The following is a 57671-nucleotide window of genomic DNA, read 5'->3' as shown; positions in this document are numbered from 1 at the left end:
GAGAGTCTCTGTATGAAGCTGATTCTCCATCAGCAGCCGGTGGCAGGGGATCTCCGCCGAGTTTCCGCGGCCCTGAAAATGGTGACGGATATGGAACGTATCGGCGACCAGGCGGCAGATATCGCGGATATTGTCCTTGATATGAATGAGAAGCTTCCGGATAAGTTTCTCCATGTGTGCAAGATGGGCGTGGCAGCCATGAAAATGGTCACAGACAGCGTCAACGCTTACGTGGACGGAGATCTGGAGCTGGCCCGCCATGTCATCCGGGATGATGATATTGTGGACGGACTGTTTTTAAAGGTAAGAGGGGAAATCCTGGACGCCATCCGTGACGGCAGCAGCAAGGGCGAGGAGGTGCTTGATCTGTTCATGATCACCAAGTATTATGAGCGGATCGGCGACCACGCCACGAACATTGCGGAGTGGGTAGAGTACTCCATAACCGGCGAGCGATCGAATGAGAATTAAGCGGAAAAACAAACAAAAAGATGAGACGTGTTATGGTAACGGCTTTAAATCGTGCCATAACACGTCTTTTTAAGTTCAAAAGGAAACAGTGTTTTCTTTTAACTCTCTTAATAATGTATCAAATAGGACTTTGAATTGCAGAAAATTAGGAGTAAAATAATTGAACTGGTATGATTTTTGCATGGATCTTGGTAGGAACTATATCAGATTATTTCTTGTAGACAATGGAGGATTTATGAGGAATGAAAAAGAAGCAACAAAAATGAAAATTGAAAAAGGAATTATGAGAGTATCACTTGTCGCAAGTATTCTTGTGGCTGTGGCAGAAGGAATCATGGCATATTATCTGCATTCTAAGACAATTCTGATGGATTGTGTGTTTGCATGCTTTGATTTATTGATGATGTGTCCGTTGCTTGCGCTGATACCGTATTTGTATAAACCGGTTTCAGAAGAAAGACCGTATGGGTTTGCACAGGTAGAATCGTTGTTTGTGTGCATTAAATATGGAGTTTTGTTCGCAGTCATTATAAATTTGATTTGGGAAAATGTCAAAGTGATAATAGCAGGCGGACATATCATTAATGCAGGTGTAGTAGTGGTTTTCGAGTTTATTCTGAGTGTATTCAGTGTCTTTATTTTTTTACTGCTGAGGCACTTCAGTGAAAAGTATTCCTCTATGATTATCAAGTCGGAATTATATATGTGGAAAGTAGATATTATCAGCACCTGCAGTATATTATGTGCGTTTGCGGCACAGTTGGTTCTGGTAAATACGCAGGCCGGATTTATCATTCCTTACATAGATTCGGGTGTGGCAATTACGATAGCTGTCTTTATGTTGAAAGAACCATTGGTGGAAATCAAAAGGAACCTGAAGGAATTAATTCTTTTTGCTCCGAAAGAAGAGGTTATGGAAGAAATTCGCATGGCAGTGGAAAAAGCCATGGCTGATTTCAGTTATCAGCTGGCTTTTCTGGATGTGATTCAGACCGGACGGAAAACCTGGGTGGAAATTTATGTGAAAGGAAAAGATGATATCATCTGTGTCCACGATTTTAAGATGATAAGAAAAAAGGTATTGGAAAGCCTGAATAAGAAGTTTGACCAGATTTATGTGGAGGTCATTCCGGAACTGGAAAAATCGGAGCAGACAGTATGAGGGAGCGAGAAAAAATGGACAAGAAAGCGATAAGAGAATGTGTGGAGAACTATGTAAATGGAATATGGAAAGAAATGTGGAATATCAGCGAGTACATTTTTCAAAATCCGGAAGTCGGGATGAAGGAATATAAAGCAGCTGCAGTGCAGTGTGAATTTCTGGGAAAAGAGGGATTTTGTGTGGAGCGCAGTGCAGGAAATCTGGATACGGCATTTATAGGAAATTATCAGAGGGGAGAAGGCCCCTGTATTGCATTATTCAGTGAATATGATTGTCTGCCGGATGGTCTGGAGCATGCCTGTGGGCATAATTTGATAGCTGCAGCAACGATGGGCGCTGCAGCCGCGGCAAAGAGAACCATGGAAGAAATGGATATTCGGGGTAAGCTGATGATTGTAGGAGCGCCGGATGAAGAATTTACCGGTGGAAAGATCACGTTGCTGAAAAAAGGTTGCCTGGATCAAGTAGATGCAGCTATGGCAGTGCATCCGACCTCTGCCATGTCGAGGGTGGCAGGCGGAAATTATGCTTATTTAACCTATCAGTGTGAATACATAGGAAAATCGGCTCATAGCGGCAGCAGACCCTGGGAGGGGATCAATGCTCAGGATGCGGCGCTGCTCTTTTTCAGCGCCCTGGGATGTGCGAGACAGATGCTTCGCGACGGCGTTCGGATAAATGCTTATGTAAAGGATGGAATGCAGCATGAAGGAACCATTTCTGCGTATGCAAAGCTGGGTTGTGATATTTCAGCTCCTGACATTTTTATGCTGGAAGAAGCAGCAAAACGAATAGAACAATGTTTTAAATGTGGGGCTGTGGGAACCGGATGTGAATTGAGGTTTGAGCGGAAGGAAAGTTCAAAAAACAGGATTCCGAATGGAGTAATCGGTGAGGTATTCAGAGAAAACTGTCTGGCGTGGGGAGAACCTATGATGGAAGGAATGCCGGATGATACAGGCGGAGAAGATCTGGGAGATGTAAGTCATGTAATTCCGGCGATTAATCCGCATTTGACAGTGCTGCCAGAACGTAAGATCTCATTGCACACACCGGAATTCAGAGAGCATGTGCTTACACCGGCAGGAGAGCATATGTGTTTACTGGGAGCAGAAACTCTGGCCGCGACAGCAGTAGAATTGATGACACAGCCGGAATTACTGGTGAAAGCAAAAGAGGAACTTCAGGAGCGCTTAAAATCCTTGTACGGAAAAGAGTATTTTAAGTATCAATAAGGGAGGAAAAAGCGGATGAAACAGGAACTGTATATGAAATCATCTCAGACCTTTCGGCAAAGTCTGGCACCAGGAGTGATGCACAGCATTCAGCTTCTTACTATGCCGTATGTGTCGTTGCTTCCTTTTTTACGGAAGGCAGTACTGGAAAATCCACTTTTGGAAATCGAGGGAAATCCTGAAGAAATATCGTTCAGTATCCATGATATGGAAGATAGGGTATACAGTAGAACGGAAAGCGAGGGATATCAAATTCGAGATCCGGAATCTTTTGAATCAGAAGAAGAAATGATACGGCTGGAAATATTGATGATGAAATTAGAGCCGGATGTGCAGAAAGCAGCATTGGCGATTCTTGAAGAATTGGATGAATATGGATACTGGCGTGGAGGAAAAGAAGAACTGTGTATCCGGTTGGGTTTGTCAGATGAGGCGGTTGAAAAAGGAAAGTCAGCAGTCCAGAGTATAAAACCGAAGGGCATCGGGGCAAAAAATCTGATAGAATGTCTGCAGCTTCAAGTGGACGAGGGACTGGAGGATGGCGGACTTATAAAAAAAATAATAGAAGAACACCTGGAATGGGCAGATGGAAGACATCAAATACAACTGCAGAAAGAATATAAAATTTCTTCGGAACAGGCAGATGGGATCGTTGCGTATATCCGAGGACTTGAACCGTATCCGGTGAACCTTGAAAACAGAAAAGCGGAAGCAGTGCTGATCTATCCGGAAATCAGTATTTTATGCAGGGAAGACCGACTGGTATGTACATTAAATGTGAGAGCACATGAGATGCTCAGGGTAAATGAACAGTATCTGAAAAACTTATCAGAGATGAGAGAGGATACGGAAACCGTAGCTTATGTAAGAAAATGCCGCAGTAATGCAAGGGAGATGATAGAAAATCTGAAACTCAGAGATCAGACGCTTCAGAATCTGGCAGAATGTCTTGCTGTTTTTCAGGAAGATTTTTTCAGATACGGTCCTCTGTGGTTAAAACCGATGACATTAAAAACATTAGCTCAACGGATGAAAATTGGCATATCGACAGTAAGCCGATGTGTGCAGGATAAATATATTGAAACGGAGTTTGGAATTTTCCCGTTGAAGATGTTGTTTTCCTCCTGTCTGACAACAGAGGATGGAAGGGAAGTTTCGGCCATGGCTGTAAAGGCAGCCTTACAAATTTTTTATAAAAAGCATAAGGAAGAAAAATTCAGTGATAACCGCCTGGCAGAACTGCTGGAGAAACAGGGAATACGGATTTCACGACGGACGATAAATAAATATCGAAATGAAAGAAATGAGCTTAGGTATGTAAACTGGGACAAAATACGAAAGGATAGGAACTGGGATGTCTGAACGTGAAATATTGGAATTAGTGGAAATAGCCGGAGAAAAGGGAATAGATGCAAGGACAGCTGCAGAAAAGCTTGGAATTTGGCAGCAGGAAGCAGCAGAGTTATTAGCCAGGCTTGTAAAAGAAGGAAAACTGATAAAAAAAGGCAGATCTCCCATTCGATATTTTATAGAACCGGATAATGAAAAAGAAAACAAGGAGGAGCCGTTCTCCTGTATTATTGGAAACTCAGGAAGCCTGGCTGTGCAGATTCAGCTTGCCAAAGCTGCGGTGTGCTATCCTCCCTATGGATTGCATACTTTACTTCTTGGAGCCACAGGTGTAGGAAAAACGATGCTTGCCAGAGAAATTTGGAAGTATTCGGTAAAGGAACGTGGAAAAAATATTCCATTTGTGTCATTGAACTGTGCGGAATATGCAGACAATCCGCAGCTGCTGCTGTCCCAGCTGTTCGGACATGAAAAAGGAGCATTTACGGGAGCAGATTTTGAAAAAGAAGGATTAATCGATCAGGCTGATGAAGGAATTCTCTTTTTGGATGAGATACACAGATTAAGTCCGACAGGTCAGGAAATATTGTTTTCTGTGATTGATCATGGGGAGTTCCGGAGACTTGGTGGTATTCAGAATCATCATGTAAGTGTAATGATCCTTGGTGCAACCACAGAAGACCCACAAAGTGCATTGCTGAAAACATTTAAAAGAAGAATTCCGGTGGCAATCCAGCTGCCCACATTGGAAGAACGTCCGATTCGGGAACGTTTTTTATTGGTGTCTCAATTCTTCATGCAGGAGGCACGGCGAACCGGTATTCCGATTCATGTATCGAAAAATGTATTGGAATACCTGGTGCTGTTCGAAAGCGACGGTAATATCGGGGACTTGAAAAATGAGGTTTTACTGACCTGCGCCTATGGGTATCTGGAAAAAAACGGGAAACAAAAGGAAGAGCCGATCTATGTAAACAGCAGAATTATATCCAGAGGGAGCCGTACCATACAGGTAAAACCGGAGCTGCGGGAAATGCTGGAGGAAGTGATACCGAAAGAGGGAAAACTGTACGATCCAAAGCAGATCATAGCAGAGATATCGGAACCGGCGCTGCAGGAGTCTGCTTATCTGGAAACTCTGAATGGAAAAGAAACGGTGGAGGAAGCCAGGAAAGCCCTGTTTCATTATGTGTCACCGGATATCTATGAGGCGGCAGAAGAATTGCTGGCTGATGCTTCGGAAAAGTTCAACGTGTCCTATACGAAAAATGTAGAGAATTCTCTTGCATTTTTCTTACAGCAAATTATATCCTACGCAAGAGTGGGGCGGGGACTGATGGAACAGGCTGATCACCTGATGGAAGAAAAATATAATCGGGAAAGAAGGTTTGTCGAACAGCATACGGAATGGCTGAGGAAAAGCCTGAAGATTGAAATTACAAAAGGTGAAGCGGCAACGATCTCCTTTTTACTGGCACAGCACCATGAAGAACAGGGGAAAGTTGGACTTCTGGTAGCAGCATATGGAGAACAGGTGGCTTCATCACAGGCAGATCTGGCAGGGCAGCTTTTGCCGGATACACCGGTTGCGGCTGTAGATTTTTCCCTGGACAAAAGCTTTTCAGAGTTTAAAAAAGAATTAATTTCAGCGATAAATCGGGCAAATTCCGGAAAAGGCGTGATACTCTGCACAGATATTAATTTACTGTTGGCGAGAGAAGCAGAGCTTTCTGAATGGAGCGGAGTTGAATGCAGAATCCTTCCGGCCGTAAATACTGCATTACTTTTGGAAATCTGCAAATGGATTAGTCAGGACAAAATGAATGTGGAAGAAATTTCCAGGCAAGGGTTTGTAGAATATCGTAACTATGTGGAAAGTCTTTTTGGAAAACAATCATCGGAAATTCCGGAGAAAAAAAGTGTTATTATCGCATATTGTATCACGGGAACAGGCAGCGCCAAAATTACCAGACGTCTTCTTCTCGAAAATCCGGATATCAGTAAAATGGCAGATATTATTCCGCTTGGAATTACCAGTGATTTGCCGTCCATAGCGCGGAAGCTTGGTAATCGACTGAGACTGGTTGTGGGTTTTCTGGATCCGCAGCTACCGGGAGTGCCGTTTGTAGGTCTGGATTCCGTTTTTTCATCTGAAGGTATTCGGCGTATTCTCTTTTATCTGCGGGATTTTGGAAAGGAGCAAAAAAAAGAACCGGAAATAGCGCTGGATATGAAGGAACGTCTGATTCTTGTGGACAGAAATATACATAATATTGCACCTTCACTGGATGAAAAGAAAGCGGCGGAGCAGGCCAGATACGTACTGGAAAAAATTATGGAGCGATATGAGAAGAAACCGGAGGCGGATTTTGCGGTACGCGTTTATATTCATGTGATAGCCATGTTTGAACGGTTGGCTGTTAGGGAAAAACTGGAACCGATGTTGCAGTTTCTGGATGAATCAGAGAAAAGTACAGAAAAATTTCGGTGGCTGAGTCAAATTCTTAAAGCTGCCTGTGATGAATTGAAATTGCAGTTGGATGACATGGAAGTATATTATTTCCTGATTGTAATTCCGGAAAAATGAAAAAATGGCATGATATTTGCATGATATAAGACAGAGGAAGATGATTCCCGAAATCAAAACTGGAAAGGAGAGAAGAAAGGTGAGGGTAGAAATGGATTGGGAGCAGATAGAACCTGGAATGCCAGGGCTGATACTGCTCAGCCATGGTATGGCATCCATAGGGGTTCTGGACAGTGTTCAGTTAATTTATTCCAGACAGAAAAACATGGCGGCGGTTACACTGGATACTGGTGATGCTCCACAAGAGATGTATGCACAGATTGAAAAGTTATACCAGGCATTTCAGGGGAATTGTATATTTTTTGTAGATTTTAACGGAGGGACTCCCTGTAATCAATTACGCATATTCTCGATGAAAAACGGGATTCAGATCTTCGGAGCCCTTGGCTTCAGCGTACCTATGATACTTTCTGCCGTAGAAAGCAGAAGAAGTGGGGCGGATAAAGCGGAAATTGTCCGAGCCGCAATGCTGGAAGGAAATGAAGGAATTCAGGAGCTTTACCCGGAAATGGCGGAAGAGGATGACGAATCATAACAGGAGGTGATAAACACATGAATAATATTGTACTGGCGAGAGTGGATAATCGGCTTGTACATGGACAGATCGTGGTGTACTGGAGCAAGGAGGTAATGCCGGACAGGCTTGCGATCATTGATGCGGGGATTGCAAAGGATGCAGATATGAAGATGATTTACAAGCTGGCAGCACCGAAAAATTATAAAATGAGTATTTTGCCGCCGCAGAAATTTATCGATAATCTGAATGCGGGAAAATACGGGACGGAAAAGATTCTTGTTTTGTTTAAGTCCATAGAGGGAGCGGCAGAAGCTATCCGCCAGGGTCTGAAAGTGGATAGCCTGCAGTTGGGTAATTGCCCGAGAACTGACAAAACATATGCATTATGTGATTATATTTTTGTAACAGACAGAGATTTCGAACTGTTGAAAGAAATGCATGACGCGGGGCAGAAGATTTATATTCAAGGGACACCAAGTGATCGAAAGCTTGAATTTGAAGGAGTTATGGACAAAAGAAAACGATAGGAGCGGGGAGGTATTCTTATGACTTTGAAACTTGCAATTGCAGCAGCTTTATTGTATGGATTTTGCTGGACACAGCTGTTTTATGCACCAACATGTATTTTATGGTATTCAGCCCTGATACAGGGGTTCATACTGGGACTTCTTGCGGGTGATGTGACAACGGGTATGATTCTGGGTGGTGGAATTACACTTCTGACTATCAGTATGGTCGCATCAGGAGGCGTAGAACCTTCAGATATTGCGTTTGCGGGTAGTGTGACCATATCGATTGCACTGATTAATCATATGGATACGGGAACAGCATTGACTCTTGCGATTGCGATGGGATTAATTGGAGAATTTTATACACCGGTATGTTATACGATTGCTAATATTTTCCCGCACATGGTTGACAAATATGCAGAAGAAGGAAATATAGAAGGCATCAAGAGAACGACGTGGTTAGCTGCAGCGACAATGTTTATTATATCTGCTCCGGTTGCTTTTTTGACAGTATTTTTCGGTTCATCCTTAGTAGATACAATTCTGAATGCGACACCTGCATGGCTTCTTACAGGACTGAATGTGGCTGGTGGTATACTTCCGGCTATTGGTATTGCTGTTACAATGAAAATAATCAATCAGCCTAAATTGACATCCGTATTTATACTTGGCTATTTCCTGGTTCAGCTGCTTGGTCTGAGCGTTATGGGTGCGGCAATTATCGGTTTTTGCGTTGTGGCTGTTCTTTTGTATGCAAATTCCATGAAGCCGCAGACAGCAGTTATGGATGATGACGATGAACTGTAAGAAAAGGAGGAAAATATAATGGCAGATGGAAAAGATAACAATGTACAGACGTCCGTTTTAACAAAAAAAGATTTACGTAAAGCGTATTTTAACTGGCACATGTGGGCTGAGTCCGGACACTCTTTTGAAAGAATGCAGGGAATGGCTCTTTGCCGGGCATTCTGTGATCCTCTGAAGAAACTCTATGGTGATGATAAAGAGGGATTAAAGAGAGCGTTAAAGAGAGAAAGCCAGTTGTTTAATACGGAGGCATTGATTGGTGCATCTGTTGTAGGCGCCACACTTTCCATGGAGGAATCCATGATGGGAGAACCGGAGGATGAAAAGGACGAGGCGATTACCAGTATTAAAGTGGGACTGATGGGACCCATTGCCGGTATCGGCGATGCTTTGGACTGGACTGTATTTAAGCCGATCTTTTTAGGACTTGCGTGCGATATGGCGTTAAAGGGAAGTTGGATAGGAGCCCTGATTGCGGTATTATTTGTAATAGGACTTTATTATGAAGGACGATTTATGTTTAACACTGGATACAGACTTGGAAAAAGAACATTTTCCAAGTTGCTGGGCAGCAGCATTTTCCAGCAGGTAATTCTGCTGGCAGGAGCTCTGGGTCTGTTTATGATGGGAGCGCTGGGCGCATCTTATGTATCCTTATCAACGCCGCTTGAGATTACATTTTCCGGACAGGATCCCATTGTGATTCAGGAGGCATTGGACTCTATCGTTCCGGGACTTCTTCCGCTGGCAGCGATTTTTGGAGTTCGTGGTTTGATGAAAAAAACAAGTAATTTTGGCTTGATCTGTATCATTATGATCGTAATCTGCATGATTGGATCATTTATAGGAATCTTTTAAACGAAAGCAGTACATGGAAATGGGAAAAAGAGACTGTTAAAAATAGCAGTCTCTTTTAAAAATATATAAAATAGCTGAAAGAGGGAATAGATATGGAAAAAGCGGATATTGGATTGATTGGGCTGGCAGTAATGGGAGAAAATTTGGTGATGAATATGGAATCGAAAGGATTCACTGTGGCAGTCTACAATCGCAGTATTGAAAAAGTAGAGAATTTTGTAAACGGAAGGGGAAAAGGAAAAAATATCATTGGATGTACAAGCGTGGAAGAACTGGCAGCTGCCTTAAAGCGGCCAAGAAAAATTATGCTGATGATTCGTGCCGGTGAAGCAGTAGATCATATGATCGGGCAGTTGCTTACAGTCTTAGAAGAAGGAGATGTGATTATCGACGGAGGCAATTCCTACTTTAAAGATACGATTCGTAGATCCGGAGCTCTTGCTGAAAAAGGGATACATTATATTGGAACCGGTGTGTCTGGCGGCGAAGAGGGCGCATTAAAAGGTCCCTGTCTGATGCCAGGCGGTGACGCAAAGGCTTGGGAAACAGTAAAACCTGTTTTTATGGCGATTAGCGCAAAAGTGGATGGAAATATCCCTTGCTGTGAATGGATTGGAGGCGATGGTGCGGGGCATTTTGTGAAAATGGTTCATAATGGAATTGAGTACGGTGATATGCAGCTGATATGTGAGGCATATCAGCTTATGAGAGATGGGCTTGGAATGACTCCGGATGAGATGTATGAAGTATTTGCAGACTGGAACGAAACGGAATTGAAAAGTTATCTGATAGAAATAACAAGGGATATCTTAAAGTTTCGGGATCAGGAAGGAAAACCGGTGGTAGACCAGATTCTGGACACGGCGGGGCAGAAGGGAACCGGAAAATGGACCAGTGAGATTGCCCTGGAGGAGGGGGTTCCGCTGACATTAATCAGTGAGGCGGTATCCGCGCGCTGTGTAGCTGCCCGCAGAGAAGAACGAATAGAGGCTTCTTCCGCATATGCGAAAAAAATTGAAAAACTTACAGGGGATAGGGGAATTTTTATCGAAGATATTAAGAAGGCCCTTTACGCTGCAAAAATAATTTCCTATGCTCAGGGATATTCCTTGATGAAGGAGGCGGCTGAGCATTACGGTTGGAAACTGGATTATGGAAACATCGCATTAATCTGGAGAGGGGGATGTATTATCCGAAGCGCTTTTCTCGGAAAAATAAAGGACGCCTATGACAGAAATCCGGATTTGGCAAATTTGATTCTGGATCCATATTTCAAAAAGGCAATTGAGACTTCGTTGAAATCGTGGAGAAAAGTAGTGGCTGCCGGTGCTGCAAACGGTATTCCGCTGCCGGCTATGAGCGCTGCATTGTTTTGGTTTGACAGTTACACCTGTGAAAAACTGCCGGCAAATTTATTACAGGCTCAGAGAGATTATTTCGGAGCACATTGCTATGAACGGATTGACTGCCCGAGAGGCGAGACATTCCACACTAATTGGACTGGGCACTCCGGCAGTACAGCTGCGGGAAGCTATAATGTGTGAACAGATGAGGAGCAAGCAGAAATACCCGAATTTCTGTGATACCTGTAGTGCAGTAATGACAGGAAAATGATAGAAATAGTTCGAAAAGGCACAAAACAAACGCCAGAGAGCGGCATCTCTCCGGCGTTTTTGCCATTTAGTGCTGACCTATTCTTCTTATTTGTCAGAAAATTAAAAAATATTCACACAAATAAAACAATAATAGAAGAAAATAATTAAAATAAATTAAAAATATGTATTGACAAATAGAAGAAGTACCGCTATAATACAATTAAAGATAAGGAACACAAAAAAACAAAACAAAAGCTCCACAAGAAAAGGAGCGAAAAACAACTCAACTATCTTCTTAAATATAACCCAGTTATATTTAACATAGAGAACGAGTAATCTAAGAAAAGGAGGTACAGTCCAACAGGAACTTAACGAATCACCCCATAATCTGAGAAAAGAGAGGTACGGACCGCCGAAGACTTAAGAGGGACTTCCTAAGAAAGCTTTCAGAAAGATGTCAATCTTAATCAAAAGCAGAATTACGGAAGGCAGGAAAAAGGTAACCGTAAATCAATCGTTCGATGAGAATCGGTAAAAAAGAAGAAAAAGCCGGATGAGAAAGAAGGAAGAAAAAGCAAACCGGTATAAATGAACTTTACAGAAGATCGAAAAACAAAAACCGAAAACAGAAGAAATCGAACGGAAAAAGTCAATGAGACTTTAAAATAAAAAGAAATAAAAGAAACTGAAAACAGAATAAAGAAATGAGGTATTAGTCCAATGGACAGCATAGTTTAGCAGCGGGTATCAATGTAAGTAGAGTTGATGCCCGCTGATTTGTTGTGTGAAAAAGTTCCCCTACTAAAGCAAAACACAATATGCTATAATCCATATAGACATTGCGTATCATCATATAAACGCAGTGAAATTCACAGAAAAACGATATGAAGTATCGCAGAATATACAAGGGGAATGATAAAGATGAAGTTTCAAAAAAATAAACAGGGTTTTACCTTAGTGGAGCTTATTGTTGTATTGGTTATTCTGGCAATTCTTGCAGCCTTGCTTGTGCCGGCTTTGACTGGATACATAGACAGAGCCAAAGAAAAGAAAGTGACGGCAGAAGCAAAAGGCATCTGGACTGCCGCGCAGGCAGCGGCTTCTGAGTATTACGGACTGCATATCAATGACACAGCGATGCAGAAGTCTATGACAAATTCATGTACCATCAATGGAATAAAATATAAAAACCTTGGCAGAATATCAAATTCGACACTTTCGGATGAACTGAAGAAGTGGCATACAAAAAATTTGACTGCCAGCCAGATGATTGGCCAGCAGGTACTGATCTACCTGGAAAGCACCGACAAGACGAATCCCCAGTATCAGTTTGGCAATGCCAGTGTTCCGATACAGGGGCAGTCTCTGAAGGTAAATATGAAAAACAATTTTGAAAGCAACGTACCTGGAAATGCAGTATTTATCCAGATATTTTATGATGAAAACTGCAGAGTTCTTGCGCTTAACTTTGGGAAAGAGGGCTATCTGGTGACCATGACGGAGGGACAGGATCCTGTCTGTGAAAAAAACGGAAAGGTGCTTTAATGATGGGCGAAAGCAAGGAAGGAGAACACCATGTCCCTGCAATTCATTTTCGGTAATTCCGGCGCGGGAAAATCTTATACTTTATTTCGGAGTGTGATCGAGGATTCCATCCGGCATCCGGATCAAAGCTATCTGGTGATCGTGCCGGAGCAGTTTACCATGCAGACCCAGAAGGAGCTGGTGCGGCTGCATCCGGACGGCGGTATCCTGAATATTGATATTCTGAGCTTTCAGCGGCTGGCTTACCGGGTGTTTGAGGAGACCGGAACCCGGGTGGGAAAGGTACTGGAGGAGACCGGTAAGAATCTGGTGTTGCGGAAAATCGCCCAGGAGAGAAAAGGGGAACTGAAGGTCCTCGGTGGGAATCTGAAGAAAATGGGGTATATCAGTGAGATTAAATCACTGATTTCCGAGCTGACCCAGTACGCAGTGACGGAAGAGATGCTGGCGGATTTCCTGGAGAAGAGTAAGGGGAAGCCTCATCTATATTATAAACTATGCGATGTACAGGTGCTTTACAAGGCGTTTCACGCCTATCTGGCGGATCAGTATATTACGGCGGAGGAGCTACTGGAGGTGTTGTGCCGGGTGGCGGAGCGGTCGCAGATGATCCGGGAGAGCGTCATCGTGCTGGATGGTTTTACCGGTTTCACACCCATTCAGAATATGTTGATGCAGAAGCTGATGCTGTACGCAAAGAAGGTCATAGTGACGGTGACCATCGACCGGCGGGAAAACCCTTATTGTGTGGAAGGGGAGCACCAGCTATTTTATCTGAGTAAAAAGACTGTGGCGGGATTGAAGCGGCTGGCTCAGGAAGCAGATGTAAAGGAAGAAGAGCCTGTCTGGGTACATCCCGGGGATAAGAGTCGGTTCGCGGCAGGAGGCGAGCTACAGTGGCTCGAGCAGAATCTGTTCCGGCTGCGGTGGCAGCAGTATCCGCAGAATTCCGGTCAGATCAGCCTTCACGTTCTCAAAAATCCCGAGGAGGAAGTAGCCTGGGCAGCGGGTCAGATCCGGGAGTTGATTCGGGAAAAGGATTATCACTACCGGGATTTCGCCCTGATTACCGGCGACATGGAAAGCTACAGCCCGGTGCTGGAGCGGGTATTGGCGGACTATGAGATCCCCTGCTTCCTGGACAATAAGCGCAGTATTCTGAAGAATCCTTTTGTAGAATTCATCCGGGCACTGTTGGAGATCGCAGAGCAGGATTTTTCTTACGAATCGGTGTTCCGGTATCTGCGGAGCGGTCTGTCCGGCATGGAGCCGGAAGAGGTGGATCTGCTGGAAAATTATGTACTGGCGTTGGGGATTCGGGGCGCGAAAAAGTGGGAAGAGCGTTTCATTCGTAGTTATAAAGGACTCACGGAAGAAGAGCTGGAGCAGATCGACAGTTACCGGGCAAGAGTGGCAGAGGACTTGCTTCCCTTTGTGAAAATACAGCAGAAAAAAGCGGTGGATGTCCGTACCAGGACGACAGCGCTCTATGAATTGATTGCGAAAAAGGGCATCCAGGGGAGGTTGGCCGTTTTTGAGGAACGATTCAAGCGGGAACATAATCAGGTGCTGGCCAAGGAGTATCATCAGATTTACGGTATTCTGATGGATTTGCTGGATAAGCTGGTGGATCTGCTGGGTGAGGAAGAACTGACCATTCGGGAGTATACGGAGATTTTGGAGGCCGGTTTTGCGGAGGCCCGGGTCGGCGTGATCCCGCCCGGGGTCGATCAGGTCATGGCCGGTGATATGGAGCGTACCCGTTTGAAGGATGTGAAGGTTCTCTTTTTCCTGGGGGTCAATGAGGGCAGCGTACCGAAGAATAATTCCAGAGGCGGCCTTTTATCGGATATGGAGCGGGAACAGCTGCGGGGTTCCGGCATGGAGCTGGCCCCGACCGTGCGGGAACAGGGATATATCCAGCGGTTTTATCTGTACCTGAATCTGACAAAGCCTTCTGATGAGCTTTATCTCTCCTGTACCCTGCTGGACAGTGGCGGGAAGGCTCTCCGCCCGTCCTATCTGATCAATGTGATGAGAAGACTTTTCCCGGAGCTTGAGTTAAAGCAGGAGACGGCGCAGAAAACCAATGGACTCCCGCGGACGGAGCGGGAAGGCGTGCGTCTGCTGATCCAAGGGTTGAAGGAATACCGTGAAGGCCGGGGCAGCGCGCAGTTCTACGAGCTGTACCGCTGGTATGCCAGGCAGGAACAGTATGAGGAGAAGCTGGCACAGCTTCTGGACGGAGCCTTTTCGGCTCATCAGGACACGCGGCTCGGCAAGGCGGTGGCCCATGCATTGTACGGGACGGTGCTGGAGAACAGTGTGACCCGACTGGAGCAATACGCAGCCTGTGCTTACGCTCATTTCCTCATGTATGGCCTGAAGCTGTCCGAGCGGGAGCAGTATGAGTTTGCGCCTGTGGATATGGGAAATATTTTCCATGAGACCCTGGAGGCCTTCTCGAAGAAGCTGGATGCCAGCGACTATACCTGGAAGACGCTGCCCAGAGAAGTGGCGGATGAATGGGTGGAAGAATGTCTGGCTTCTCTGACCGTAGATTATGGCAATACGGTATTGAATAGTACAGCCCGCAACAATTATATGATTCGTCGGATGGCCCGGATTCTGAAGCGGACAGTCTGGGCGCTGGGGGAACAGATTCGAAAAGGGCTGTTTTCGCCGGAGAACTATGAGATTTCCTTTTCCGGCGTGTCGGATCTGGAAGCTGTCAATATCGAATTATCGCCGGAGGAGCGGCTGAAGCTTCGGGGGCGGATCGACCGGGTGGATACCTGCGAGGACGAGGAGCACGTGTATGTGAAGGTCATCGATTATAAGTCCGGGAATACGTCGTTTCAGCTGTTGTCGTTGTACCACGGACTGCAGCTGCAGCTGGTGATTTATCTGAATGCTGCCATGGAACTGGTGAAAAAGGAGCATCCGGATAAGGAAGTGCTTCCGGCCGGCGTATTGTATTATCAGATTCAGGATCCGGTACTGGATACAGACGGAGAAGAGGCAGATGTAACAGCCCGGGTGCTGGAGAAGCTGAAGCCGAATGGGCTTATCAATGGGGATCCGGAGATTATTAAGCGCCTCGATCAGTCCATGCCGGGACGTTCCCAGGTACTGCCCATCGCTTATAATAAAGATGGTTCCCTGCGTGCCGGTTCGCCGGTGGCCAGCGGCGAACAATTTGCGGCACTTTCACGTTATGTCAATCAAAAAGTCCAGAAGATTGGATCAGAGGTGCTGGATGGCCGGATGGACGTGAATCCATACGAACTGAAGGGAAAGACGGCCTGCGATTACTGTGCTTACAGCAGCGTCTGCGGACTGGACAGTAAGACAGAGGGCTTTCACAGGCGGAGACTGCCCATTTTCGGGGATGATGAAATCTGGAAGCGGATAGAGGAGGAAGAGCTGTGAGCGTCAGATGGACCGAGGAACAGAAAAAAGTCATTGATGTGAGAAATAAAAATGTGCTGGTTTCTGCGGCAGCCGGTTCCGGTAAAACGGCAGTTCTGGTGGAACGGATTCTTTCTCTGGTCTGCGGCGAAGGCGAGAACGAAGAGCCGTTGGATGTGGATCGGCTTCTGGTAGTGACCTTTACGAAAGCCGCAGCGGCGGAGATGCGTGAGCGAGTGGGGCTGGCCCTGGAGAAGCGTCTGGAGGCAGATCCGGAAAATGAGCATCTGCAGAAGCAGCAGACCCTGATTCACAGCGCCCAGATTACCACCATTGACAGCTTCTGCCAGTATGTGATTCGAAATTATTTTCATCAGATTGATTTGGATCCGGCGTTCCGCATCGGGGACGAGGGGGAGTTGAAGCTGCTGAAGGGCGACGTGGTGCGGGAGCTTCTGGAGGAGCATTACGCTGCGGAGGATCAGGAGGAACGGGCACGGTTCACAGAGTTCGTGGAGGCCTATGCCACCGGAAAGAATGATGCGGTCATCGAAGCTCTGATTTTGCAGCTCTACGAGTTCGCGGTCAGCTATCCCTATCCCAAGCGCTGGCTTGCGGAGTGTATGGAGCCTTATCAGGCGAAAACGGAAGAAAAACTGGAAGCGGGTCCGTGGATGCAGTTTCTGGTGAATTATGTAAAACACACGTTCGCTGATCTGGAGCAGGAGCTTTACCGGATGATCGATGTCTGCAGACTGCCGGGCGGCCCTTATATGTATGAGGATACGGTACAGACAGATTTAATACAGGTACAGGAGCTTGGAAGCTGTCGGGACTTTGAAGCGATCCGACAGCGACTGGAGAGCCTTTCCTTTGCGCGTCTTTCCACAAAGAAGGATCCGAATGTGGAGGAGGAGCGGAAGAATCAGATCAAAACCTTTCGTGAGGGCATGAAAAAGAGTTTGAAGGATCTGAAAGAAAAGTTCTTCAATTTGTCTCTGGAGGGTGTGCTGGATATAATTCAGAAAGCTGCGCCAACTACAGAGGTGCTGCTTTCCCTGACGGCGGAATTTGCAGACCGGTATCAGGAAAAAAAGAGGCTGAAGAACCTGGCAGACTTTCCGGATCTGGAGCATCTGGCTCTGGAAATTCTGGTGGAGGATGTAGAGACAGATGGAGATGGAAAGCTGAAGATCGTGCCGACGGATGCAGCGAAGGAACTGTCCGCCAGGTACGCACAGATTATGATTGATGAGTACCAGGACAGTAATCTGATTCAGGAGATTATTTTGAACAGTGTAAGTAAGGGGCAGGGCGTTCCCAATGTGTTCATGGTGGGAGACGTGAAACAGAGCATCTATCGCTTCCGTCTGGCAAGGCCGGAGCTTTTTATGGAGAAATACCAGACCTATCCCCGGTCAGATGACGCGGCAGAGATTCGGATCGATCTGCATAAGAACTTCCGAAGCCGGAGAGAGGTACTGGATGGGACGAATGATGTCTTTGAAAAACTGATGACAGAGGCTGTAGGCGGTATTACTTACGACAGTGCGGCAGCGCTGTATCTGGGAGCTGAGATGCCGGAGCCGGAGGAGGGAGTCAATGTACCGGAACTGCTATTATTAGAGAAAAATAAAGACTCCCTGCCCGGGACAGAAGACGCCGACCAGGCTGAACTGACCGATCGGGAGCTGGAAGCCCATGCGGCAGCCGACCGTATCCGTCAGATGATGGCGGAGGGAAAGGTCTGGGATCGGGATACGGGAGAGTTCCGACCGGTGCGTTATGGAGATGTGGTGATTCTGCTTCGTAGCCTGACCGGCTGGGGGGATGTCTACGCCCGGGTACTGAACGCAGCGGGCATCCCGGCCCATACGGAATCCAGGACGGGGTATTTTACGACCATTGAAATTCAGACGCTTTTGAATCTGCTTCGTATCGTGGACAATCCGCGGCAGGATATTCCGCTGGCAGCGGTGCTGAAATCTATGATTGGCGGATTTACGGATGTGGAGCTGGCGAAAATTAAGAGTGCGTATCCGGATGTGAAGTTTCATGAGGCATGCAGAAAGTATGCAGAAGAAGAACAGGAATCAGAGTGTAAGATAGACTTACAAATCCAAAATAAACTGCGTAATTTTTACACGAACCTCCGTACCTACCGCCAGCGCGCCGAATTCCTCCCCATCCACGAACTTATCGAGGAACTCCTTAAGACCACCGGTTACGGCGATTATCTGGCGGCGGAGCCTGCGGGAGCCCAGCGGGAGGCCAATGTGCGGATGCTCATCGAGCGGGCCATTGCCTTTGAGAAAACCAGCTACCGGGGCTTGTTTCATTTTGTGCGATATATGGAACAGCTCCAGAGCTATAATGAGGACTTTGGTGAGGCTGGTATTCTGGGTGAAAATGAGGACGCGGTCCGCATTATGACCATTCACAAGAGTAAAGGTCTGGAATTCCCCATCGTCATTGTGGCCGGACTTGGCAAAAGCTTTAACCGGCAGGATATCCGGAGCCGGGTCGTGATTCACCCGGAGCTGGGCATAGGCGTAGACTGGGTGGATACGGCCCTTCGTACCCGGACAGCTTCTTTGCCCAAGCGTGTACTGCAAAAAGCCCTGGATCTGGAGATGCTGGGTGAGGAGCTGCGGGTCCTTTATGTGGCATTTACCAGAGCGAAGGAAAAACTGATTCTTCTGGGAAGCGCGGCAAAACTGGAGGAAAAAATGCGGAAAACCCTGTCCTTCCGGGCTATTTCCACGGCCGGAACCTACCTGGACTGGGTGCTTCCGGCGGCAGCAGGATCGGAGAAGAGCCCCTTTGCGGTAAAAGAAGTGGCGCTGGAGGGGCAGATCCAGGACTCTCTGGCACAGCAGATGGTGAAGGAAGCGCAGAAGGAGGTATTCCTTCGGCCGGAGGAGCTTCCGGGAGCGGACGAAGGGTACGCGAAGCTTCTGGAGGAGCAGTTGTCTTATGTATATCCGTGGCAGGCGGACATTTCCCTGCGGGGCAAATTCAGTGTATCTGAGCTGAAAAAAATGGGTCAGACCGAAGAGGAAGACGAGGATACCCTGCTTTATCCGGCGGAGGACATCGTTCCCTATATCCCGCGTTTCATGTCGGACAGGGAACCGGTCAGCGGAGCCGCCAGAGGTACGGCTTATCACCGGGCACTGGAGTGTCTGGATTTCCGGGGACTGTACCATTCGGAAAAGGTGAAGGAAGGCCTGGAGCGGCTGGTGGAGGAAGGACGTATGACCCGGGAGCAGGCGGACATGGTGCGCCCCTACGATATCTATGCCTTTGCCCAGACTCCCCTGGCGAAGCGCATGAGCGCAGCCCGGGATCGGGAGGAATTCCATACAGAGCAGCCCTTTGTGATTCAGATGCCCGCGCGTGAGCTGGAGATTGACTGCGGGAGCGACGAGCCGGTGCTGATTCAGGGAATCATCGACGCCTGGTTTTATGAGAAAGATGGAAATGGAGAAAACGAGATCGTGGTTGTGGATTACAAGACCGATTTCGTGAAAGACGGTGGAGAACTTCTGAAAAAATATAAGAAGCAGCTGGATTATTATCAGCTGACTCTGGAGCGTCTCACCGGAAAACGGGTGAAGGAGAAGATCATCTATTCTTTCTGCCTGAAAGAAGAGATACATGTGGAATAAGAGGTCCGGAAACAAATGACAGAAACAATTCAATTTCTTGGAAAGACTTATCTGGACGGGCAGATGCCCCGGTGGCGGGAGATTCAGGAACGCATGCGGGTAAGCTGACGCTTTACGGTCAGAAGCATGACGGTAAAACACAGAGTACCGCCGAGCACATTGGAGACCGGCTCGGCCAGAAAGACGCCGTCCGTCCCAAGACCCAGGGCGTAGGGCAGAAGATAAGTCAGCGGAACCACGATGACCACCTTCCGAAGGAGAGAGAAAAAGACTGCCTGCCGCTTCAGATTCAGAGACTTAAACATGGTCTGGCCCACATACTGGAGCAGCATGAAGATAAAGGCCGAAAAATAGAGCTTCATGGACGGAATGGTGTCGGCCAGCAGACTGGAATCTGAACTGAAGATTCCGATGAGAAAGTGAGGCGCGAACAGAATCACCAGCCACATGCCCAGGGTATAGATGAGGGCCATCAGAGCCATGGTGTACCCGGCCTGCTTCACCTGTTCCGGCCTCCGTGCTCCGTAGTTATAGCTGATGATGGGAGAGGAGCCCTCTGTGATGGCATAGATGGGTGTCTCCACCATCTGGCGGATACTGGAGATAATAGTCATGACAGAAATATAGATATCGCCGCCGGTGATGGCCAGCACATGGTTGCAGCAGATGCTGACCAGACTGTTGGTGAGCTGCATGATAAAGCCTGCGGTTCCCAGGCTTACGATGTCCCCGGCGCAGGAGCCCACCGAGGCCAGTTCCTCCCGGGAAAGAAGCCGGATCGGATATTCGGCTTTTCTGCGGAGAAAGTACAGCACAAAGGCGGCGGAAAGAAGCTGGGACAGGACGGTGGCAATGGCCGCTCCCGGAGCGCCCAGATGGAAGACGAAGATAAACAGCGGATCCAGAACCAGATTGGCTGCTGCGCCGATGACCACAGAGAGCATACCGGCGGTGGAGTATCCCTGCGCATTGATAAAGGGATTCATGCCGGTGGCGATCATGGAAGGAAACGTGCCCAGCAGATAAATCATCAGATAGGGATAAGCGTAGACCAGGGCCTGGTCGGAAGCGCCGAACAGAACCAGGAGCGGACGGGCGAATAAAAATCCCAGGATCATCAGGAGCAGGGAGCATACCGACAGCAGAAAAAAGGAAGTGTTCAGGATTTTTCCAGCCTGTACGGTATTCTTTTGTCCCCGCGCGATAGAGAACAGGGGCGCGCCTCCGGTGCCGAAGAGATTGCTGAAGGCAGTGATCAGGATGACGATAGGAAAGCAGAGTCCCACAGCTCCCAGGGCCGCGGTGCCGGTCTCCGGAATACGGGCGATGTAAATACGGTCTACGATATTATAAAGAAGGCTCAGAAGCTGAGCCACCAGCATGGGCAGGGCCGCGTTCAGAATATTACTTCGAATGGAGCCATGTTCAAAATCAATGCGTTGCATAAGAGAGTTCCCTCTTCCTTTTTTTGAAGTTCAGTTTCAATATAGTATAGCATAGTTACATAGAGAAGCATTAAAAATATGAGATAAAATAAGAAAATAAGGGTATTTACAAAAGAATGGGAAAAAAGTATATATGAGTAATGATAAGAGAAAAAAGACAGGCGGAATCCAGATGATACAGGGTTCCCTGTGGAAAAATATCTTTCTCTTCAGCGTACCCCTGATGTTTTCACAGGTGCTGGAGGTCATGTTTAATCTGAGCGATGTGGCGGTGGTTGGCCGATTCGCGGACTACCGGGCGCTGGGATCCGTGGGCTCCACGACTTTGCTGGTAACCCTGTTTACGGGTTTCCTTATCGGTATGGGAAGCGGCGTCAATGTGCAGACAGCCCTGGGGCTGGGAGCCGGAGATGAAAAGGCAGTGGATCGGACCATCCATACGTCCTTCCTGCTCTGCGCGTTTATCGGACTTCTGGCAGGGGGCATCTGCTTTTTCTTTGCGGATGGAATGTTGACCCTGATGAATACCAAGGAGGAGCTCATAGATGGCGCGATTCTTTATCTGCGGATCTATGCCTTCGGTATGCCGGCCATGGGAATCTATAACTTCGGAAACGGTGTTATGAGTGCCTCCGGGGATACAAAGCACCCGTTGCTGTATCTGGCCATCGCGGGCGTGATCAATGTGATACTGAATCTGTTTTTCGTCATCCGTTGTCACATGGCGGCGGAGGGCGTAGCTCTGGCCAGCGCCATTTCCCAGTACCTGTCGGCCATTCTGATCCTGATACATCTGATGTATCGGAATGAGGCCTGTAAATTCCGGTTCGCCAGGCTGCGGCTCAGTATGGACGCGGCTCAGAATGTACTTTTCATCGGAATTCCGGCAGGCATCCAGAACGCCATCTTCGCCATTGCCAATATCTTTGTACAGGTGGGCGTGAATACCTTTGACGCAGTGACTGTATCGGGCAATGCGGCCGCTACCAATGCGGATTCCCTGATTTTCAATGTGATGTACGCCTTTTACACCGGCTGCACCAGCTTCATGGGACAGAACCGGGGAGCCGGACAGCGGAAACGGGTGCTGAAGAGCTACTTTATCAGTCTGTTCTACTCCTCTGTGGCGGGAGCTCTGCTGGGCAGTCTGCTCTTTGTGTTCGGACGGCAGTTTTTAGGCCTCTTTGCCACAGAGCGGGCGGTCATCGATGTGGGAATGCAGCGTATCCGGATCATGTGCTTTTCCTATGCCATTTCCGCCTTTATGGATTGCAGTATCGCGGCCTCCAGAGGACTGGGAAAGAGCGTGGCACCGACTATTATCGTGATTCTGGGCTCCTGTGTATTCCGAATCACATGGATTTACACAATATTCGCGTATTTCCATACGATTCCGTCCCTTTATCTGCTGTACTTTTTCTCATGGACCATCACATCAGCGGCAGAGATTTTGTATTTTGTACATACCTATCGGAAGATGGTGCGGGAGCATCAGCTGTGATTTACGTGAACAACGAGTCAAATTCGTGAGGCGTATTTTGTCTCGTTTTATGAAGGAAACATGACTATGGAAGATACGACATTTTTAACAGCGAATCTGGAAAAAGAGATTCCGGTGCTGCGGGCGCAGATTCGGGCCCTGTACGAACAGCTTGACCGGAAGTTCCATCTGGAGGGAGCGAAGGTACCCATTACCTTTGGCCTGGACCGGGACTGTCTGGGATCCTATACCCGGAGCAGTCACCGGGAGAAAGAGCATTTTCATTTTTCCCTGCTCTTTATCGGCTATGCGGTGAAGCGTCCTCTGAGCAAGGAGGAGCGGACGGATCTTTACCGCCACGAGTATGCCCATTATATGCAGTACCACATGGAGATTCCGAAGCAGTACCAGTGGCAGCCCGGCACCCACGGCAGCGCCTGGAAGTACTGCTGCTCCCTGGTGGGAGCAGCCCCCACGCCCTACTACAAGGCGGGCGAGGCTCTAATGAAGCATGATTATGAGAAAACGCTGAAGAATCCCATCCATGATAAGACGGTTCCCCTGCGGGACCGGTATCGGCGGGAGCAGGAGCATAAAAAGTCCAAAGACAGCGTGGTTCGGTACCGGGTCGGGGAACAGGTGGCTCATCCCAAGTTCGGACACGGCCTGATCGAGAAGGTGGAGCAAAAGACAGGGGCAGTGAATCTGCATATCCGGTTTCAGGACGGCGTACGGAAGATAGACCAGAAATGGCTGATCCGTTCCGGCTATCGGAAAAAGGGCTGAAGATACAAAAGCATACAGAAGATACCCTCAAAGGTCGGATACGAAATCTGATTTTTGAGGGTATTGTTTATTAAGAATTCATGAATACTATTGACAGAAGTATATTATACAATATATAGTATGAATATCTTATAATATTATATAGCATATAATATGAGGAACAGTGAGGAGCAAAGCATATGGTTTTTAATACAGGAGCGGCGCTTCTGGACGCGATTGTGCTGGCGGTAGTCTCCCATGAGCAGCAGGGGACCTACGGATACAAGATCACACAGGACGTCCGGCAGGCCATAGACATATCGGAATCCACCCTGTATCCGGTATTGCGGAGACTGCAGAAGGATGGATGCCTGGAGACCTATGATATGGAGTTCGGAGGGCGGAACCGCAGGTATTACCGGATCACAGCGGCTGGAGCTGCTCAGCTGAACATGTATGAAAATGAGTGGAAGATTTATTCCTCCAGAATAACGAGACTGTTCGAGGGGAGTGAGGAAGCATGAACAGAAAAAAGTTTATGAGGCGGCTGGAAGAGCTGCTGGCAGATATCTCAGAAAATGAGAGAGAGGAAGCGCTGCAGTATTACGAGGACTATTTTGACGACGCGGGCACGGAAAGGGAGGCCGCCGTCATCGAAGAACTGGTGAGCCCGGAGCAGGTGGCCCGGAAAATCAAAGCGGGCCTGTCCGAGGAAGACGGAGAATTCTCCGAGGAGGGTTACCGGGATTCCAGATTTGAGGGACGGAGGCAGGCTCCGGCGGAGTACGCAGGAGCGGAAAGGACGGCGGCGGAAAAGCCCGGCCGAAAGCAGACGAACTTCTGGAAGGTTCTGGCTATTATCCTGCTCTGCATTTTGCTGGGACCCATCGTGATTCCGGTGGGATTTGCTCTGCTGGTGGCGATCTTCGGAGTGGCTATCGGGATTCTGGCGGTGGCGTTTGGTATCGGCGTCTCGGGAATCGCTCTGATTCTCGGAGGAATGGTTACGGCGGTGAGAGGAATTGTGTGGTTATTCGGAAATCCGGCGGGAGGAATCCTGACTATCGGTGCAGGCTGCCTGCTCATATCCCTGGGGATTCTGGTATCTATGCTGATTCTCTGGATATGCAGAAAGGTGATTCCGGTACTGATTCAGGGAATGGTAAATATCGTAAGCTGGCCCTTTAGAAAGGCAGGTGCAAAGAAATGAAGCGATTTACAAAGATATGCCTGATCACAGCCGCAGTTCTTGGAGGACTGGGAGTTCTGGGCATAGGAATCGGCCTGATGCTGGGAGGTTCTCCCTGGCAGCCGGCCCGGTTTGAACACCAGAAATACGAGACAGAAACATACGGTGAAAAAAAACAGGATGAAAAAAAACAGAAGGGACAGACCTCCGGGGGACCCTACGGAACAGAGATTCAGACGCTGGAGCTGGATATCCGCTACGGGGATGTGCGGATCGCTGCGGCGGACGGGGACAGCATCTCCGTGCAGGCAGAAAATCCGGGAAAATATTTTAAGGAAACCGTAGAGGACGGCGATACCCTGGTACTGCTGGACGAGCGGCCCGCCCGGGAAAAGGAACTGGTGCTCACAGTACTGCTGCCCGAGCGGATGCTGAAAGAAATCAGTATCGATCTGGGGGCAGGAGTGCTTTCCGCCGAACGGCTGGAGGCGCAGGATATCAGCATGGATCTGGGAGCCGGACAGGGAAATGTGAACCGGGTGATTGCCGGGGACGACGCGGAGCTTTCTGTGGGAGCAGGCGAGCTTCAGGTGGCGTATTTCCGCGGAAATGCGCTGGATGTGGACTGTGGAACCGGGCGGCTGATCCTGTGCGCGGAAGGAACGGAGGCAGACTATAATTACACCCTGGAGTGCGGAATTGGCGCTGTCCAGATAGGAGAAAGAGATTATTCCGGTATCGGCCATGAGGAGAGCGTGGATCATGGGGCGGCAAAGGACATAGATGTGGAGTGCGGCATCGGAGAGGTTACAGTGACCTTTACCGGAACACACGGGGAGCATAAAACACAGACAGAATCCCACAAACAGGAACTGTAGGCGCAGACGATATGCGAAATCGAAAACAGAAAAGGAGATAAGACTATGACATCAAAGAAATTAATGCGTTCAGCAACAGATAAAATGATATGCGGTGTGTGCGGAGGAATCGGTGAATACCTGAATATCGATCCCACCCTGATCCGGATTCTCTGGGCTTTGCTTTCCCTGGGAAGCTGCGGAACCGCTCTTCTGATCTACATTATCGCCGCAGTGATTATGCCCGAGGATAACGGCGTGGCATAACAATGTGGAAAGGGCCCTGAAAAGGCCGGAAAACAGAGATTTTTCTTGCGTCAGCGCGCCCGCCCTGCTATACTTAATAGCAGCGCGGGCGCGCGAATTGTATAAAGAAAGAGGTGGGAAAATGGTAGAATTAGATCAGTTTAAATATACACTGAACGGCTATCAGGGACCATTAGTAGAACTGAGGGATTCACTTTGACTTGGCTAACAAGGCAAAGCGGATCGAAGAATTAGAGAGAGAGATGGAAGCTCCCGGCTACTGGGACGACCCGGAGAAGTCCCAGGAGGGTATGAAGGAGCTGAAGAACTTAAAGGACGAGGCAGAGGATTATCATGCCCTGGAGCAGCAGTATGAGGATATCGAGACCCTGATCGAGATGGGCAATGAGGAAAATGATCCGGAGCTGGTGCCGGAAGTACAGGCGGAGCTGGAAGCCTTTGCGGCGAAGCTGGATTCCATGACCATTAAGACTCTGCTCTCCGGAGAATATGACAGAAATAACGCAATTCTGAAGCTGAACGCAGGCGCAGGCGGTACGGAAAGCTGCGACTGGGCGGGCATGCTGTATCGCATGTACACCCGCTGGGCAGAACGTAAGGGCTTTACCGTGGAGGTACTGGACTACCTGGACGGCGACGAGGCGGGTATCAAGTCCGTGACCTTCCAGGTAAACGGCGAGAACGCTTACGGCTATCTGAAGTCCGAGAAGGGCGTCCACCGTCTGGTGCGTATCTCCCCGTTCAACGCCCAGGGCAAGCGGCAGACTTCCTTTGTATCATTGGACGTCATGCCGGATATCGAGGGCGACATCAATGTGGAGATCCGGGACGAGGATCTGCGGATCGATACCTATCGTTCCAGCGGCGCAGGCGGCCAGCATATCAACAAGACCTCATCAGCTATCCGTATCACCCATCTGCCCACGGGCATCGTGGTACAGTGCCAGAATGAGCGTTCCCAGTTCCAGAACAAGGATAAGGCTATGCAGATGCTGAAGGCCAAGCTGTACCTTCTGGAGCAGCAGAAGAATCAGGAGATGCTGTCCGGCATCCGGGGCGAGGTCAAGGACATTGGCTGGGGCAACCAGATCCGTTCCTATGTGATGCAGCCGTACACGCTTGTGAAGGATCACCGCACCGGTCAGGAGATCAGCAATGTGAACGCAGTGCTGGATGGAGCCATCGACCCGTTCATCAACGCTTATCTGAAATGGATTACGGTGAAACCGGAAGAGGAATAAAAAATCAGGATGCAGGCGGAAACGGCTGCATCTTGTGCTTGCATTCTTTTAAAGAGTGTGGTACGATTCTAACAGTTTGATCCACGAGAGACACACAAGTGTTTCTGGATAACGAACATGGAGGGAAAAGATGTCAGAAAAGAGCAAGTATTTTGTTGTGACCCAGAAGGCAGTTCCCGAGGTACTTCTGAAAGTGGTGGAGGCCAAGCGGCTTTTGGATTCTTCCAAGGCCATTACCGTGCAGGAGGCCACCGAGCAGGTGGGCATCAGCCGGAGTTCCTTCTATAAATATAAAGATGATATTTTTCCCTTTCATGACAATTCCAAGGGAAAAAGTATTACCTTTGTATTGCAGATGGACGACGAGCCCGGGCTGCTGTCCCTGGTTCTGAAGACCATTGCGGACTACAAGGGAAACGTATTGACGATTCATCAGACCATTCCCATCAACGGAGTGGCCTCTCTGACCCTGACGGTGGATATCTTACCCACTACGGGAGATGTATCGTCGATGATCGATCAGATAGAGAGCCAGCAGGGCATTCACTATCTGAAAATTCTTGCAAGAGAGTAAAAGACGAAGGAGTACAGAAAGATGATTCAGATAGCAGTCATGGGCTACGGCACCGTCGGATCGGGAGTCGTAGAAGTACTGAAGACCAACCGGGAGAGTATTGCCAAGCGCGTGGGTCAGGAGGTAAATATCAAGTATGTTCTGGATCTGCGGGAGTTTCCGGGAGACCCGGTGGAGCAGGTACTGGTTCATGATTTCGAGACCATTGTAAATGATCCCGAGGTAAAAGTAGTAGTAGAGGTTATGGGGGGCGTGGAGCCTGCGTATACCTTTACAAAGAGATGCCTGCTGGCAGGCAAGAGCGTGTGTACCTCCAACAAAGCGCTGGTGGCAGCTCACGGAGCGGAGCTTCTGCAGATTGCGAAGGATAAGAACCTGAACTATCTCTTCGAGGCCAGCGTGGGCGGCGGCATTCCCATCATCCGTCCCCTGCAGACCTGTCTGACCGCAGACGAAATCGTGGAGATCAGCGGTATCCTGAACGGAACCACCAATTATATTCTGACCAATATGACCTACCACGGAGCGAACTTCGATGACGCCCTGAAGGATGCCCAGGAGAAGGGCTACGCGGAGCGGAATCCGGAGGCGGATGTGGAAGGCCATGACGCCTGCCGTAAGATCGCCATCCTGACTTCTCTGGTCAGCGGACAGAGAGTAGACTTTGAAGATATTTATACCGAGGGTATCACGAAGGTGACAGCCGAGGATATCCGGTATGCCGATAAATTAGGCCGTGTGATCAAGCTTCTGGCCATGAGCAAAAAAGAAGCGGACGGCAAGTATTACGCCATGGTAGCGCCCTTCCTCATCGATGCGGCGAACCCGCTGTACAGCGTGAACGGCGTATTCAATGCCATTTTCGTAGAGGGTAATATGCTGGGCGATTCCATGTTCTACGGAAGCGGGGCAGGAAAGCTTCCCACCGCCAGTGCCGTAGCTGCCGACGTGGTGGACGCAGCGAAAAACCTGGGTGAGAACCTGGGCTTTTACTGGAGCGGGGAAAAGCTGGAGCTGGGCGATACCAGGGATGATAAGAGACGCTTCCTGGTGCGTGTCAAAGGCGACGCGAAAGCGGACGCAGTGGCTATGGAAGCGCTGTTTGGACCGGTTGAGGTCGTGGACGCAGGTGTCGCTGGTGAATTCGGCTTTGTGACCGGTGAGCTTAGCGAAGCAGAGTACGCGGAGCGCGCCGCGAAAACCGACGCTGTTTTGAACCGCATTCGTGTGGAGGGATAGACGGCTATGAAGTATGTGATTGTACTGGGCGACGGTATGGCCGATGAGCCTATCGAGGCCCTGGAGGGGCAGACACCCCTGGAATACGCGCAGACTCCGACCATGGACGAACTGGCGAAGCAGTCTGAGATCGGGCTGGCCCATACCATTCCCGAGGGCATGAAGCCAGGCAGCGACACGGCGAACCTTTCGGTACTGGGTTATGATCCGAAGCAGTATTATACAGGACGTTCTCCCCTGGAGGCCTTAAGCATCGGCGTGGATATGAAGCCCGATGACATCGCTCTGCGGACGAATCTGATTACGGTATCCGATGGCGACGAGCCTTACGAAGAAAAGACCATCATCGATCACAGCTCCAGCGAGATCAGTACCGAGGACGCGGCGATTCTGCTGGATGCAGTTCGGAAGGAACTGGAAAATGATACCTATCATTTCTATGTGGGAACCAGCTACCGTCATCTGCTGATCTGGGAGAAAGGCAGCGTGGTAGAGCTGACTCCGCCCCACGATGTGCTGGGACAGAAGGTGGGCGATCATCTGCCGTCGGATCCGGTTCTCCGGGAGATGCAGAAGAAGAGTTATGAGATTCTCTCAAAGCATCCCATCAATCTGGAGCGGAAGGCCAGAGGCCTGAATCCGGCCAACTCCTGCTGGTTCTGGGGTGCGGGCACCCGTCCCGCTTTAAGCTCTTTTGAAGAGAAGAATCACAAAAAGGGCGCCATGATTTCCGCGGTAGACCTTCTGAAGGGCATCGCCGTGGGAGCAGGCATGAAAAATATCGAAGTGGAGGGGGCCAACGGCCAGCTTCACACCAATTATGAGGGCAAGGCCCAGGCGGCCGCAGACGTGCTTTTGAAGGAGGGCTATGACTTTGTCTATGTCCATGTGGAGGCTCCCGATGAGATGGGCCACCAGGGAAGCGTAGAGCGTAAGGTCCAGGCCATCGAATATCTGGATCAGCGTCTGATTGCCCATTTGAAAGAGGCTCTGGACGCCTCCGGCGAGGATTACCGGATGATGATTCTGCCGGATCACCCGACCCCGATCTGCGTGCGGACCCATACCAGCGATCCCATTCCCTATCTGCTCTATGACAGCAGAAAGACCTCCGGGGGTGGCGCGGGCGTATACAATGAAAAGGCGGCGCGGGCGGGCGGCATCGAAGTGATGCACGGCTACGAGCTGATTGACAAACTGTTTGAGGAGAAATAGCAATGCTGATAGTGAAAAAATTTGGCGGAACCTCTGTAGGCGATAAGGAGCGCATCATGAATGTGGCGCGAAGATGCGCAGAGGATTTCAAGAAGGGCAACGACATCGTGCTGGTTCTTTCCGCAATGGGCAAGACCACAGACGAGCTGATTGCCAAGGCAAAGGACATCAATCCGAACCCGCCCAAGCGGGAGCTGGATATGCTGCTGACCACCGGAGAGCAGATTTCTGTAGCCATGATGGCCATGGCTTTTGATACCATGGATATCCCGGCGGTATCCCTGAATGCGTTCCAGGTCCGGATGCACACCACCCGGGTACATGGCAACGCCCGTCTGAAGCGTATCGATACCGACCGCATCATGCACGAGCTGGAGCACCGCCGTATCGTCATTGTGACCGGCTTCCAGGGCGTGAATAAATACGACAACTATACCACACTGGGCCGCGGCGGCTCCGATACCACAGCCGTAGCGCTGGCGGCAGCTCTGCATGCGGACGCCTGCGAGATCTACACGGACGTGGACGGTGTATATACAGCCGATCCGCGTATCGTACCGAAGGCCCGCAAGCTGGATGAGATTACCTATGATGAAATGCTGGATCTGGCGACCCTTGGCGCAGGCGTTCTGCACAATCGTTCCGTGGAGATGGCAAAGAAATACGGCGTACAGCTGGTGGTACGCTCCAGTTTAAATGATCACGAAGGAACTGTAGTTAAGGAGGAAACGAGCGTGGAAAGAATGTTAATCAGCGGCGTAGCGCTGGATAAGAATACAGCCAGAATTTCAGTCATTGGTCTGAAGGATGAGCCGGGTATGGCCTTCCGTCTCTTCAATATTCTGGCAAAAGAGGGCATCAATGTGGACGTGATCCTGCAGTCCATCGGACGTGAGAACAGCAAGGATATCTCCTTTACCGTATCCCGCGACGAGGCAGACCAGGCAGTGAAGATCATCGAGGACAACATGGCCCGCGTAGGCGCAAAGAGCATTTCCTGCAACAAGGAAGTGGTAAAGGTCTCCATCGTAGGTGCCGGTATGATGTCTAACCCGGGCGTGGCAGCGAAAATGTTCGAGGCTCTGTTCAATGAGAATATCAACATCAACATGATTTCCACATCCGAGATCCGTATCACCGTTCTGATCAACGAGAAGGACGCGGAGAGAGCAGTCAATGCAGTGCATGACGCTTTCGGACTGGAAGATTGATTATTATCTTACACAGGTAACAGAAAAGCTCCCGGGCACGACGCCCGGGAGCTAATTTTATTAAGGGAATGGAGAAGCTTATTGACACAGCTCATCGGCCAGTGCATCCACCTGTGCGCGGCTTTCGTCGCTGAGCGCGGACAGGATACGGACGGTATGCTCCGCGAAGGTCAGGTTCTTGCTGTTCTCCAGGAGGCTCTTCATGCCCCTGGCAGCTGTGGGAGCCCAGGAACCGTTTTCCATGAAGGCCACGGTGCGGTTCTGGTAGTTCCGGTCGGTCAGATGCTCGATGAAATCACGCATGTAGGGGAAGATGCCTCCATTGTAGGTGACGGTGGCCAATACCAGCTTGCTGTAGCGGAAGGCGTCCTCCACGGCCTCGGCCATATCGGTACGGGCCAGATCGTGGACTACCACGTGGGCGCAGCCCTTTTCACGCAGCCTGTCGGCCAGCAGGTCCACAGCTTCTTTGGTGTGGCCGTAGACAGAAGTATAGGCAAGGACGATGCCGTCGTCCTCAGGCTGGTAGGAGGACCAGGTGTTATAGAGGCTCAGATAATAGCCCAGATTTTCCTTCAGAATCGGTCCATGTAAGGGGCAGATGGTCTGGATATCCAGGGCAGCAGCTTTCTTCAACAGGTTCTGCACCTGCGCGCCGAATTTGCCTACGATGCCGATGTAGTAGCGGCGCGCCTCGCAGGCCCAGTCCTCTTCCACATCCAGGGCGCCGAATTTACCGAAACCGTCTGCGGAGAACAGTACTTTATCGCAGGTGTCGTAGGTGACCATAACCTCGGGCCAGTGAACCAAGGGCGCAGCCACGAAGGCCAGGGTATGCCTGCCCAGAGAAAGGGTGGATCCCTCTTTGATCACGATCTGGCGCTCCGGATAATCGGTGCCGAAGAACTGTTTCATCATGGTAAACGCCTTGGCGCTGGATACCACGGTGGTGTCCTGGTAAAGTTCCATGAACGCGGCAATATTGGCAGAGTGATCCGGCTCCATGTGCTGAATGATCAGGTAATCGGGATGCCGGTCGCCCAGAAGAGTCCGGATCTGATCCAGCCATTCCTGCTTGAAATGGGCGTCCACCGTGTCCATAACGGCGATCTTTTCGTCCAGGATGACATAGGAATTGTATGCCATGCCGTTAGGAACCACGTACTGCCCTTCAAAAAGATCCACATCATGGTCGTTGACGCCGACATACTTGATATCTTTGGTAATTTCCATTTTCATGCGCTCCTTTATATTTTTTAACATAACATATCCTTCGGAGATGGCGCTCCGCTTTGGATGCCGTCCGGCAGGACATAATGTCCAGCGATATTATATCATATCCCAAACAGAGGTGTACAGGATTTTAACAGACCTCTGCCCGGTCGCCGCGAAGCTCCAGGTACAGGTGACCCATGCTCACATAGAAATAGGGACGCACCCAGAGAAGTCCGATGCCCATGGAGGTCAGAGACAGCAGGTACAGGGGCAGAAAGCCCAGCCAGAGGCGGAGTACCCGGAGATACTGTCCCTGCATGAGAATGCGACTGGTACGGAGAGCTTCCGCGGGGGAGCAGTCCGGATCATCCAGCAGGACAAAGACCGTCAGACACCAGGGCAGAGAGCAGAGCACCGCCGGAATCAGAGCGGCCAGGCCGCAGGCAGCCACGCGGGCCAGCAGGGCGGGCAGCTCCGGCGGAATGGCGGTCGGATCCACAGCAAGAGGCAGCTGCAGGTAAAAGTACAGCGCCGGGGCGAACCAGATATAGGACACCAGATATCGGAATACAAAGGTGAGAATAAAGGTATCCGGCTGCATGCGGAAGGCGTAAAAAAGCATACCGGGCTGTACCACCGGTTTCTTCAGGCAGAGGGAATACAGAAAACGAATCAGACCCACGCTCAGAAGTGCTGACAGGATGGTGACGATGACAGTTAAGATCCAGAACAGGGCCTGGTCGAAGCTGCGGGCAGAGACAGCCAGATTGCTGGACTGGAGCAGCAGAGTCAGCGCCATGGTAAACAGGGTCAGGCTGATGGTCAGATTTACGGCAAAAAAGTAATTCCCCTCCAGTGAGATACGGGCCTGGCGGCGGATTTCTTTTGGCTTCATCATAAGGCGTTACCTCCTGTGGGAATCTGCGTGGACAGATTGGAATAAAGATCTGTGATGGCCTTCTGCAAAGCGTCCGGATCCATCAGGGTCTCCAGGCCGAAGAGCCGGATGGCGAAGTAGAAGCCCAGCACCAGGATCACCAGAGCCAGCAGAATGGCGAACACAGAGGTGATAGCAGCGCCCAAGGACTTTCCGGGCAGCCGGTAACCGTCGCCCTTGGACAGATGGGCGAAGAGAATACTTAAAGATCCAAGGGGCAGGGCGAAATAGATAAAATAAATGCTGATCACAGAGAGCAGCGACAGTACGCCGAAGAGCAGCGAAAGGTTTGCCATCTTATTCGGCTTCTTTTTATAGGGATTGGAATAAGGGTTAAAATCAAAATTCGGTTGTTCATTATATTGTTCCATAGTAAATCCTCCTGAAAGATTATAGTATCACAGCCGGGCGGGAAAGACAAATCCTTCTTGCGGCCAAAGGGCTTTTTTCGTATAATAAGGGCATTGAAAAGGAGAGAACAGCATGGATATTTTAAAGAAACTGACGGAAGAGCTGGGCGTTCAGCGCTGGCAGGTCGAGGCTGCGGTGAAGCTCATCGACGAAGGAAATACCATTCCCTTTATTTCACGTTATCGAAAGGAAGCCACCGGTTCCCTGAACGACGAGGTACTGCGGAATCTTTACGAGCGGCTGAATTACCTCAGGGGACTGGAGGATAAGAAGAATCAGGTGCTGGGCAGCATCGAGGAGCAGGGCAAGCTGACGGAGGAGCTGAAAAATCAGATTCTGGCGGCGGAGACCCTGGTGGCTGTGGACGACCTGTACCGTCCCTACCGGCCCAAGCGGCGTACCCGGGCTACCATTGCGAAGGAGAAGGGACTGGAGGGGCTGGCGGACGTGTTGCGGCTGCAGATGACCAAAAAGCCGCTGGCGGAAGAAGCGACAGCGTATATTTCTGAAGAGAAGGGCGTGCTGACCGCGGAGGACGCCATCGCGGGAGCCGGGGATATCCTGGCGGAAGCTATCTCCGACGAGGCAGACTATCGCGCCTATATCCGGAAGGCCACCTTTGACGAGGGACAGCTGCTGTCCGAGGCCAAGGATGAGAAGGCGCAGACGGTCTATGAGATGTATTATCACTACGAAGAGCCTGTGAAAAAGGCGGCGGGACACCGGATCCTGGCCCTGAATCGGGGCGAGGCGGAGAAGGTGCTGACCGTCCGGGTGGAAGCGCCGGAGGAACGCATCCTGCGCTACCTGGAGAAGAAGGTCATCCTGCGGGACAATCCCCATACGTCGCCGACTCTGAAAGCTGTCATTGCGGACAGCTACAGCCGCCTGATCGCGCCCTCCATTGAGCGGGAAATCCGAAGCGAGCTGACGGAAAAGGCCGAAGATGGAGCCATCAGCGTCTTTGGAAAGAATTTAAAGCAGCTTCTGATGCAGCCGCCCATCGTGGGACAGGTGGTGCTGGGCTGGGATCCGGCCTTCCGTACCGGATGCAAGCTGGCCGTGGTGGACGCCACCGGCAAGGTGCTGGATACGGTGGTCATTTACCCGACTGCGCCCCAGAATAAGGTTGCAGAGGCCAAGGCGGTGCTGAAGAAGCTCATTGCCAAATACGGCATTACCCTGATTTCTGTGGGCAACGGAACGGCCTCCCGGGAGTCCGAGCAGGTCATTGTGGAGCTCATCAGGGAGCTGCCCGCACCGGTGCGCTACGTCATCGTAAACGAGGCCGGAGCCTCGGTCTATTCCGCCAGCAAGCTGGCCACGGAGGAATTTCCGAACTTTGACGTGGGACAGCGCAGCGCAGCGTCCATCGCCCGCCGTTTACAGGATCCGCTGGCGGAGCTGGTCAAAATCGATCCCCGTTCCATCGGCGTGGGCCAGTACCAGCATGACATGAACCAGAAGAAGCTGGGCGAGGCCCTGTCCGGCGTGGTGGAAGATTGTGTAAACAGGGTTGGAGTGGATCTGAATACGGCCTCGGCCCCCCTTCTGGAATACGTGTCCGGCATCAGCAAGACACTGGCAAAGAATATCGTAGCCTACCGGGAGGAAAACGGCCATTTCACCAGCCGCAGAGAGCTCCTGAAAGTAGCAAAGCTGGGTCCAAAGGCCTTTGAGCAGTGCGCGGGCTTCCTGCGCATTACAGGGGGCAAAAACCCCTTGGACACCACCAGCGTACACCCCGAGTCCTACGCCAGCGCAGAGAAGCTGCTGACCACCATGGGATATACCACAGACGACCTGAAAAAGGGCGGCGTCAAGGGACTGTCTGCCAAGATTCATGACTATAAGCATCTGGCAGAGAAGCTGGAAATCGGCGAGCTGACCCTGCGGGATATCGTAAAAGAGCTGGAAAAGCCGGGACGGGATCCCCGGGACGAGATGCCGAAGCCCATTCTCCGCACCGATGTGCTGGAAATGAAAGACCTGAAGCCCGGCATGGTACTGAAGGGCACCGTCCGCAATGTCATTGATTTTGGCGTTTTCGTGGATATCGGCGTTCACCAGGACGGCCTGGTACACATTTCTCAGATTACCGATCGGTATATTAAACACCCGCTGGAGGTACTGAGCGTGGGAGACATCGTGGATGTGAAGGTACTCAGTGTGGATTTGCAGAAGAAGCGGATTGGATTAACCATGAAAGACGTAAAATAAAAACCTTTGGCAAAACGGCAGCCCACTGTCGGGATAAAAATGAAACTTTATCCCGACAGTGGGCTGCCGTTTGTTTTATGTTTCTGATGATGTTATTTCTTGTACAAAATCCGGATGGAATTCAGTACGCACAGCATAGCCACACCCGTGTCGGCGAATACAGCCAGCCACATATTCGGGTGTCCGGTCAGACCCAGAATCATAACCGCAATCTTGATAATCAGAGCGAATACCACATTCTGAACCGCGATACGGTTGGTGCTGCGGGCGATGGAGATAGCCGTCGGTACAGACTCCATGCTGGAAGTCATGAATACCGCGTCAGCCGCCTCAATAGCCGCGTCCGCGCCGCTTCCCATAGCCGCGCCCACATCCGCGCCGGCCAGAACCGGAGCGTCGTTGATACCGTCGCCCACGAACATTACGTTGCCGTTCTGCTCCCGAAGCTTGGTCATAATACTCAGCTTATCCTGGGGAAGAAGCTTTGCGTGAACCTCGTCGATGCCAGCCATCTTTGCCACAGCCTCGGCGCTCTCCTGCGCGTCGCCGGTGAGCATAACAGTACGAAGGCCCATTTTCTTCAGACGTGCAATGGCAGATTTCGCGTCAGCCTTCAGAGTATCGGAGATAACCAGATATCCGGCCAGCTTGCCGTCCACGGCCAGGAATACTTCAGAGCCGTAGCCCACGTCGATGGGAGCAGAGTCAAAAGCTACTCCATTTTCATCCATCAGCTTCTGATTACCGCAGAGTACTTTGCCTGCCGCCAGAGAAGCGGAGATACCGTGGCCTGCGATTTCCTCCAGAGAAGCAGGCTTCTCAAGAGAGATTCCCTTTTCCTGTGCAGCGGTTATGATACTGACAGCGATGGGATGTGTGGAGAACTGTTCGCAGCTTGCAGTGATGCGTAGCAGCTCATCTGCGGAAATGGATCCGGTGGAAACGATGTTTTGGAGCTTGAAGTTACCCTCGGTCACGGTACCGGTCTTATCCATGACCACAGCGCCCAGATTGCTCAGAGCCTCCATAGCCACGCCGCCCTTGAACAGGATACCCTTCTTGGAGCCTGCGCCGATACCGGAGAAGAATGCCAGCGGTACGCTAAGCACCAGGGCGCAGGGGCAGCTCATAACCAGGAAAGTAATCGCGGTATAAATCCACTGATGCCAGTTGCCGGTCACCAGAGACGGAATAATGGCAGTTACCAGAGCCAGGGTTACAACGATGGGAGTGTAAACCTTGGAGAACCGGGTAATAAAGCGGTCAATCTTCGGCTTGCTTGCGGCTGCGTTCTCTACGGAATCCAGGATACGGGTTACCATAGATTCGGACAGCGGCTTCTCCACGCGGATTTTCAGCTGACCGGAGGTATTGACACAGCCGGAGGTGATATCGTCACCGGCCTTTACAGCCACCGGAACCGGCTCGCCGGTAATCGGTGAGGTATCCAGACGGCTTTCGCCCTCAAGAATCACGCCATCCAGCGGAATACGGTCGCCCGGGCGGATCACCAGGACGTCGCCCACCTTGGCGCTCTCAGCCGGGATGACTTTGATATCGTCGCCCTGTACCAGATTGACCACCTCAGGACGCATATCCACAGCGTCCATGATCTGCCCGCGGCTTCGTTCTACAGCCTTGTGCTCGAAGAACTCACCGATGCGGTAGAAGAGCATAACGCCCATGGCCTCGGGATACATGCCGATGGCAAATGCGCCCAGTGTGGCGATGCTCATCAGGAAGTTCTCGTCGAAGACCTGACCATGGGAAATGTTCTTGGCAGCAGTTACCAGGACGCCTGCGCCCAGAATCAGATAACCGATGACAAATACGGGCAGTGTTACGGCGGCAGCAGCACCGGTATGGCTTAAAATCTCACCGACTACAAAGAGAACCGCGCCGATGATAATGGAAATGAGCTCCTTGCGTTCTTTCTTTTTCTCTTCTTCCCTGGCAGACTGTGCAGCGGCGTCCCTGGCAACAGATTTCGGGGACGGGTCGCGCTCTGCGATGGTGACCTCCGGCTCCAGGGCTGTGCTGACACGGCGGATCTCGTCGATGAGGGCGTCCGGATTCTCAGCGGTGATACGGAGCTGCTTGGTAGCGTAGGTCAGAACGGCTTTTTCCACGCCGGGAACCTGGTTGATACGTTCCTCGACCTTAGCCGCGCAGTGGGCGCAGTCCAGACCGTCGATGATGTATACCTTCGTCTTGGCAGATGCGTTGACTGTCTTTGGAACAAGCTTTACTTCAGCCTCGACAGAAGAGCAGATACGCTGCATTTCCGGAAGCAGTGCGTCCGGATCAGCGGCCAGGACGCGAAGCTGCTTGGTGGCGAAGGTGATGGTGGCTTCCTCTACGCCGGGCAGAGCATTGATTTTCTCTTCCATCTTGGAAGCGCAGTGCGCGCAGCCCAGATTCTCCACGATGTAGACCTCGCGGCGGGCATTGGCGCTGTGCTCGTGACCGTGATCGTGGCCGCAGCCGCAGGAATCGCCGTGCTCATGGTCGTGGTGATGATGCTCATGTTCCTCATGTTCATGGTCGTGACCACAGCCGCAGGAATCGCCGTGATCATGGTCGTGGTGATGATGCGCATGCTCCTCATGTCCATGGTCGTGACCACAGCCGCAGGAATCGCCGTGATCATGGTCGTGGTGATGATGCGCATGCTCCTCATGTCCATGGTCGTGACCACAGCCGCAGGAATCGCCGTGATCATGGTCGTGGTGATGATGCGCATGCTCCTCATGTCCATGGTCGTGACCACAGCCGCAGGAATCGCCGTGATCATGGTCGTGGTGATGATGCGTATGCTCCTCATGTCCATGGTCGTGCTCACAACCGCAGCCGCAGTGCTCGTGCTCCTCATGCCCGGATACGGAATTTAGTTTCTCCTTCTCTATATCAGCCATAGTATCTATCTCCTTTAAAATATATTTATATATGTTTAAGTGTTCATGTGTTGATTTAACCACATTAATAGAGGATTGTCAATAGGTTCAGAAAGAAAAATAAAAAAGATCTTGCAGAATGGAAAAAGCAGGACTATAATACACCGTAGAATATGGTAATTCTTCAGGGCAGGGTGAGATTCCCGACCGGCGGTAAAGTCCGCGAGCCGTAAGGCTGAATCGGTGAGATTCCGATACCGACAGTAGAGTCTGGATGAGAGAAGAAAAACGAGGCATATTTTATTTGCTTTGCTTTCCGGCCCTGAGTGCAGTTGCATTCAGGGATTTTTTATGTAATAGGAAATTCCTATGGAATCCCCTATTACATAAAAGCAAGCAGAGCTTGCAAAGATGCGCACTCGGCGCAGTGGTAGATGGTTGCCAAGGCAACCGCACCTCGGCGCGAGAATGTGCCAACGGCACATTCTTTTTTATGGAGAATTATCCTTTCTAAAATAATAATTTTGAAATACCCATAGGGGTGTACCTGGATGCCCAAAAGGCATGGGCAAACAGAAGAAACACCCTACGGGTGCACCTATATGCCCAAAAGGCATGGGCGTATAAGATGAAAGGAGAACTGTAACATGCCAAATCTGATTCAAAGTATCAAGGACAATCTCACATTTTTGCTGGTCTGCCTGCTGATCGTGGTGGCCATCTTCGTGGTGGCCAGCGTGACCGAAAAGGCGCTGCGGAAAAAGAACTCCATGCCCAGAACCAACTCCCCGGCCCGCCGGGTGGCTCTGGTGGGCGTATTCTCGGCCATTGCCGTTGTACTGATGCTCTTTGAGCTGCCTCTGTGGTTCGCGCCCAGCTTCTACGAGCTGGATTTCAGCGAGATTCCGGTTATGATCTGCGCCTTTGCCATGGGCCCGGTGGCCGGTGTGGCGGCGGAGCTCTGTAAGGTACTGCTGAAGCTGGTGCTGAAGGGAACCACCACCGCCTTTGTGGGCGACTTCGCCAATTTCGTGGTGGGCTGCAGCCTGGTGCTTCCGGCCTCCATCGCATATTACGCGAAGAAGAGTAAAAAGACCGCCATCCTGGGACTGATTCTGGGAACTGCGGTTATGACCGTATTCGGAAGCGGTTTCAACGCCCTCTATCTGCTGCCGAAGTTCTCGGAACTGTTCGGCATGCCCATGGACGCCATCATTTCCATGGGAACCGCGGTAAACAGCAGCATCCACAGCGTCTGGACACTGGTATTCTTTGCGGTAGTACCCTTTAATATTCTGAAGGGCCTCCTGGTATCCGCAGTGACTATGCTGCTGTACAAGCACATCAGTCCGATTCTGAAGAAGCACTGAGATTTTCCCGGTAGACAGCAGAAATAGGAAATGCTATAATATAAGCCGCAGAAAACGGCTGTATACAAGGAAAAAGAGAGCCCCGCAGATTCTGCGGGGCTCTTATAATAGGAATGGATTGTTTCTATAATAAAGTGTAGTTTTTAAAATAACGAGGTAAATCGATGATAACAGAGACATTTTCGGAACAGGAGACCAGAGCGCTGGGTGAAAAGCTGGGGCGGGAGGCAGCCGCAGGACAGGTGTATACCCTCACCGGAGACCTGGGCGTGGGAAAGACTGTATTCACCCAGGGCTTCGCCAGAGGGCTGGGCGTGAAAGAGCATGTGAACAGTCCCACCTTTACCATTGTGCAGGAGTATGGGGAGGGACGGCTTCCCTTTTATCATTTTGACGTGTACCGCATCGGCGATATCGAGGAAATGGATGAGATCGGTTATGAGGATTACTTTTACGGAGAGGGCGTCTGCCTGATTGAGTGGGCGGAGCTGATCGAGGAACTGCTCCCGGAGAACCGGATCGCGGTCCGCATCGAAAAGGATCTGGAAAAGGGCTTTGATTATCGAAAAATAACCGTGGAGGAGAAGTAAAATGAAGATATTGGGACTGGATAGTTCCGGACTGGTGGCATCCGTGGCCGTGGTAGAGGATGACGGTGTGAACAGCAATCTGGTGGCGGAATATACCGTAAACTATAAAAAAACACATTCCCAGACCCTGCTTCCCATGCTGGACGCCATTGCCCAGATGACGGAGCTGGATCTGAATACCATCGACGCCATCGCGGTGGCGGGGGGACCGGGTTCCTTTACAGGTCTGCGGATCGGCTCCGCCACGGCCAAGGGACTGGGGCTGGCGCTGAATAAGCCCCTGGTACACATTCCCACGGTGGACGCGCTGGCTTATAATCTCTATGGCACGGACAAGATCATCTGTCCGTTGATGGACGCCAGACGGAATCAGGTGTATACCGGAATCTACGAGTTCCGGGGAGAAGAATTGGTGGCTTTGGAGCCCCAGATGGCCGTGGGTATCGAAGAGATCGCGCAGAAGCTGTGTGAGCTTGGCAGAGAGGTGATTTTCCTGGGCGACGGCGTGCCGGTATTCCGCCAGAGACTGACGGAAGAACTGATGAAGGATGTTCCCTTCTCCTTTGCACCGGCCCATGTGAACAAGCAGAGAGCGGGAGCTGTGGCCATGCTGGCTGTATCCTATGTCCGCGCAGGAAAGACAGAAAGCGCTGCAGAGCACCGACCAGATTATCTGCGCCTGTCCCAGGCAGAGAGGGAACGGCTGGAAAAGGAACAGCAGGAGCGACTGGAAAAGGAGCAGGACGGAAGCGGGGAACCGGCATGACAGCCTGTGAGATCCGCCTCATGAAGGAAGAGGACGTACCGCAGGTGGCGGCCATCGAGCGGGAAGCCATTTCGCCGCCCTGGTCGGAGCAGTCCTTCCTGGAAAGTCTGGTTCTGCCTCACACTCTGTTTCTGGTGGCAGAGACGGAAGGGGAGATCAGCGGCTACTGCTGCTGTTACCGTTCCCTGGAGGAGGGTGAGATCACCAATGTGGCGGTTCGGCGGAAGTTGCGTGGCAGAGGCATCGGCGAGGCACTTTTACGGGAGCTGTTCCGGATCGGAGCTTCGGAAGGCATCGAGGCTTACACCCTGGAGGTGCGCGTGAGTAATGAGACCGCCATCCGCCTTTACGGGAAGCTGGGTTTTGAGAGCGCAGGCATCCGGAAGAACTTTTATGAGAAGCCCCGGGAGGACGCCTGTATTATGTGGAAGCGGTGACAGCAATTCCCACTGGGAGAGGCACCGGATTTCAGGTACAATATTCACGCAGGAAACACATCATAGATGGCGGATAACCGCCCGCACAGGGAGGAATACAAATGCGTGAGTATCAGGAACAGATAGAAAAGAAAACAGAAAAACCGGACAGAATCATCTGCAACGGCTGCGGAAAAATCATTGCCGTAAGGCAGGGGATGCCCGCGGAGGACGTGTGCTCCGTGCGGCAGGCGTGGGGATATCTGTCGGATAAGGATGGGGACGTGGATGAGTTCCACCTCTGCGAGAGCTGTTACGACAGAATTACAAAAAGCTTCACGGTGCCCCTGACCAGAACGGAAAAAACAGAGTGGTTATAGGAGACAGGAATGTTAGATGTATGTTTACTTGGAAGCGGCGGTATGATGCCGCTGCCCTATCGCTGGCTGACAGCGCTGATGACGAGATATAACGGAAGCAGCCTTCTCATCGACTGCGGAGAGGGAACGCAGATCGCCATCAAGGAAAAGGGCTGGAGCTTTAAACCCATCAATGTGATCTGCTTTACCCATTTTCACGGGGATCACATCAGCGGACTGCCGGGCCTTCTGCTCACCATGGGAAATGCGGAACGCACGGAACCGCTGACTCTCATCGGGCCAAAGGGCCTGGAGCGGGTAGTGACAGCTCTTCGCGTCATTGCGCCGGAGCTGCCTTTCCCCATTCATTTTATCGAGTTGACCAAGGCGGAAGAAGAGCTCTCCATCGGCGGTTATCGGATCAAGGCCTTCCGGGTAAATCATAACGTGACCTGTTACGGCTACTCCCTGGAGATCGACCGGGCCGGAAAGTTCCAGCTGGAACGGGCCCTGGAGCTTGGGATCCCGAAGAACTTCTGGAATCGGCTGCAAAAAGGCGAGACCGTGGAAGCAGACGGAAAGGTATATACGCCGGACATGGTCATGGGCGCTCCGCGAAAGGGAATCAAGCTGGTCTACTGTACGGATACCCGGCCTACAGCCTCCATTGCGGCCAACGCGGTGGGAGCGGATCTTTTTATCTGCGAGGGCATGTACGGTGAGAAGGACAAGCAGGCCAAGGCAGTGGCAAATAAACATATGACATTTTACGAAGCGGCCAGACTGGCGAAAGAGGCGGATGTGAAGGAAATGTGGCTGACCCATTACAGTCCGTCGCTGACGCGGCCGGAGGAATATATGAACGAGGTGCGCCGGATCTTTCCGCGCGCTGTGGCAGGAAAGGACAGAAAATCCATCGAACTGGATTTTGAGGATGAGGAAAAATGAGTACGGAAAAAGATATTTACATTCTGGGAATCGAAAGCTCCTGTGACGAGACCGCGGCGTCTGTGGTAAAAAATGGCCGCGTCGTGCTGTCAAATGTAATTTCTTCCCAGATCGATCTGCATACCTTATACGGCGGCGTGGTTCCCGAGATCGCGTCCCGGAAGCATATCGAGCGTATCAATCAGGTGATTCAGGAGGCCCTGGACACGGCAGGCATGACCCTGGACGATCTGGACGCCATCGGTGTCACCTACGGTCCCGGCCTGGTGGGGGCCCTTCTGGTGGGCGTGGCCGAGGCCAAGGCCATCAGCTACGCAAAAAAGCTGCCGCTGGTGGGCGTCCATCATATCGAGGGACATATTTCCGCCAACTATATCGAGAATCCGGATTTGGAGCCGCCCTTCGTGTGTCTGGTGGTATCCGGCGGGCACACCCATCTGGTGGTGGTACGGGATTACGGAAAATACGAGATTCTGGGACGGACCCGGGATGACGCGGCAGGAGAGGCCTTTGACAAGGTGGCCCGTGCCATCGGGCTGGGATATCCCGGCGGACCGAAGATCGATAAGCTGGCAAAGGAGGGCGATCCGGAAGCCATTTCCTTCCCGCGGCCCAGGTTTGAGGATTCTCCCTACGACTTCAGCTTCAGCGGCCTGAAGTCCGCGGTGCTGAATTACCTGAACGGCTGTCAGATGAAGGGCATCGAAGTGAACCGGGCGGATGTGGCGGCTTCCTTCCAGAAGGCAGTATGCGACGTGTTGGTGGAGCATGCCATGATTGCGGTAAAGGAAAGCGGCCTGAACAAGTTCGCCATCGCCGGAGGTGTTGCATCCAACTCCGCGCTGAGGGCAGCCTTTGAAAAGGCCTGCGCGGAGCGGCATATGGAGTTCTATCACCCGTCCCCTATCTTCTGCACTGACAATGCGGCCATGATTGGATCGGCAGCCTACTATGAATTTATTGCCGGAAAAAGGGACGGCCTGGATCTGAACGCAGTGCCGAACCTGAAGCTGGGAGAGAGATAAGATGAAAAAAAAATACTGTACCGCCATCGTTCTGGCGGCAGGCCAGGGAAAACGGATGGGAAGCAGCATACATAAGCAGTTCCTGGAGCTGAAGGGACATCCGATTCTGTATTATTCCCTGCAGGCCTTTCAGGATTCCCCCTTGGTGGAGCGAATGATTCTGGTGACCGGGGAGACGGAGATTTCCTATGTAAAAGAAGAGATCGTAGAAAAGTACCAGTTTGATAAGGTCACAGACGTGATAGCGGGCGGCGCGGAGCGCTACGCCTCTGTCTGGAATGGCCTTCAGACCCTGGAGCGGAAGCTGACGGAGGAAGAAAAGGACGGTTTTGTGTTCATTCACGACGGAGTGCGTCCTTTTATCCATGAAGAGATCCTGCGCCGGGCTTACGACGCAGTGGAAGAGCATCATGCCTGCGTGGTGGGAATGCCGTCCAAAGATACAGTGAAGATAGCGGATGCGGAAGGCTTTGTCCGTACCACACCTGCCCGGAGCCTGGTCTGGAATATTCAGACTCCCCAGGTCTTCGACTTCCGCCTGGCTCACCAGGCATACGCGGAGCTGGAAAAAAGCGGACGTACAGACGCCACAGACGATGCCATGATTGTAGAAGCCTTTACGGACACGAAAGTGAAGCTGGTAGAGGGAAGCTATGAGAACATTAAGATCACGACCCCGGAGGATCTGGAGATCGCGGAGACATTTCTGCGGAGACGGTAGGGGAAAGAGAATAGCGAGACTTTTACTGCAGACGCAGTAGGAGTCTCTTTTTTGATCTCTGCAAAAGTATGTTTGTGCAGGGTATAAGAGACAATAGATTACGGAAGAAAAAATGATAATTGAAATTCTTTCTCCGTACCGCTATAGTAATAGTAATAGCATTTGATACGATACGAGAAAGAAGGGAGTTATAAAAAGTGAAAAGCAGCAAATACGAAATCGATATGTGCAACGGTTCCCTTATGGACAAGTTGATCACATTTTCCGTGCCATTGATGGTTTCGGGAATTTTGCAGCTGATGTTCAATGCGGTGGATATTATTGTGGTGGGACGCTACAGCGGGAGCCAGGCTCTGGCAGCGGTAGGTTCCACCACAGCGTTGATCAATATTTTTACGAACCTGTTTATCGGAATTTCACTGGGAGCCAATGTGCTGGCGGCCCGGTTCTACGCGGCGGGCCGGGACCGGGAAATGTCTGAGACGGTACATACAGCCATTCTGATAGCCCTCATAAGCGGCGTTATGATGGCTTTTGTGGGACTGGGGCTGGCGCGTCCGGCCCTGGAGCTGATGGATACGCCGGAGGACGTCATCGATCTGTCCACCCTCTATATGCGGATATATTTTCTGGGAATGCCTTTTTTCATGCTGTATAATTACGGCGCGGCCATTCTCCGGGCGGTGGGAGATACCAGACGCCCATTACTGTTTCTGGTTATCTCCGGTGTCACAAACGCGGTGCTGAACGTGTTCCTGGTGGTGGTCTTCCGCATGTCTGTAGAGGGCGTGGCCATCGCCACAGTGATTTCTCAGCTGATTTCCAGCGCGCTGGTGCTGCGCTGCCTCTATCGAACCGAGGGAAGCTATCAGCTGCGGTTTTCAAAGCTTCATATCAACAGCTCCCATTTGAAGCAGATTTTTCTGGTGGGGATCCCGGCGGGAGTCCAGAGTGTGGTCATCAATTTTTCCAATGCGCTTTTGCAGTCCTCGGTGAACTCCTTCGGTTCCACAGCCATGGCGGGTTATACGGCGGCCAATAATATTTTGGGCTTTCTGTATGCTTCGGTGAATTCCGTCACCCAGGCCTGCATGAGCTTCACCAGCCAGAATTACGGCGTGGGGAAGTTCAAAAGAATGGATCGGGTGCTGAGCGACTGTGTGATTATCACCGTAACCGTGGCGGGAACCCTGGGCAGCGCAGCCTATCTGTTCGGGCCTGAGATACTGCGGATCTATACCAAGGAGCCGGAAGTGATTCAATGCGGAATGGAGATTATTTCCATTACCACCATTCCTTATTTCCTTTGCGGTATCATGGATTTGATTCCGGGAGCCCTCCGGGGAATGGGGCGCTCCGGCGTGCCCATGGTGCTGTCCATTATCGGTACAGTGGGCTTGAGAATTGTGTGGATCTTCGGCATATTTCCGCTGCGGAGATCTCTGTTTGTGCTGTTCATTTCCTATCCGGTGTCCTGGATCTTCACGATCCTGCTCCAGGTCGTATGCTTCTTCCTGGTTCGCAGGCAGATCCACAGGAGAGAAATGGCGACTGCCTGAGAAAGAGCGGACAGTAAAATGAGACAAAAGGAGTTTTAGACAATATGAGAGGTCTGGGAACACTGATCAACGCCCTGGCAATCATTGTGGGCGGTATCATTGGAATCGGAGGAAAGCGCCTCCTGAAAGAACATTACCAGGAGACGATTATGAAGGCCACAGGTTTTTCTGTCCTGTTTCTGGGAGCGGCGGGCACTTTTTCCAAAATGCTGGTACTGTCCTCCGTGGGCGGACAGTCTTTGGACACCACCGGATCCATGAATATGATTCTGTCCATGGTGGGAAATATCCTGATCTTCTGCGTGGGCGTCAACCTGATCTGGCCCAGGACCATTAAGGTGGCGAATCTGCTGCCGGCCCTGCTCGTGGCCATTCTGTTGGCCTGAAGAAAAGAGGTGTATGTGAAATGACTTCTTCTTCCATGCTGAAAGGCAGTCCTCTGAAGTCCATGCTGGCTTTCGCCCTGCCGCTGCTGGCGGGAAATCTCCTGCAGCAGACTTATAATCTGATCGACGCGGCCATCGTGGGCCAGGTGCTGGGAACGAAAGCTCTGGCCGGAGTGGGAGCCAGCAGCAGCGTACAGTTCCTGGTGCTGGGTTTCTGTATGGGGAGCTGCGCCGGCTTTGGTATCCCTGTGGCCAAGTATTTCGGGGCCGGGGATCGGAAACGGATGCGGGATTATATTTTCAACGGCGGCGTACTGACCGCAGGTATCGCGGCGGTACTGACCACAGCCTGTGTCCTGCTGTGCCACTGGATTCTGAGGGTGCTTTCGGTGCCCGGAGATATCTATGAGAATGCTTATTCCTATCTGCTGGTGATCTTCCTGGGACTGCCCTTTACCCTTTTATATAACTATCTGTCCGCTATCCTGCGGGCGGTGGGAGACAGCCGGACACCGTTTCTGTTTCTGGCCTTTTCCGCCTGCCTGAATATCGGCCTCGATCTGCTCTGCATCATAGTACTGGGCTGGGGCTGCGCGGGAGCGGCCATCGCCACCATTGCCGCCCAGGCGGTCAGCGGTGTATTATGTCTTTTTTATATCGCCCGGAAAGTAGAACTTCTGCGGCTGCCAATGGAGAACCGGAAACTGGACGGCCGGGCTGTGAAGGAGCTTTTACTCATGGGAATGCCTACGGGTCTGCAGTTTTCCATCACAGCCATCGGAAGCATGGTGATGCAGTCGGCCAACAACAGTCTGGGAAGTGTCTACGTGTCCGGCTTCACGGCGGGCATGCGGATCAAGCAGTTTACTATCTGTCCCTTCGACGCCTTCGGTACGGCGGCTTCCGTATTCTGCAGCCAGAATCTGGGCGCAGGTCAGGGCAGCCGGATCCGGAAAGGCCTCGCCCAGGGCGTGGCGGTGGCCACGGGGTATGGTTTGTTGGCAGGCCTTTTGATGATCGGGGTGGGAAGAACCCTGTCCATGATCTTTGTGAGCCGGGATGCGGTGGACGTACTGGATGCTTCGGCCAAATACCTGCGCTGTATGGGGTACTTCTACTGGAGTCTGGGGATCCTGAATGTGACCAGAATGGTCACCCAGGGACTGGGATATTCCGGACGGGCCTTTTTCTCCGGCGTGACGGAGATGATAGCCCGGACCGTGGTAAGCCTGGGGTTCGTGGGAACTTTTGGCTATACGGCCATCTGTTTCGCGGATCAGACCGCGTGGGTGGCAGCCAGCTGCTATATCGCACCCACCTGTCTGATCTGCGTGAAAAAGGCGTTGAAAAAGATAAACGCCGCTTAAGAGATCGCCGAAAGCTTCTGAAGCCGGTGGAACCGTTCCAGGACAGGTTCCGGACTGCGGATGCCGGTGCAGGCTCCCACGGATTCCACGGCGATGGAAGCGGCAGCGGTGGCGAACCGGGCGCAGTCTCCGGGCTCCATGCCTTCCGAGAGGGCGTAGAGGAAGCCGGCCGCAAAGTTATCCCCGGCTCCGGTGGTATCGACGCAGTTGGTCCCCGGGTAGGCGGGAATCAGAAGGGCCTCCCGGCTGTTTTTCAGAAAACAGCCCTTTGCGCCCAGCTTAATGACGATATTGGAGACGCCCGCCTCCAGAAAGGCGTCGGCGATCTCTTCGGGCTCCGTCCATCCTGATACGGCCTTCGCCTCCTCGTAATTGGGAAAGAGATAGTCCAAATGAGCCAGGGCAGGCTGAATATCCCGGATGGTTTCTCCGTTTTTACAGCGGGTCATATCGGCGCAGAGGACTGCGCCCTTTTCTTTTATGGAGCGGAACAGGGTCTCCATGGCGTCGGTGTCGAATAGGGGAGACACGAAGATACTGGCGAAGGATACCAGGGGGCTCTTCCCGAGAGCTTCGGGGGAGATATCCTCCAGGGCCAGCCGCCGAAGACTTCCGTTCCGGTTCGTGATAAAGGAGCGCTCCGCATCGGGGGCGATAAGCACCAGATTGATTCCTGTATCCAGAGCTTCTTCTACTATGGAATCCTCCGTCGAGATTCCATTTTCCTGAAAATGAGACAACAGAATCTGACCGGCCATATCCCGGCCTACCTTGGTGATGAGATGTACCTTTTTGCCAAGTCTTGCCAGAGTGGTGGCCTCATTGGCGGCGTCGCCGCCTATGGTCAGAGAGATACCGTCCGTGGGATAGGAGCGTCCGTCCAGCTCCGAGACGTTGACCGGATGGGCCAGCACATCCAGAATGGCGGCGCCGATCACTGTGACATCGTACATGGGAAATTCCTCCTCATTTATTCGTTAAGTTCATTATAGCGGAAGAGGAGAAGCGTGTACAGTTAAAGCTTTTCTTTTCGGAAAAAAGCATGGGTGTCCCGGGCAATGACATCGGACAGGAGAATCAGGGCCAGCAGATTAGGCAGGGCCATCAGGGCGTTCAGGGTATCGGCCAGACTGAAGACCAGTGAAAGCTTCAGTACCGGCGCAAAAACCAGGGTCAGGATCCAGAAAAAACGGTAGAGGAAGAATTCCTGCTTTTCCGTTCTCCTTCGGAAACGGACCATATATTCCAGGCAGCGTTCTCCGTAATAGGACCAGCCCAGAATGGTGGCGTAGGCGAAGGTAATGATACTGAAAAGAAGCAGGGGCCGTCCAAGCACCGGAATGGCCGTAAAGGCCCGGAGGGTCAGGGCTTCTCCGGACAGGGGCGCGCCGGAAAAGAGAGTGGAGGGATCTGTGGCCAGGAGAGAACTGACGATGACCAGTCCTGTGATGAGACAGATCACAACTGTATCCCAGAAAGTGGCCGTGGAGGCCACCAGGGCCTGACGCACCGGGTCCGAACAGCGGGCGGCTGCCGCCGCAATGGGAGCCGATCCCATGCCCGCTTCATTGGTAAAAAGTCCCCGGGCGATGCCGTAGCGGGCTGCCAGCAGGATGCCGGAACCGGCAAGCCCTCCGGAGACAGAGCGGGGCGCAAAGGCGCTTTCCAGAATCAGACGGAGGGCCGGAAGCAGAAAAAGTCGGTGATGCCAGAGTAAATACAGGCAGCCCAGGAGATAAAAGGCCGCCATAAAGGGAACCAGCTTCTGGCAGACCCGGGATACCGAGGAGATGCCGCCGAAGATCACCAGACAGGTAAGGAACCCGGCCACTGCACCCACAGCCAGGGGCGGCAGGGGCAGAACGGCGGAAATGGCGCTGATCTGCACGGCGCAGCCGATGCCGAAGGAAGCCAGGACGCCGCAGAGGGCGAAGAGCAGGGCCGGGATCCGGCGGTGAAGCCCGTATTCCAGGGCGTACATGGCGCCGCCCAGCATCCGTCCGTCGGAAGCCCGGATCCGGTAGCGTACGGCGATGAGGGCTTCTCCGTAGGTGGTGGCGATGCCGAAGACGCCGGTGATCCAGCACCAGAAGACGGCTCCAGGGCCGCCCAGGGCCACGGCGGTTCCCACACCGATGATATTGCCGGTACCCAGGGTGGAGGCCAGGGCTGTGGACAGGGCACCGAAGGGTGAGATATCGCCCTCCGAGCCGGACTCGGGAGCCAGGGAGAGGCGGATGGCCAGGGGAAGCTTTTTCTGGATAAAGCCCGTTTTCCAGGTGAGAAACAGATGGACAGCGGACAGAAGAAGGATCATGGGAAGGCCCCAGAGAAAGCGGTTCAGAGTCGTCAGGAAACGGTTCAAAGTTACCATAGGATCCTCCTTGGGAGGGCTGATCAGAACAGTATACGCGTGAAAGAGAAAAAACAGAAATTTTTCTGTACAGAATACGGAAATTTTTGGTACAATGAGAACAGAAAGATGAAAATACAGGAGGATAAGACATGTACGGATGCCCGAACTGCGGCGGCGAGCTGCTCTATCATATCCGGCAGGGAAAACTGGTATGTACCAGCTGCAGCAGCCGTTTCGATGTGGATTCCATAAAGAAAGAACAGGACGCGGAGACGGATCTCTATGAGATTCAGGCCTTCCGTTGTCCCCAGTGTGGCGGCGAGATTTATACCAATGATCACACCATTGCAGGTTTTTGCAGCTATTGCGGAGCTTCTGCGGTTCTGCAGCAGAGGACGGAGCAGATCCGGGTGCCCTTCCGGATCTTCCCCTTCACCATAGACAAGACCGACTGCCGGAAACGGTTCCAGGAGTTTGTCAATAAGTGCGCCTATGTGCCGGAAGAATATAAGAATCCCCAGGCGGATCATGAGTTCCGCGGGATCTATGTACCCTGCCATTCCTACGAGGCGGAAGCGTCGGGCGCCTATCATATGAAGGGCAAGACGACCACCTACAGCGGAAAGAAAAAGGGAAAGCGGCTTTATACGGTAAAGGAGTGGGACATGAATATGGATGTTTCCGGCAAGGTGACGGATATCACCCATGCGGCGTCTTCCTCCTTTCCGGACGAGCAGAGCGAACGGATCCAGGACAAGATCGACCGGGGAGGCGGACGGCTTTTTACTCCGGGCTTTCTCTGCGGCTTTTACGCGGATACGGCGGATGTGCCGCCGGAGATCTACGAGCCCTATGCCTGGTCCGTGGCGGCCCAGCGCCTGGAGGATCAGTTCAATGCCCGCATGAGCGGTACAGAGATCTGCCGGGCGGATCGGGAGCCTGAGGTACGGACCCGGTACGCGGGGGATGTGCTGAAGCCCGTCTGGTTCATGTCCTACCGGAACGGCGACCGTGTGGCCTACGCCGCTGTGGAAGGCCGGAATCAGAATATCAGCTGCGACGTGCCGGTGGATCGGAAAAGGTTCACCAAGGTATCCCTGATTCTGGCGGCAGTGCTGTTCGTGGTATTCAGCCTGTTTCAGGATCTGATGTTTACGGCGAAAACCATGCTGGGAATCACAGCCCTGTTTAATGTGATTCTCTGCCTGCTGTGGCATGGGAACATCAAAACCCTGTACAGCCGGGAGATCGCCCGGGAATATAAGGTAAAGAAACGCCACCGGAAAAAGCACCTGAAAAATGACCAATGGCGGGTATTCTGGATCATTATGGCCTGTATCTTCGGAGCGCCCGTCGCTATTTTTGTAATAGCTTTTATCGCAGTTATTTTGGGGGACAGTGCCTATATGGAGAGCAGCAAGGGAGTGAAGGTCTTTCTGGTTCTGGTTTCCTGCATCCTTCAGATCGTGATTCTTCTGAAGGATACGCCGAAGCGGGCAAAGCTCTGGAAAAACCGGACCCGGACGCTGCCTGCGGACTGGCTGTGTCTGTTCGCAACTCTGCTTCTGGGCGTGACGGCTTTCGTGAATCCAGTGGAGGATTTGTGGTATTACGGAGCAGTCATGGCAGCCTTTGGCGTGGATATCCTGATGCTGCTGGAGATCATCCGGGATTATAACTTAAGCTGTTCCCGGCCCATGCCCCAGTTTGAACTTTATAAAGGAGGACATCACCGTGAAGTATAACAGAAAAAGAAAAGTATGCCTGGTGGGAGCCCTCCTTCTGCTCCTTGTTTTCGGCTGTTTCACAGCGGGCGATCAGGCGGATGCGGGAACCGTGTACGCGGCCACGGAGAGTACAGGCGGAACGGGAAGAACCGGAAGCAGTGAAAGTACAGAGAATACAGAAGACACAGAAAATACAGAAGACGCAGAAAGCGCGGAGGAAGTCCTGCCTTCCGAAGAGCCGGAGTATTACGAGGGAGAGGGCTACGATATCATTTACCAGGATAAGGCGGGTCTGGTGGATGACGTGCAGCATAAAGAAGAGATTCTCAGTTACATGAAAGAGATTTCCGCATACGCCAATGTCATTTTCTATACCACCGACGAGTACGAGGCCTCTGAGGCTGCCAAGGTCTGCGAAAAGGTATGCGGCAGTTACTATGGCAGTTCCAAGAAAGTGCCGACGGTTATGTTCACCATCGATATGTTTAACCGGGAGATCTACCTGTACTGCACCGGTCCCACCCGTCACATCATTCGGAACCGGGACGCGCTTTCCATTACAGACAATATCTATCGTCTGGCCAGCGCCCAGAGGTACGGCCAGTGCGCGGCCCGGGCCTTTGAGCAGTGCGTAAGCCTCCTGTCCGGCAGCAGCATCCGGCGGCCCATGCAGCGGATCAACAACCTGTTTCTGGCGGTGATCCTGGGTTTCCTGTTCAATTACCTGTATCTGAAGATGTCCAGAAAGTGGACAGCCAATAAAGAAAAGCTGCAGACAGTACCCTTTGAGACGAATAAGTTCGACCTGAAGCTGTCCAAGACCTGCACAAAGACCTACACGTATACCGAATCAGAAAGCGACGGTTCCGGCGGCGGAGGCGGCGGCTTCAGCGGCGGCGGAGGAGGCGGCGGAGGAAGCGACTCCGGCGGAAGCTCGGGCGGCGGCCACAGCTTCTAAAGTTTCAGAATCCGATAAAATGCAATCGTTTACCCTGGCAGAAAGTGTCCGTTGACAGGACATTTCCTGTCAGGGTAAATTTTGTATGAAAAATTTTTTTGCTTTGAAACTTTTAGCCGGAAACAGCCGTCTAACAGATAAAAAGGGAAAAAGAACAGGAAAGGAGACCAAGGATGAAGACGGAAGTCTTACAGAAGCAGGTGGAAGACCAGATCCTGGACAACTATGAAGCTATGTACCGGTTGGCCTACACCTATGTGAGAAATCAGGAAGATGCCCTGGATATTGTCCAGGAAAGCGTCTATAAAGCCATAAAAAACGCAGGAAAGGTGCAGCAGGAGAGCTATATCCGGACCTGGCTCTGGAGGATTGTCATGAATACGGCCGTGGACTTTATCCGCAGCAGAAAGAACGAGACGGAGCTGGAGGCGGCCGGAGAGACCGGAAAGGAGGATACCTACCGGGATTTTGACACCCTGGAGGCATTGAAGGTACTGGACGAGCGGGAACGGACGGTGGTGGTGCTCCGGTTTTTCGAAGATCAGAAGCTGGAGGACATTGCCCGGACTCTGCGTGAGAATACAAATACGGTAAAGTCGATTCTATACCGAAGCTTAAAGAAACTGAAAGTGGAATTATCGGAAGGAGAACTGCTCTATGAAGGATGAAAGGTTGAATAAAATGAATCAGGAATATCATGAGATCCCTATTCCTGCAGAACTTCGCCAGCGGGTAGAAGCAGGGATCCGGGAAGCGAAAAAAGAACAGAAAAAGAATAAAATGATTGTCTTTGTAAAGACTGCGGGAGGAGCCGCGGCAGCCGCAGTTATCGCCATCACCGTTATGGCCAATTCCGGAGCAGGCATTGCCCACGCCATGGCGAAGATTCCGGTCATCGGAGCCATCGCGGAGGTGGTGACCTTCCGAGAGTACCGGGATATCACCGAGAATATGTCTGCTAACGTGAAGGTGCCGGAGGTGGAAGTGAAAAATGAGGACGGCACGGTAAATCAGGAAAGTACCGACGCCATCAATAAGAGTATACAGGAGTATACGGATGAGATCATTGACCGGTATAAGGCAGATGTGGAGTCTGCGGGTGGCGAGGGTCATCAGGAAGTGGATCTGAGCTACAAGGTGATTACTGACAGCGATCGTCTGTTTTCCATCCGCTTTGATAAGCTGGTGGTCATGGCCAGCGGCGAGGAGACCGTGAAGATCTACCACATCGACAAGCAGACCGGCAAGATGATCAATTTAAGCGATATATTTAAAGAAGGAACGAACTTTATAGATCCCATTTCCAATAACATCAGGAAACAGATGAAGGAGCAGATGGCGGCAGACGAGAATGTTTCCTATTGGCTGGACAGCGAGGTGCCGGAGTGGGATTTCCAGTCCATTACAGCGGACAGTACTTTTTATATCAATGAGAATGGCAAGCTGGTAATTGTTTTCAACGAGGGCGACGTGGCTCCCATGTGTATGGGCAGCGTGGAGTTTGTCATCCCCACGGAGGTCATTCAGGATATCGTGCAGGACGGGTTTGTGCAGTAAAGGCATAAAAAAAGAGAAAAGAATATTAAAGAACTGTGAAAGCCATTGACATTGACAGAATACGTGTTAAGATCTCAAAATAGTAAAGAGATTAGTTTGGAGATTTTAATTCCAAAATAAAATTCGCGAAGCCGTAAGCAGTAAAGGAGTGAGCGAATGTTTGGCTATATAGAGTGCAATCGGTCAAAGCTTTCCAGAGAAGAGCAGGAGCGCTACCAGAGCGTATACTGCGGACTGTGCAGAAATTTAAAAATGCGGTACGGAGATTTGGAACGGATGAGCCTGAGTTATGATATGACTTTTGTGATTCTGTTCCTTTCTTCACTTTATGAGCCTCGGGAGACCAAAGGGGAATTCCGCTGTGGGCTCCATCCCTTACGTCCCAGAAGCGGAGTCGAGAACTGCTTTACAGAATACGCAGCGGATATGACTGTGGTTCTGGCCTATTTTAAGGCATTGGATGACTGGAAGGACGAGAAAAAAGCAGAAAAGCGCTGGTATGGAGGGCGGCTGAAGAAGGCGTACCGGGAAGTGGAAAAGGTTTATCCCCGTCAGTGCAGGGCTGTGGCGGATAGTATTCAGGAACTGGATTTCATCGAGAAGGCCCCGGGTGCCAATGTGGATCAGGCCATCAACTGTTCCGGCAAGATGCTGTCGGAGCTTTTTGTGTGGAAAGAGGACTTCTGGAGTAACAGCCTGCGGATGTTCGGCACAGAGCTGGGTAAGTTCATTTATCTGATGGACGCGGCCATGGATTATAAAAAGGATCTGAAGACCGGGAACTATAACCCGGTGGCGGAGATGAAAAAGAAGCCGGAAGAGATGGAACCGATCCTGGGGATGCCCCTGGGCAATGCCATGGAGATCTTTGAGAAGCTTCCCCTGGTGCAGGACGAGAATCTGCTCCGCAATATTTTATACGGCGGTGTGTGGCAGCAGTATTACGCGAAAATGCACGGGAAGGAGAAAGCATAATGGTGCAGGATCCCTACAGAGTACTGGGCGTGTCCCGGGACGCGTCTAAGGAAGAAATAAAAAAGGCCTATCGACAGAAAGCCAAGGAATACCATCCGGATCTGCATCCGGACGACCCGGTAGCCGCCGAGAAGATGAATGAGATTAATGAAGCCTACGATATGCTGAATAATCCGGAAAAGTATCGGCGGCAGCAGGGCCCCTTTGGTCAGAGCTCCTATGGCGGCGGTTACGGTCAGAACCCTTATGGCCAGAGTTCTTATGGCGGCAGCTATCAGCAGCAGGGAAGCCCCTTCGGTCAGGGCTATGGCCAGGATCCCTACGGCGGCTTCGGAAGCTTCGAGGATTTCTTCGGGTTCTGGGGAATGCGGATGGGGCCGGAACGGCCCGCGTCCATGGCCGGAGACAGCGAGACCATCCGCCAGGCGGTGGACTTTATTAATATGGGAAAATATCAGTTCGCCGATTCGGTACTGAACGGTATCCCGGGAGCGGAGCGCAATGCCAGATGGTATTATCTGAGCGCCCTGGCTAATTACGGACTGCGTAATTCTGTGCTGGCAGTGGAGCGGATTCAGAAGGCCCTGCAGCTGGAGCCCGGTGATGTGCTGTATCAGAGAACCCTTCAGAGCTTCCGTTATACTGAGAATGTTTATAATCAGAACGGGGCGGAATATCAGAGGCAGGCAGAAGGCATGGATAAGCTGTGCAGAAGCTTTTGCCTGGCCCAGTTATTCTGCATGTTTTGTCGTTGTTAAAAGAGTTTTGAAAAAAACAGGAAAAAATGAAAAAAATATGTTGACACGGCAAACCAAAGATGCTAGAATACAGTTTGTCGCCACGCAAGGGCGGTAAACGCAACAGAGCGTGGAGAGGTATCGAAGTGGTCATAACGAGGCGGTCTTGAAAACCGTTTGTCCGCAAGGGTGCGTGGGTTCGAATCCCACCCTCTCCGTTAGTCACCACTGAAGATACACGGTGACAATTAAATAATCGATGAAATGAAATCGAGCATCTTGGAGAAGTACCCAAGCTGGCCGAAGGGGCTCCCCTGGAAAGGGAGTAGGTCGTTAATAGCGGCGCAAGGGTTCAAATCCCTTCTTCTCCGCTCGGTTGTCTGACAGAAAGTAATCGAAAAAGTACTTGAAAAAATAATAAAAAAGTACTTGACAAGCGATTGTGAGTATGATAAGATAGCCAAGTCGCTTTGAGAGAGCGACACAGCGAACCTTGATAACTGAACAGTGTAAAACCTTGAAAATTCTAAGAGAATGAATTCAAGAACAGTTCGATTCTTAGAAATAAGAACGAACACCTTTTAACAGTAATACGGGAAAGAAATTGCTAGTTGTGATTTCTGGACCGGATTCAAACACTTAAACATGAGAGTTTGATCCTGGCTCAGGATGAACGCTGGCGGCGTGCTTAACACATGCAAGTCGAACGAAGCACTTAAATTTGATTCTTCGGAAGAAGATTTTTGTGACTGAGTGGCGGACGGGTGAGTAACGCGTGGGTAACCTGCCTCATACAGGGGGATAACAGTTAGAAATGACTGCTAATACCGCATAAGCGCACAGGACCGCATGGTCTGGTGTGAAAAACTCCGGTGGTATGAGATGGACCCGCGTCTGATTAGCTAGTTGGTGAGGTAACGGCCCACCAAGGCGACGATCAGTAGCCGACCTGAGAGGGTGACCGGCCACATTGGGA

At 51.3% G+C, this 57671-nt stretch carries 49 protein-coding genes, 2 tRNA genes, 1 rRNA gene and 1 riboswitch (1 of these 53 running past the window's edge); of the genes, 45 read left to right on the top strand and 7 right to left on the bottom strand.

Translation table 11 applies throughout. The annotated features are described in order from the left end of the window. The 13 genes from phoU to addA all read left to right on the top strand — a co-directional run. Positions 1-471, top strand: partial view of a phosphate signaling complex protein PhoU gene (gene phoU / locus H8S44_RS00260; RefSeq protein WP_186872951.1) — the 3' portion only. Its footprint begins 177 nt before the window's first position; 471 of the gene's 648 nt are visible here — the last part of the coding sequence; its start codon lies beyond the left edge, outside the window; its stop codon occupies positions 469-471. Between the two features lie 160 nt (positions 472-631). Next, positions 632-1633, top strand: coding sequence for a cation transporter (locus tag H8S44_RS00255; RefSeq protein WP_243167432.1), 1002 nt, complete (start codon positions 632-634; stop codon positions 1631-1633). 14 nt (positions 1634-1647) lie between these two features. Beyond that, on the top strand, positions 1648-2868 hold the full coding sequence (locus H8S44_RS00250) for a M20/M25/M40 family metallo-hydrolase (protein ID WP_186872952.1): 1221 nt from the start codon (positions 1648-1650) through the stop codon (positions 2866-2868). Positions 2869-2883: 15 nt separating this feature from the next. Continuing rightward, entirely contained in the window at positions 2884-4230 is a 1347-nt protein-coding gene (rpoN, locus tag H8S44_RS00245) for an RNA polymerase factor sigma-54 (protein WP_186872953.1), read from the top strand. Continuing rightward, complete coding sequence (locus H8S44_RS00240; RefSeq protein WP_186872954.1) at positions 4223-6805, top strand: sigma 54-interacting transcriptional regulator; 2583 nt, start codon at positions 4223-4225, stop codon at positions 6803-6805. The genes rpoN and H8S44_RS00240 overlap by 8 nt, the downstream gene beginning before the upstream one ends. A gap of 40 nt (positions 6806-6845) precedes the next feature. Beyond that, the gene (locus H8S44_RS00235) at positions 6846-7340 is read left to right on the top strand and encodes a PTS sugar transporter subunit IIA (protein WP_186872955.1); all 495 of its coding nucleotides are present in this window, start codon (positions 6846-6848) and stop codon (positions 7338-7340) included. Positions 7341-7357: 17 nt separating this feature from the next. Continuing rightward, positions 7358-7849: a PTS sugar transporter subunit IIB gene (locus H8S44_RS00230; RefSeq protein WP_186872956.1), complete on the top strand. Its 492-nt coding sequence runs from the start codon at positions 7358-7360 to the stop codon at positions 7847-7849. An 18-nt stretch (positions 7850-7867) separates the two neighbouring features. After that, positions 7868-8638 carry a PTS mannose/fructose/sorbose/N-acetylgalactosamine transporter subunit IIC gene (locus H8S44_RS00225; protein WP_186872957.1) on the top strand — a complete coding sequence of 257 codons (771 nt, stop codon included), beginning with the start codon at positions 7868-7870 and terminating at the stop codon, positions 8636-8638. Positions 8639-8656: 18 nt separating this feature from the next. Beyond that, positions 8657-9496, top strand: a complete 840-nt coding sequence (locus tag H8S44_RS00220) for a PTS system mannose/fructose/sorbose family transporter subunit IID (protein ID WP_186872958.1) — start codon at positions 8657-8659, stop codon at positions 9494-9496. Positions 9497-9588: 92 nt separating this feature from the next. Next, a complete protein-coding gene (gene gnd / locus H8S44_RS00215; RefSeq protein ID WP_186872959.1) occupies positions 9589-11040 on the top strand; it encodes a decarboxylating NADP(+)-dependent phosphogluconate dehydrogenase in 1452 nt (483 codons plus the stop codon). 972 nt (positions 11041-12012) lie between these two features. Next, positions 12013-12636 carry a type II secretion system protein gene (locus H8S44_RS00210; protein WP_243167431.1) on the top strand — a complete coding sequence of 208 codons (624 nt, stop codon included), beginning with the start codon at positions 12013-12015 and terminating at the stop codon, positions 12634-12636. Positions 12637-12666: 30 nt separating this feature from the next. Further along, on the top strand, positions 12667-16068 hold the full coding sequence (gene addB, locus H8S44_RS00205; RefSeq protein ID WP_186872961.1) for a helicase-exonuclease AddAB subunit AddB: 3402 nt from the start codon (positions 12667-12669) through the stop codon (positions 16066-16068). Next, positions 16065-19718 carry a helicase-exonuclease AddAB subunit AddA gene (addA, locus tag H8S44_RS00200; RefSeq protein ID WP_186872962.1) on the top strand — a complete coding sequence of 1218 codons (3654 nt, stop codon included), beginning with the start codon at positions 16065-16067 and terminating at the stop codon, positions 19716-19718. Before addB ends, addA begins: the two co-directional genes overlap by 4 nt. An 83-nt stretch (positions 19719-19801) precedes the next feature. Here addA and H8S44_RS00195 read toward each other — a convergent pair whose 3' ends face one another. Next, positions 19802-21163 carry an MATE family efflux transporter gene (locus H8S44_RS00195; RefSeq protein ID WP_186872963.1) on the bottom strand — a complete coding sequence of 454 codons (1362 nt, stop codon included), beginning with the start codon at positions 21161-21163 and terminating at the stop codon, positions 19802-19804. A gap of 133 nt (positions 21164-21296) precedes the next feature. Here H8S44_RS00195 and H8S44_RS00190 point away from each other — a divergent pair, with 133 nt between their 5' ends. The 11 genes from H8S44_RS00190 (at position 21297) to H8S44_RS00140 (ending at position 31201) form a co-directional block, all read left to right on the top strand. Then, entirely contained in the window at positions 21297-22664 is a 1368-nt protein-coding gene (locus tag H8S44_RS00190; protein ID WP_186872964.1) for an MATE family efflux transporter, read from the top strand. A gap of 60 nt (positions 22665-22724) precedes the next feature. Next, the gene (locus H8S44_RS00185; RefSeq protein ID WP_408609361.1) at positions 22725-23429 is read left to right on the top strand and encodes a hypothetical protein; all 705 of its coding nucleotides are present in this window, start codon (positions 22725-22727) and stop codon (positions 23427-23429) included. A 179-nt stretch (positions 23430-23608) separates the two neighbouring features. Further along, positions 23609-23932 carry a PadR family transcriptional regulator gene (locus tag H8S44_RS00180; protein ID WP_186872966.1) on the top strand — a complete coding sequence of 108 codons (324 nt, stop codon included), beginning with the start codon at positions 23609-23611 and terminating at the stop codon, positions 23930-23932. Then, a complete protein-coding gene (locus tag H8S44_RS00175; RefSeq protein WP_186872967.1) occupies positions 23929-24618 on the top strand; it encodes a DUF1700 domain-containing protein in 690 nt (229 codons plus the stop codon). Before H8S44_RS00180 ends, H8S44_RS00175 begins: the two co-directional genes overlap by 4 nt. Next, on the top strand, positions 24615-25475 hold the full coding sequence (locus H8S44_RS00170) for a DUF4097 family beta strand repeat-containing protein (RefSeq protein ID WP_186872968.1): 861 nt from the start codon (positions 24615-24617) through the stop codon (positions 25473-25475). The genes H8S44_RS00175 and H8S44_RS00170 overlap by 4 nt, the downstream gene beginning before the upstream one ends. Before the next feature lie 45 nt (positions 25476-25520). Further along, complete coding sequence (locus tag H8S44_RS00165) at positions 25521-25721, top strand: PspC domain-containing protein (RefSeq protein ID WP_186872969.1); 201 nt, start codon at positions 25521-25523, stop codon at positions 25719-25721. Between the two features lie 121 nt (positions 25722-25842). Beyond that, positions 25843-26962, top strand: a protein-coding gene (prfB, locus tag H8S44_RS00160) for a peptide chain release factor 2 (protein ID WP_408609360.1) whose coding sequence is annotated in 2 segments (ribosomal slippage) — positions 25843-25917 and positions 25919-26962 — 1119 coding nt in all. Because the reading frame shifts where the segments join, the coding sequence is not laid out codon by codon here. Between the two features lie 130 nt (positions 26963-27092). After that, positions 27093-27536, top strand: coding sequence for an ACT domain-containing protein (locus H8S44_RS00155; protein WP_186872971.1), 444 nt, complete (start codon positions 27093-27095; stop codon positions 27534-27536). Between the two features lie 21 nt (positions 27537-27557). Beyond that, on the top strand, positions 27558-28775 hold the full coding sequence (locus H8S44_RS00150; RefSeq protein WP_186872972.1) for a homoserine dehydrogenase: 1218 nt from the start codon (positions 27558-27560) through the stop codon (positions 28773-28775). A gap of 6 nt (positions 28776-28781) precedes the next feature. Beyond that, complete coding sequence (locus tag H8S44_RS00145; protein WP_186872973.1) at positions 28782-29990, top strand: cofactor-independent phosphoglycerate mutase; 1209 nt, start codon at positions 28782-28784, stop codon at positions 29988-29990. A 2-nt stretch (positions 29991-29992) separates the two neighbouring features. Beyond that, positions 29993-31201: an aspartate kinase gene (locus H8S44_RS00140; RefSeq protein WP_186872974.1), complete on the top strand. Its 1209-nt coding sequence runs from the start codon at positions 29993-29995 to the stop codon at positions 31199-31201. Between the two features lie 78 nt (positions 31202-31279). Here H8S44_RS00140 and H8S44_RS00135 read toward each other — a convergent pair whose 3' ends face one another. The 3 genes from H8S44_RS00135 to H8S44_RS00125 all read right to left on the bottom strand — a co-directional run bounded on the left by H8S44_RS00135 (position 31280) and on the right by H8S44_RS00125 (position 33724). Continuing rightward, the gene (locus H8S44_RS00135; protein WP_186872975.1) at positions 31280-32434 is read right to left on the bottom strand and encodes an FprA family A-type flavoprotein; all 1155 of its coding nucleotides are present in this window, start codon (positions 32432-32434) and stop codon (positions 31280-31282) included. A 130-nt stretch (positions 32435-32564) separates the two neighbouring features. Then, positions 32565-33314, bottom strand: a complete 750-nt coding sequence (locus H8S44_RS00130; RefSeq protein WP_186872976.1) for a DUF975 family protein — start codon at positions 33312-33314, stop codon at positions 32565-32567. Beyond that, positions 33311-33724 carry a hypothetical protein gene (locus tag H8S44_RS00125; protein ID WP_186872977.1) on the bottom strand — a complete coding sequence of 138 codons (414 nt, stop codon included), beginning with the start codon at positions 33722-33724 and terminating at the stop codon, positions 33311-33313. Before H8S44_RS00125 ends, H8S44_RS00130 begins: the two co-directional genes overlap by 4 nt. Before the next feature lie 112 nt (positions 33725-33836). On the opposite strand from H8S44_RS00125, the gene H8S44_RS00120 reads away from it, so the two are divergent. Continuing rightward, positions 33837-35984 carry a Tex family protein gene (locus H8S44_RS00120; protein WP_186872978.1) on the top strand — a complete coding sequence of 716 codons (2148 nt, stop codon included), beginning with the start codon at positions 33837-33839 and terminating at the stop codon, positions 35982-35984. Between the two features lie 92 nt (positions 35985-36076). On the opposite strand, the gene H8S44_RS00115 is transcribed toward H8S44_RS00120, so the two are convergent. Continuing rightward, positions 36077-38899, bottom strand: coding sequence for a heavy metal translocating P-type ATPase (locus tag H8S44_RS00115; protein WP_186872979.1), 2823 nt, complete (start codon positions 38897-38899; stop codon positions 36077-36079). 155 nt (positions 38900-39054) lie between these two features. Continuing rightward, a riboswitch (FMN riboswitch) is annotated at positions 39055-39168 on the top strand. Positions 39169-39525: 357 nt separating this feature from the next. Here H8S44_RS00115 and H8S44_RS00110 point away from each other — a divergent pair. From H8S44_RS00110 to H8S44_RS00060, 11 genes are all read left to right on the top strand, one after another. After that, positions 39526-40248 (top strand): ECF transporter S component, encoded by a 723-nt coding sequence (locus H8S44_RS00110; protein WP_186872980.1) that lies wholly within the window; start codon positions 39526-39528, stop codon positions 40246-40248. A gap of 164 nt (positions 40249-40412) precedes the next feature. Continuing rightward, positions 40413-40838 (top strand): tRNA (adenosine(37)-N6)-threonylcarbamoyltransferase complex ATPase subunit type 1 TsaE, encoded by a 426-nt coding sequence (gene tsaE, locus H8S44_RS00105; protein ID WP_186872981.1) that lies wholly within the window; start codon positions 40413-40415, stop codon positions 40836-40838. A gap of 1 nt (position 40839) precedes the next feature. Further along, positions 40840-41604: a tRNA (adenosine(37)-N6)-threonylcarbamoyltransferase complex dimerization subunit type 1 TsaB gene (gene tsaB / locus H8S44_RS00100; protein ID WP_186872982.1), complete on the top strand. Its 765-nt coding sequence runs from the start codon at positions 40840-40842 to the stop codon at positions 41602-41604. Then, entirely contained in the window at positions 41601-42041 is a 441-nt protein-coding gene (gene rimI, locus H8S44_RS00095) for a ribosomal protein S18-alanine N-acetyltransferase (protein ID WP_186872983.1), read from the top strand. Before tsaB ends, rimI begins: the two co-directional genes overlap by 4 nt. Positions 42042-42142: 101 nt before the next feature. Next, on the top strand, positions 42143-42400 hold the full coding sequence (locus H8S44_RS00090; protein ID WP_186872984.1) for a hypothetical protein: 258 nt from the start codon (positions 42143-42145) through the stop codon (positions 42398-42400). A 9-nt stretch (positions 42401-42409) separates the two neighbouring features. Continuing rightward, entirely contained in the window at positions 42410-43327 is a 918-nt protein-coding gene (locus H8S44_RS00085; protein WP_186872985.1) for a ribonuclease Z, read from the top strand. Further along, a complete protein-coding gene (tsaD, locus tag H8S44_RS00080) occupies positions 43324-44352 on the top strand; it encodes a tRNA (adenosine(37)-N6)-threonylcarbamoyltransferase complex transferase subunit TsaD (RefSeq protein WP_186872986.1) in 1029 nt (342 codons plus the stop codon). The genes H8S44_RS00085 and tsaD overlap by 4 nt, the downstream gene beginning before the upstream one ends. A gap of 1 nt (position 44353) precedes the next feature. Beyond that, on the top strand, positions 44354-45073 hold the full coding sequence (ispD, locus tag H8S44_RS00075; RefSeq protein ID WP_186872987.1) for a 2-C-methyl-D-erythritol 4-phosphate cytidylyltransferase: 720 nt from the start codon (positions 44354-44356) through the stop codon (positions 45071-45073). A 224-nt stretch (positions 45074-45297) separates the two neighbouring features. After that, positions 45298-46632 carry an MATE family efflux transporter gene (locus tag H8S44_RS00070; protein ID WP_186873022.1) on the top strand — a complete coding sequence of 445 codons (1335 nt, stop codon included), beginning with the start codon at positions 45298-45300 and terminating at the stop codon, positions 46630-46632. 44 nt (positions 46633-46676) lie between these two features. After that, a complete protein-coding gene (locus H8S44_RS00065; protein WP_186872988.1) occupies positions 46677-47018 on the top strand; it encodes a DUF554 family protein in 342 nt (113 codons plus the stop codon). Positions 47019-47038: 20 nt separating this feature from the next. Next, positions 47039-48385: an MATE family efflux transporter gene (locus tag H8S44_RS00060; RefSeq protein ID WP_243167430.1), complete on the top strand. Its 1347-nt coding sequence runs from the start codon at positions 47039-47041 to the stop codon at positions 48383-48385. On the opposite strand, the gene H8S44_RS00055 is transcribed toward H8S44_RS00060, so the two are convergent. Continuing rightward, on the bottom strand, positions 48382-49338 hold the full coding sequence (locus H8S44_RS00055) for a carbohydrate kinase family protein (protein WP_186872989.1): 957 nt from the start codon (positions 49336-49338) through the stop codon (positions 48382-48384). The genes H8S44_RS00060 and H8S44_RS00055 overlap by 4 nt on opposite strands. A 62-nt stretch (positions 49339-49400) precedes the next feature. Continuing rightward, positions 49401-50759: an alanine/glycine:cation symporter family protein gene (locus H8S44_RS00050; protein ID WP_186872990.1), complete on the bottom strand. Its 1359-nt coding sequence runs from the start codon at positions 50757-50759 to the stop codon at positions 49401-49403. Positions 50760-50890: 131 nt separating this feature from the next. Between H8S44_RS00050 and H8S44_RS00045 the strand changes: the two genes are divergently transcribed. The 9 genes from H8S44_RS00045 to H8S44_RS00005 all read left to right on the top strand — a co-directional run. Next, on the top strand, positions 50891-52486 hold the full coding sequence (locus H8S44_RS00045) for a hypothetical protein (protein WP_186872991.1): 1596 nt from the start codon (positions 50891-50893) through the stop codon (positions 52484-52486). Further along, entirely contained in the window at positions 52476-53426 is a 951-nt protein-coding gene (locus H8S44_RS00040) for a hypothetical protein (protein WP_186872992.1), read from the top strand. Before H8S44_RS00045 ends, H8S44_RS00040 begins: the two co-directional genes overlap by 11 nt. Positions 53427-53599: 173 nt before the next feature. After that, the gene (locus H8S44_RS00035) at positions 53600-54094 is read left to right on the top strand and encodes a sigma-70 family RNA polymerase sigma factor (protein WP_186872993.1); all 495 of its coding nucleotides are present in this window, start codon (positions 53600-53602) and stop codon (positions 54092-54094) included. Next, the gene (locus H8S44_RS00030; protein WP_186872994.1) at positions 54084-54983 is read left to right on the top strand and encodes a DUF3298 and DUF4163 domain-containing protein; all 900 of its coding nucleotides are present in this window, start codon (positions 54084-54086) and stop codon (positions 54981-54983) included. The genes H8S44_RS00035 and H8S44_RS00030 overlap by 11 nt, the downstream gene beginning before the upstream one ends. A gap of 156 nt (positions 54984-55139) precedes the next feature. Further along, positions 55140-55958, top strand: a complete 819-nt coding sequence (locus H8S44_RS00025; RefSeq protein WP_186872995.1) for a DUF5685 family protein — start codon at positions 55140-55142, stop codon at positions 55956-55958. Then, positions 55958-56716, top strand: coding sequence for a DnaJ domain-containing protein (locus H8S44_RS00020; protein ID WP_186872996.1), 759 nt, complete (start codon positions 55958-55960; stop codon positions 56714-56716). Before H8S44_RS00025 ends, H8S44_RS00020 begins: the two co-directional genes overlap by 1 nt. A gap of 111 nt (positions 56717-56827) precedes the next feature. Then, positions 56828-56913: transfer RNA gene (locus tag H8S44_RS00015), tRNA-Ser, on the top strand. A 63-nt stretch (positions 56914-56976) separates the two neighbouring features. Further along, positions 56977-57066: transfer RNA gene (locus H8S44_RS00010), tRNA-Ser, on the top strand. Positions 57067-57336: 270 nt separating this feature from the next. Continuing rightward, positions 57337-57671 (top strand): 16S ribosomal RNA (locus tag H8S44_RS00005); the annotation flags it as partial.

Origin of the sequence: Anaerosacchariphilus hominis (assembly GCF_014290175.1) — a bacterium.
GTDB lineage: Bacteria > Bacillota > Clostridia > Lachnospirales > Lachnospiraceae > Laedolimicola > Laedolimicola hominis.
Note: the sequence above shows the minus strand (reverse complement) of the source record. Positions and strands in the feature narration are given on the sequence as shown.

Excerpts from the sequence above, each read along its gene's own strand:
- H8S44_RS00250 (WP_186872952.1), top strand. The coding sequence starts at position 1,648 with ATGGACAAGAAAGCGATAAGAGAATGTGTGGAGAACTATGTAAATGGA.
- rpoN (WP_186872953.1), top strand. The coding sequence starts at position 2,884 with ATGAAACAGGAACTGTATATGAAATCATCTCAGACCTTTCGGCAAAGT.
- H8S44_RS00240 (WP_186872954.1), top strand. The coding sequence starts at position 4,223 with ATGTCTGAACGTGAAATATTGGAATTAGTGGAAATAGCCGGAGAAAAG.
- H8S44_RS00235 (WP_186872955.1), top strand. The coding sequence starts at position 6,846 with ATGATTCCCGAAATCAAAACTGGAAAGGAGAGAAGAAAGGTGAGGGTA.
- H8S44_RS00230 (WP_186872956.1), top strand. The coding sequence starts at position 7,358 with ATGAATAATATTGTACTGGCGAGAGTGGATAATCGGCTTGTACATGGA.
- H8S44_RS00225 (WP_186872957.1), top strand. The coding sequence starts at position 7,868 with ATGACTTTGAAACTTGCAATTGCAGCAGCTTTATTGTATGGATTTTGC.
- H8S44_RS00220 (WP_186872958.1), top strand. The coding sequence starts at position 8,657 with ATGGCAGATGGAAAAGATAACAATGTACAGACGTCCGTTTTAACAAAA.
- gnd (WP_186872959.1), top strand. The coding sequence starts at position 9,589 with ATGGAAAAAGCGGATATTGGATTGATTGGGCTGGCAGTAATGGGAGAA.
- H8S44_RS00210 (WP_243167431.1), top strand. The coding sequence starts at position 12,013 with ATGAAGTTTCAAAAAAATAAACAGGGTTTTACCTTAGTGGAGCTTATT.
- addB (WP_186872961.1), top strand. The coding sequence starts at position 12,667 with ATGTCCCTGCAATTCATTTTCGGTAATTCCGGCGCGGGAAAATCTTAT.
- H8S44_RS00195 (WP_186872963.1), bottom strand. The coding sequence starts at position 21,163 with ATGCAACGCATTGATTTTGAACATGGCTCCATTCGAAGTAATATTCTG.
- H8S44_RS00190 (WP_186872964.1), top strand. The coding sequence starts at position 21,297 with ATGAGTAATGATAAGAGAAAAAAGACAGGCGGAATCCAGATGATACAG.
- H8S44_RS00185 (WP_408609361.1), top strand. The coding sequence starts at position 22,725 with ATGACTATGGAAGATACGACATTTTTAACAGCGAATCTGGAAAAAGAG.
- H8S44_RS00180 (WP_186872966.1), top strand. The coding sequence starts at position 23,609 with ATGGTTTTTAATACAGGAGCGGCGCTTCTGGACGCGATTGTGCTGGCG.
- H8S44_RS00175 (WP_186872967.1), top strand. The coding sequence starts at position 23,929 with ATGAACAGAAAAAAGTTTATGAGGCGGCTGGAAGAGCTGCTGGCAGAT.
- H8S44_RS00170 (WP_186872968.1), top strand. The coding sequence starts at position 24,615 with ATGAAGCGATTTACAAAGATATGCCTGATCACAGCCGCAGTTCTTGGA.
- H8S44_RS00165 (WP_186872969.1), top strand. The coding sequence starts at position 25,521 with ATGACATCAAAGAAATTAATGCGTTCAGCAACAGATAAAATGATATGC.
- H8S44_RS00155 (WP_186872971.1), top strand. The coding sequence starts at position 27,093 with ATGTCAGAAAAGAGCAAGTATTTTGTTGTGACCCAGAAGGCAGTTCCC.
- H8S44_RS00150 (WP_186872972.1), top strand. The coding sequence starts at position 27,558 with ATGATTCAGATAGCAGTCATGGGCTACGGCACCGTCGGATCGGGAGTC.
- H8S44_RS00145 (WP_186872973.1), top strand. The coding sequence starts at position 28,782 with ATGAAGTATGTGATTGTACTGGGCGACGGTATGGCCGATGAGCCTATC.
- H8S44_RS00140 (WP_186872974.1), top strand. The coding sequence starts at position 29,993 with ATGCTGATAGTGAAAAAATTTGGCGGAACCTCTGTAGGCGATAAGGAG.
- H8S44_RS00135 (WP_186872975.1), bottom strand. The coding sequence starts at position 32,434 with ATGGAAATTACCAAAGATATCAAGTATGTCGGCGTCAACGACCATGAT.
- H8S44_RS00130 (WP_186872976.1), bottom strand. The coding sequence starts at position 33,314 with ATGATGAAGCCAAAAGAAATCCGCCGCCAGGCCCGTATCTCACTGGAG.
- H8S44_RS00125 (WP_186872977.1), bottom strand. The coding sequence starts at position 33,724 with ATGGAACAATATAATGAACAACCGAATTTTGATTTTAACCCTTATTCC.
- H8S44_RS00120 (WP_186872978.1), top strand. The coding sequence starts at position 33,837 with ATGGATATTTTAAAGAAACTGACGGAAGAGCTGGGCGTTCAGCGCTGG.
- H8S44_RS00115 (WP_186872979.1), bottom strand. The coding sequence starts at position 38,899 with ATGGCTGATATAGAGAAGGAGAAACTAAATTCCGTATCCGGGCATGAG.
- H8S44_RS00110 (WP_186872980.1), top strand. The coding sequence starts at position 39,526 with ATGCCAAATCTGATTCAAAGTATCAAGGACAATCTCACATTTTTGCTG.
- tsaE (WP_186872981.1), top strand. The coding sequence starts at position 40,413 with ATGATAACAGAGACATTTTCGGAACAGGAGACCAGAGCGCTGGGTGAA.
- tsaB (WP_186872982.1), top strand. The coding sequence starts at position 40,840 with ATGAAGATATTGGGACTGGATAGTTCCGGACTGGTGGCATCCGTGGCC.
- rimI (WP_186872983.1), top strand. The coding sequence starts at position 41,601 with ATGACAGCCTGTGAGATCCGCCTCATGAAGGAAGAGGACGTACCGCAG.
- H8S44_RS00090 (WP_186872984.1), top strand. The coding sequence starts at position 42,143 with ATGCGTGAGTATCAGGAACAGATAGAAAAGAAAACAGAAAAACCGGAC.
- H8S44_RS00085 (WP_186872985.1), top strand. The coding sequence starts at position 42,410 with ATGTTAGATGTATGTTTACTTGGAAGCGGCGGTATGATGCCGCTGCCC.
- tsaD (WP_186872986.1), top strand. The coding sequence starts at position 43,324 with ATGAGTACGGAAAAAGATATTTACATTCTGGGAATCGAAAGCTCCTGT.
- ispD (WP_186872987.1), top strand. The coding sequence starts at position 44,354 with ATGAAAAAAAAATACTGTACCGCCATCGTTCTGGCGGCAGGCCAGGGA.
- H8S44_RS00070 (WP_186873022.1), top strand. The coding sequence starts at position 45,298 with ATGTGCAACGGTTCCCTTATGGACAAGTTGATCACATTTTCCGTGCCA.
- H8S44_RS00065 (WP_186872988.1), top strand. The coding sequence starts at position 46,677 with ATGAGAGGTCTGGGAACACTGATCAACGCCCTGGCAATCATTGTGGGC.
- H8S44_RS00060 (WP_243167430.1), top strand. The coding sequence starts at position 47,039 with ATGACTTCTTCTTCCATGCTGAAAGGCAGTCCTCTGAAGTCCATGCTG.
- H8S44_RS00055 (WP_186872989.1), bottom strand. The coding sequence starts at position 49,338 with ATGTACGATGTCACAGTGATCGGCGCCGCCATTCTGGATGTGCTGGCC.
- H8S44_RS00050 (WP_186872990.1), bottom strand. The coding sequence starts at position 50,759 with ATGGTAACTTTGAACCGTTTCCTGACGACTCTGAACCGCTTTCTCTGG.
- H8S44_RS00045 (WP_186872991.1), top strand. The coding sequence starts at position 50,891 with ATGTACGGATGCCCGAACTGCGGCGGCGAGCTGCTCTATCATATCCGG.
- H8S44_RS00035 (WP_186872993.1), top strand. The coding sequence starts at position 53,600 with ATGAAGACGGAAGTCTTACAGAAGCAGGTGGAAGACCAGATCCTGGAC.
- H8S44_RS00030 (WP_186872994.1), top strand. The coding sequence starts at position 54,084 with ATGAAGGATGAAAGGTTGAATAAAATGAATCAGGAATATCATGAGATC.
- H8S44_RS00025 (WP_186872995.1), top strand. The coding sequence starts at position 55,140 with ATGTTTGGCTATATAGAGTGCAATCGGTCAAAGCTTTCCAGAGAAGAG.
- H8S44_RS00020 (WP_186872996.1), top strand. The coding sequence starts at position 55,958 with ATGGTGCAGGATCCCTACAGAGTACTGGGCGTGTCCCGGGACGCGTCT.